Raw genomic sequence first — 45228 nt, 5'->3', positions numbered from 1 at the left:
CCGAGCCTAAGCGAGGTGCCGAGTGGTGGGGCAAGAGCGTTTTGCTTACTTTTGCCTGGGCCGGCATTCCGGCTTTTCAAAAGTGAGCCGCTGTCAGAGCGGAACCCTAAGTGCCCGTAACCTAAATAACGGATATGTACCCGGTCCAACTATGTTGACTATCAGGCCGCCTTCGCAGGCAAGCCAGCTCTCACATTTGGATCGCGGGGCGTCAGGCCTCCCTTACAGCAATGCCCCTCTTAGCGCACGGACGTGGCAATTGCCCACTGATATTGCCTCGCGTCTCTACCAGTGGGACTGCGGCATATTGCAGAACGCCAAGTCTGTGGAAAGTGATCTGGAAGGTGGTAATCCGCCGCAAGAAACCTGGGGTTCAGCCACTCCCGCAGGGATTACACACCTTCCAGCCCACCTCCTACAGGCTCGATCATTTCTACGTGGTCACCGGTGGTCAAAGCGTTCCGTGTTTGTAAAAAAAATTGCCTCGTACCCCGTAACACCAAGGGAACCCGGCTCGCTCGAGAGGGCCTGATGTGCAAGGATGTCGCGCCGGACATCGTTCGTTGAACGCCAAACCAAGGATTTTTCATGACTGCCATTCCCACCCCTGCCCCCGTGGTTCCCGGGCGACTGGAACAGATGTCGACCCGCATCGCTTTTTTTATCGCAGGTTTTGGTATCGCGGCCTGGGCGCCGTTGGTGCCGTTTGCCAAGGCGCGCGCGAATCTGAACGAAGGCACGCTTGGCCTGCTGCTGTTATGCCTGGGGATGGGGTCGATCATCGCGATGCCGGTTGCGGGCGTACTGGCCTCGCGTTATGGCTGCCGACGCGTGCTGACCGCAGGGACACTGATGATCTGCCTGGCCCTGCCGATGCTGGCCACCGTCAGTTCGATCCCGTTGTTGATCGCAGGTTTATTCCTGTTTGGCGCGGGCCTGGGCACCGTGGACTCCACCGTCAATCTGCAAGCGGTGATCGTTGAGCGCGCCAGCGGCAAAACCATGATGTCGGGATTCCATGGTCTGTTCAGCCTGGGGGGCATTGTGGGCGCAGCGGGGGTTGCCGGCTTGCTGGGGCTGGGCCTGTCGCCACTGCAGGCCACTTTGCTGGTGGTTGTTATCATGGTTGTGGCGCTGTTGAAGGCCGCACCCCACCTGTTGCCTTATGGCAGCGAGAGCTCGGGCCCGGCGTTTGCGGTGCCCCATGGCGTAGTGTTTTTTATCGGTTGTCTGTGTTTCATCGTGTTCCTGGCTGAAGGTGCCGTTCTGGATTGGAGCGCGGTGTTCCTGAGTGCTGAGCGCGGTCTGGATGAGGCTTACGCCGGCCTGGGCTACGCGGCATTTGCCTTGACCATGACCGCTGGACGCCTGACCGGTGATGCCATTGTCCGACGCCTGGGCGCCACGCGAGTGATCGTGATCGGTGGCACGCTGGCCTGTGGTGGGTTGCTTCTGGCGACGCTATTGCCGGCCTGGGAAACTGCGTTGCTCGGGTATGCCTTGGTGGGCGCCGGTTGTTCGAACATCGTGCCGGTGCTGTACACCGCTGTGGGTAAACAAACAGTCATGCCGGAACATATTGCGGTGCCGGCCATCACCACATTGGGTTATGCCGGCATTCTCGCCGGCCCCGCCATGATCGGTTTCATCGCCCATGGCAGCAGCTTGAATATCGCCTTCGTCTTGGTCGCAGTGTTGCTGGCGGCAGTGGCCATCAGTGGCAAGATCCTCAGGGTGTAAACCAGACTTCAGCGCGTTTTACGGGCATCATCCTGCTCCCGCCAGCGTTCGAGGTTTTTGTTGCTGAGCCAGCCTTCCTTGTGAGGCGGGCCAAACAGTCGTGCGCCGCTGGCACGCTCCAATGACGGCAGCAAACCCGGACGCTCGATAATGTTCTTCGCCGTGTAGACACAGAGTTCGCTGTACTTGGACTTGGGCATGCCCGTAGACGTATCCACCACAGGCTCGCCCTGCTGATCAACCTCATACGGGTCTTGCATAACCACCCGAAGCTTGGCTATTTCAAGGTACTGATACGGTTCAAACAGGTAGGTTCGATCCATGGCCTTGTCTCTCAGGTTCGGAAACTCGCTTTGCAGCGCCTCCACCACCTGGGCATTGCCTTGGGCATGAAATGGATCCTGGCTGAACACGTTGGCAGAGCTGTTGCCCTGCAAAGCCTGGGCTGCCGCACTGAGGCTGTCACGCGTGATATCGCCGTCACGGCTGAAGATCGCGTCGCTTAACCGCGGGCGCTTGAGAATTTCCCTGACGACCTGGATCGCGCTGTCCAGCGCCTCGCTTTCACCCAAAGGGTGAGCGGCGATCCGCTGCAAGGACAGCCAGGTCAAGCGGCCATCATTTAAGAACGAGTGCAGCAGGCCGAAAGACTTTTCCAAAGCTTTAGCCAACTGGTTGTCCGTTGAGTTTTCACCCGGCAGGGTGCCGCTGGACCGTTGCGTCACAGGGTTCTGCAAGTCTCTATAACGCAGAGCGGACAAGGTTGCGCGCAACAGAAAGGGCTTGTGCGGGCCTCCAGCCGGAGGCGTAGAAGAGGTTTCATGCCAGGTTTCAGGGGGGGCGGCCGGGGCCGGTGATGGCGTGGTTGATTGTACGGCCGGCAGGTCGGGGGGGAGCGGTCGTCCGGAAGGTACTACACCCTCGATTGTCATGGGTTTTCTCCAACTCTTTTCAGATGTATATCCGCAGGGTGATCTGTGCCGCGATGGGCAAAATCAACGAATAGACTCCACTCAGGCAGGCACCTCATGTGTGGTTGGATGGACTCGACAGTTCCGCGTGAACGACTAATACCAATGACAGCATGTAAAACCGTGATCAATCCAGCTTTAGCCTACGCCACCAGCCTGCCAGGCTGTTGATCAAGCCGGTGTCCTTCAATGAATCGCCGTCGCCCCCCGCCCCCTGCCAGTCCGCCAGCAGGCCCCGGGAAAAATCATCCGAAACGGGTGCCTGGAATTTGCGCTCGCCGGCATAAGCCTTCATGCGCCTCGCCTCGGCCTCATATTCGGTCGACGCAAAGGGAAGGTTTAGTGAGGGTGCGCGCTCCTCACACATCTGCAGTTTCGCTGACTGGGTAGCGTGCAAAAGCTCGAGAGGGCCGGTTTTTGGGGAATTAAACGAGGTTGAAGTCATATGTTTCCCTCATTTGGAAACTGAAAAACGGCGTGCCAAATCACACCCGCATACCACCTATGTGGCAATCGGGCGTCATTCGTTCCTTGAAACATATAGGGCTGGCGCCGCCTTCGAGAGGCGGCGCCGAAGAACGATCAGCGGGACAACAAGTACAGTCCTGTACGGCTGATTTTTCCGTCGTCATCTTTACTGGCGCGATTATCCATCCGCTCAAGCGCATCACTGCGCTTGAGTATTTCCTGGGACAGCTGAATCAAATGGTCCTTGGCCGCGTCGCCGGTAAGCGGCTGGCGGGCCAACTTCTTCAGGTCACGGATTTTCAGGCTTGGCCCCCCGCTCCCGTTCTTCAACTCGTCGAAATGCTCAAGCAGCTCGCCGGCCAGTTCCTTGTCGGTCTTGTATTTGAAGTAGTTTTCTCCTTTGATCACCGCGTTCAGGCTGTGCCGGTCGATAAGGCCATCCAGAGCGCCCGTGGAACCGTGCCGGTCCAACGCGGCCATCAGCTCCGGACGCCGTAGCAGCTCATTGGCCAGGCGAATGTTCTCGTTCATGACGGGGTTAGGCGAGTACCCTCTTTTCGCCATCGCAAGAATGCTGTCAACACTGATGGAACGAGGGTTCTTCCGGTCTCTGAAGGCGTTGAAGCTGTCACGCAGTTGCTGCGCCAGCTCTTCACTACTCCTCAGGGAGTACTGTGGATCAGGCCTGCCGGGCGCGGGTGGATACGGTCGACCGGCCGTCGGGTCGGGTCGTGGCGGTGGATTGCTCTCAATGGGATTGGGCCTGGGTGGCGGGTTGCTGCAACCTGGGTTCGGCCGTGGCGGCGGATGCCCACAACCAGGATGCATGGGTGGCCGATGCCCAGAGAACCAGTGGCTGATCCAGTGCTTGAGTTGGCTCAGGAAGTTCTGCATGGCCGGCGGGTTGTGGTGATGCCCAAGCACATCTGCCGCGGTGGTTGGCGACTGGTGATGACTGAATACAGGCCCGGCCTTGCTGTCCCCGGTTTGAAAATTCACATGGGCAGCCTGCTGACCATTGAAGGAAGGCGTAGCAGGCGCCTGGCGGGTATTTTTGATCTCGGCCTTGGCATTGGCCGGTGAGAGGTCAGGCGTTGATGACGCAGAGACGGGTGCATCCGACATCGATACCGACATACGTTTCTCCATGACAGTGGGCGATTTTCAGCTTGTCGCTCCAACGCAATGTCGAAGCCCATCAGCTTTCCCATGTGTGGTTTTGCGTCGGAATCAGTTCCTGATCCAGCAATAATATGTGCGGGGGCGATGTAGGAAACAGAGGGTGGCCTGCCGATTATCAGTGAACAGAGCGCTTGACCCAGGCAAAAAAATCGCAACCCTGGGGTTGCGATCGTTCCTACCGACTACAGATCAGAACCCCACGCTTGCCTGTACGAAAAACGTGCGAGGCTCACCCAGGTATAACCCGGCATTGTTATCGCTGGAGCGCGTGTAATGCTGCTGGTCGAAAATGTTTTTTACGCCCACCCCCAACTTCAGATTCGATAGTTGCGCGCCAAAGTCATAGCCACTGCGTACGTTGACCGAGACATACCCTGGGATATCACCGTATTGGCCATCCGCAGTGCCTTGGGTGATGTAGGTGGTGCCAGTGCCCGGCGCACGTTGGCCGGACTGGGCATAGACGTCAAGGTTGTGGGTCCAGTGGTTGACGTCGTAACGCAGGCCCAAGGTCGCCACTTGGCGGGAATACAGTGGCAGGTCACGGCCCTTGAACGGCACATCACCTTCGGAGGTGGCCTTGGTGTAGGTAAAGCCCGCGTTGGCGGTCAGGCCGTCGAGGCGCGGGTCGAGGTTGGCCAGGTCGTAGTGGGCCGATGCTTCGATACCGCTGTGCTTGGTGGCGCCGAGGTTGGTCCAGCCCACGTCATTGCTGACGTATTGCAGTTCATCCGAGAAGTCGATGTAAAACAGCGTCACTTCGCCACCCCAGACGCTGTCGTTGTAGCGCGTACCGACCTCGTAGGTCTTGGCCTTTTCCGGGTTCAGGCCGTTGGCCGTCTGGTCGCCGGTACCGCCCTGGCCCAGTTGGAAATACTGCAGGCTGCCGAAGGAGGTTTCGTAGTTGGCGAACAGCTTCCATGCGTCAGACACGTGGTACATCACGCTCAGCGCCGGCAGCGGTTCGTTGTTGTGGACTTCGCGGCGCTTTTCCTCGGTACGCTTGCCGTTCAGGGCCACGACCGGACGATCATGCCATTCGGTGCGGATGTCTTCGAAGCGAATACCAGGGGTGATGGTCCATTTTCCGATATCGATTTTGTTATCGATATAGAAGGCGTTGGCTTCGGTGCCCCCAGTACGGTCCTGGTATACGTGGCCGTCGCTCTGCCCGCCCGGCGTCGGCACGTTGTTGACCAGATTCAGGCTGCTGGCCTCCTCGTGCATGCCCTCTTTGAGGTAGCGATAACCCACACTGACTTCTTGGGTACTGGGCCCCAGGTCAAACACATGGGACACACGCGGCTCGATGCCGAAGGTGTAGTAGGTACGCGGATAGGAGCTGAGGGTCTTGAGGTCGCGGTTGGCAATGTTGCTACCCCGGAAACTGTCGGAATAGTACGTCAGCACTTCGGCCTGGGTGCGGTCGTCGATCTGGCGGATGTACTTGAAGGACACGTCCTTGCGGCGCCCGCTGAAGTTGTCCCAGTCGCGTACCGACTGGTACGGGTTGGCGTCGAACTGCTTCTGGGTCAGGCCGCCGGGCATATCGGCGCTGGCATCGTAGTAGTGGAAGTTCAGCGAGAAATCGTCTTGATCGGTCGGCGCCCAGTGGGTCTTGAAGATCACGTCATCGATATCGTTGCCGTTGTTGCTGTTGCGGTAACCGTTGCCGTTGACCCCTGAGTACAGCAGCGCGGCGCCGATACCGTTGTCGGCCGTGCCGCCGACAAAGGCGTTCTCCACATGTTTCCAGCCCCCGTGGGCGGAGGTTTGCAGGGTGGTGCCGACTTCCCCGGAGAAGTCTTGCGGGATCGCACGGGTTACGAAGTTGATCACGCCGCCGACGTTCTGTGGGCCATAACGCACCGAACCCGCGCCACGGACAACGTCGATGCTTTCCAGGTTACCGGCAGAGATCGGCGCCATCGAGAGCTGTGGCTGGCCGTAAGGAGCGAACGCCGCCGGTACGCCGTCGATCAGCACGGTGGAGCGCGGCGACAGGCGCGACGTCAGCCCGCGTACACCGACGTTGAGGGAAATATCACTGCCACCGGTGCCGTTGGATTCCTGCACTTGCACGCCAGGCACGCGGCGCAGGACGTCACCGACGTTCATCGCGCCCTGCTCTACCATGGCTTCGCGGCGAATGACCGTGCGTGCGCCGGGATGGTTCTGCACCACTTCGGCATCGGCGTCGGCAAGCCAGTCGCCTACCACCTTGATATCGGTCACACCCAGCACCAGCGGCGAGCCGGCTTCACCGGTGCCGTTGATCACCGGGCGCAAGGTCACGGAGCCGGCGTCAATCTGGTAATCCAGGCCACTGCCTTGCAGCAATTGGCGCAGGGCTTGTTCGGGCGAGAGGTTACCATCGACCGCGGGGGCTTGCTTGCCGGCCACCATATCGGGGCTGAAGAACACTTGCAGCGAGGTCTGCTGGCCCAACTGGCTCAAGGCTGCGCCCAGGGGTTGGGCACGGATGTGGATGCCTTCGACAGCCTGTGCGGTGCTGATGGCAACGGCCAGGGCCAAAGGCGCCCAGCGAGAGATTTTATTGTTGTGGATGGCGAGTTTTTTCACGTCGAACCTAGTCCTGTGATCGCAAGCATGCGCGGCCGTTAATGCAAACCAGTTGCAGTTGCAGGAGAAGACGAAGAACTCGAAAAAAACCTGAATGTCAGCGTGAAATAATTTCCTGGCTACCGTCCGGCAAGGTGCGCAAGGCGACCGGCAGGATGTGGGGCAAGGCCTTGAGCAAGGCGTCGGTGTCGCTGGATTTGAAAACGCTGGTCAGGCGCAGGTTGCCCACCGCTGCCGTACTGACACGCAGCGGTTGCTCGCGGTAGCGCGACACCTCCCGCGCCACCTCACTCAGGGTGGCGTTGTTGAACACCAGTTTACCGCTGCGCCACGCGGTGAGTTCTCCAGGGTTTACCGCGTAGGCCGCTGCCACTTGGCCTAGGGGATCGACATGGGTGCCATGCCCGGCGGTGAGCGTGACAATGTGATCGGACGCCTGGCCCTGCACCTTGACCGTCCCGGCTTCGACCGCCACGCGGGTCTGGTCCGCATCCAGGCGCACATCAAAGCGCGTGCCGGTGACGGTCACCTGCCCTGCCCCGGCGGCGACTACAAACGGGCGGCCAGCGTCATGTTGCACGCTGAACATCGCCTCGCCCTGTTTTAGCTCCACGCCTCGCCAGCCCTTTTCGTAGTGAACCGCGACCACGCTGCGGCTGTTGAGGTCCATCACGGAACCGTCGGGAAAAGTCACCTGGCGATGCTCGCCCACTTGCGTGCTGAATTCGGCATTGTAGGACTTAGGCTCAAAGACGCTGAATACACTCAAACCCACTGCAACGGCGACCACACTGGCGGCCACGGCATAACGCAGCAGCGCACGCCGCCCAAGGCGCTCGGTCGGGGCATCGCCCAGCGCCTGCAAGCGGGCCTTGGGCAGTAAATCCGTAGCGTTCCATAGCCCTTGCAGCACATCGATTTCGTACTGATGCGCGGGCTGCGCTCCACGCCAGGCATCGAAACGTTGACGTTCCTGGGCGCTCAATGGGCCGTCTTGCAGGCGCACAAACCACTGCGCGGCCTCATCACGGACACGGTTATCCATCGTGGAAGATCCTGTTTCAAAGCCGGTCATGGCGCGCTCGCATCCAGACGATCACGCAGATGCCGCAGGGTGCGGATCATATACTTTTCCACCATGTTTTTAGACAGCCCCAGGCGTGTGGCGATTTCCTGCTGGGTGAGCCCTTCGATCTTCTGCCAGATAAAAACCCTGCGACAGTTGAGCGGCAACTCGGCCAGCGCCCGCTCGACGGCGTCGGCCAACTGGATCGCGTGCATGTAATGCTCCGGGTCGCCACTGTGAGGCGTGCTGTGATCAACTGCCTGCTGCGTCAACGCCTCGCGGCGGTCTTCGCGGCGGTAGGCGTCCACCGCAATATTGCGCGCGGTTTGATGCAGGTAGGCGCGCGGCTGCGCCACCTCGCAGGCAGCGGACTCAAGCACCCGCACGAAGGTGTCGTGCGCCAGGTCTTCGGCCTGCTGACGGTTTCTCAGGCGACGTGTCCAGGTGCCGATCAACTCTTCGTAGTGCTCGAAAAAGCCTGTTCTGCGGGGCGGCTGAGGAGTCATCGCGGGAGCACTGGGGAGGCGGGGCGTGAATAGTAATGCTTCCTATTAAGCGGGGCAATTGCTGCCTATCGCCCACTCACTATTTGTTCGAAATGACCTCACTCATGTATTGATGCAAATCGCGAAAGTCTTTAACACTCCAGGCATGTGGCGCGATCTTTACGCCATTGTCTTGCAGCGTCTTGGGGATCAGATTGCCGTTGGGGCGAAGGATGACCGAAGAGACGATAACGCCCGGATAATCATGGAGTCGTTTTTTGAAGGCGGCGGTTGTCAGGTCCGGGGTTGGCGGATTGCTTTTTTTAGCCAATGGCCCGGTGCCTTTGATATCGGGCCCGTGGCACACAGCGCAGCGCTGTAAATACAGCGTCTTACCATTGCTGTTGTCCGCGACGCATAAGGCTGTCTGAATCAGTGATAAAGCGGCTAATACGCCGCTGAGTAATAGTTTCGTCCCTCGGGTATCGGCCCACGCATGCATTCCATCGCTTCCTGTATTGCCCTTTATTTTCAGCATCATACGACAAAGTCGCGCTTTTGCCCGCGCTGGGCGTAAGCGCCAGGGGGTGAACTTCCGCTCCCCGCCGCCAGTCAGCAAGAAGGACTCTCATAAAACGGTGGGTGGGCGATGCAGATTTCCTTGCAGCAACAAGTGGCCCTGGTCACCGGGGCCAGTTCCGGTATTGGCGCGGGCGCGGCCAAAGCCCTGGCCGCAGCAGGCGCGGCGGTGGTGCTTAACTACAACTCCCAGGCGGCACCGGCGGAGGCCCTCGCCGCGCAGATCAATGCCAACGGCGGCCGAGCGCTTGCGATTGGCGGCGATGTGTCCAAGGAGGCCGATGTCGAACGCCTGTTCGCGCAAACCCTCGACGCCTTCGGCCATCTGGATATTCTGGTGGCCAATTCCGGCCTGCAAAAAGATGCCAATCTGGTGGATATGACCCTTGAGGATTGGAACACCGTGATTGGCGTCAACCTCACCGGGCAGTTCCTCTGCGCACGGGCGGCGGTGCGTATCTTCAATCGCCAGGGTATTCGCGAAGGTGTGTCACGGGCCGCCGGCAAAATCATCCATATGAGTTCGGTGCATCAAGTCATCCCCTGGGCCGGGCATGTGAATTACGCGGCGTCCAAGGGCGGCGTGGAGATGCTGATGCGCACCCTCGCTCAGGAAGTCAGCGAGCAACGCATCCGTATCAACGGCATCGCACCGGGGGCCATTCGTACGGCGATCAACCGTGCGGCCACCGAAGGCGCGGCAGAACAAGAGCTGCTTAAATTGATTCCTTATGGTCGTGTCGGTGACGTCGAAGACGTGGCCAATGCCGTGGTGTGGCTGGCCAGCGACGCTTCTGATTATGTGGTTGGCAGCACGCTGTTCATTGATGGCGGCATGAGCCTTTATCCGGAGTTTCGTGGCAATGGTTGATTTCAAGAACGAACCTCAAAGCGCCATTGATGCCCACGGGATCATCGGCGACATGCGCAGCGCGGCACTGGTGAACGACCGCGGCAGCATCGACTTCTTCTGCTGGCCGGAATTCGACAGCCCCTCGGTGTTCTGCGCATTGCTCGACACGCCCGAGGCCGGCACGTTTCAGCTTACCCCGGACCTGCCCAACGCCCGCCGCGAGCAGATCTACCTGCCCGACACCAACGTGTTGCAGACTCGCTGGCTGAGCGATGAAGCAGTGGTGGAGATCACCGACCTGCTGACCGTCAGCGAAAACGTCGATGAACTGCCTTTGCTGATCAGGCGGGTACGGGTGGTCAGTGGCAAGGCGACTATCCACCTGAGCTGCGCCGTGCGCCACGACTATGCCCGGGCCGCCACCGAAGCGAAGGCAGACGCTGCCAGTGTAGTGTTCACCGCCAGCGGCCAGCCCGGCCTGCGCCTGATCGGCAGCCAGCCGCTGACCCTGCAAGACAACACCGCCCTCGCCACGTTTACCCTCGCCCAGGAGGAAGGCGCTGAGTTTGTCCTCGGCGGCCAGGAGGATGCGCGCGTCACCAACGACTGTACCGACCTCTACCTGGAGCGCACCTTGAAATTCTGGCGCGGCTGGATCAGCCAATCCAACTACCGCGGGCGCTGGCGCGAGATGGTCAACCGCTCGGCCCTGGCGCTGAAACTTTTGACCTCGCGCAAACACGGCGCCATCATCGCCGCCGCCACGTTCGGGCTGCCGGAAACGCCCGGCGGCGAACGCAACTGGGACTACCGCTACACCTGGATCCGCGATGCCTCGTTCACCGTCTATGCGTTCATGCGCCTGGGTTTCGTCGAGGAAGCCAACGCCTACATGCGCTGGCTCAGGGGCCGGGTCAGCGACTGCTGCGGCCAGCCGACCAAGATCAACATCCTGTACGGCATCGACGGCCGCCAGGAACTCCCGGAAACCACCCTCGACCACTTGAGCGGCCACGGCGGCGCCCAACCGGTGCGGGTGGGCAATGAGGCGTTCGATCAGATCCAGCTGGATATCTACGGCGAACTGATGGACGCGGTTTACCTGGTGAACAAATACGGCGAAGCCATCTCCCACCAAGGCTGGAAACACACGGTGGAAGTGGTCGACCAGGTGTGTGAGATCTGGAACCACAAAGACGTAGGCATCTGGGAAATGCGCGGTGAGCAGCATCACTTCCTGCACTCACGCCTGATGTGCTGGGTGGCCCTGGACCGTGCCATCCGCCTGGCCTCCAAACGCTCACTACCAGCGCCGTTCGCACGCTGGGACCAGACGCGCCAGGCGATCTACGCCGACATCTGGACGAACTTCTGGAACGAAGAGCGCGGGCATTTTGTGCAGCATATCGGCAGCACCGCCCTCGACGGTTCGATGCTGTTGATGCCGCTGGTGCGCTTTGTCGCCGCCACGGACCCGCGCTGGCTGTCGACACTGCAAGCGATCCAGAAAAGCCTGGTGCGTGACGGCATGGTCTACCGCTACCGCAATGACGACAGCCAGATCGATGGGCTGCAAGGCGTCGAAGGCGCGTTTGCCGCCTGCTCGTTCTGGTACGTCGAATGCCTGGCGCGCGCCGGGCAAGTTGAAAAAGCCCATCTGGAATTCGAACAGTTGCTGCGTTACGCCAACCCGCTGGGGTTGTACGCCGAAGAGTTCGACAGCCAGGCCCGGCACCTGAGTAACACGCCCCAGGCCTTGAGCCATTTGGCATTGATCAGTGCGGCAACGTTCCTGGACCGCAAGCTCAGCGGGGAGAAAACCGTATGGCAACCCTGACCACCCCACCCGCACTGCTGTATGTGCGCACCACCCTGCTTGATGTGGCTTACGAAACCCACGGCCCCGTCGATGGCGAACCGGTGATCCTGTTGCATGGCTTCCCCTACGACCCTCGGGGCTACGACGACATCGCACCGGTGCTGGCTGAACGCGGTTATCGGGTACTGGTCCCGTATTTACGCGGTTATGGCCCGACGCGATTTATCAACACGCAAGTGATGCGCTCCGGCCAACAGGCGGCGCTGGCCAAGGACTTGCTCGACTTCATGGATGCCTTGGCCATCCCGCAAGCCACCCTCGCCGGCTTTGACTGGGGTGGGCGCGCCGCCTGTATTGTGGCGGCGCTGTGGCCGCAGCGGGTACGCGGCCTGGTGACCGGCGATGGCTACAACATCCAGGCCATCAGCCAGTCGCTCAAACCTCGGGCACCTGAGACAGAGCACCGGCTCTGGTATCAGTACTACTTTCACACCCAGCGCGGGGTCGATGGTTTGACGGCCAACCGGCGTGAACTCTGCCAATTGCTCTGGACGCTGTGGTCACCGTCCTGGGCCGAAGGGCCAAGCCGCTACGCCCTGACCGCGCCGTCGTTTGATAACCCGGATTTTGTCGAGGTGGTGATTCATTCGTATCGCCATCGCTTCATGTATGCGCCGGGTGATCCCGCGCTGGAATCCATCGAGCAGGCGCTGGTGCCACAACCGGCGATCTCGGTACCGAGCATTTCGTTGTGCGGGGCCGACGACGGTGTGGGCCCGCCGCCGCTTGTGGATGACGATGTGGAGCACTTCAGCGGCTTTTATCGCCGCCAGGTGTTGCCCGGCGTTGGCCACAATGTTTTCCAGGAAGCGCCCCAGGTCACGCTTCACGCTTTGCTGGAACTACTGGAGCGGTGAAAAACGCTCCCGATACGCCTGTGGCGTCACCGACAAAGCCCTTAGAAAGCTGCGACGCAAGGTCTCTTCACAGCCAAAACCGCATTGCATGGCGATACGTTTGATGGAGGTTGTGCTGTCTGCCAGTTGCCGGCGTGCGTTTTCGACGCGAATCAGTTCCACGGCCCGCGCCGGGGTCTGGCCGGTCTCGGTGCGGTAGTGACGCACAAAGCTGCGCTCGCTCATACCGGCCTGGGCCGCCAGTGTGGCGATGCTCAACTCCAGCGTCAGGTTATCGGCGATCCAGGCATGCAGCTCGGCGAAGCGGCTGTCGCTCTTTTGCAGGGATAACGTCACGCTGAATTGCGACTGGCCGCCAGGGCGCTTGAGGAACACCACCAGGTGGCGCGCAACCTCCAAGGCAATCGCACGCCCCAGGTCATCCTCTACCAGGGCCAGGCACAGGTCGATCCCGGCGGTCACGCCAGCAGACGTCCACACCGCGCCTTGCTGGATGAAAATCGGATTGGCCTCCACCGTGAGCGCAGGGAACTTGCGCGCCAGTTCTTCACAGCGCGTCCAGTGCGTGGCCACGCGGCAACCATCGAGCAAACCACTGGCGGCCAGCAGAAAAGCCCCGGTGCACACTGAAGCCATGCGCCGGGTGTGCCGGGATTTATCACGCACCCATTGCACCAGCGTCGGGTCCTCGGCAACACCGTACACCCCCCAGCCACCGGCGATCACCAGCGTGTCGCAGGGCTGGTCAATGGCGGGCAGCGGCTCGGCCAGCAGCGCCAGGCCGGCCGACGTCATTACCGGCCCAGCCTGAGTAGCAATGACGTTGACCGCGTAGGGCAATGGCAAACCACGTTGGCGCGCCAGATCGTTAGCCGATGCGAACACTTGTAGAGGCCCGGTGACATCGAGCACCTGGGCATTCTCAAACGCGAGCACATGAATAATTTTTGGCATGATTGGCGAGATTAGTGGGCTCAATGGCGTATTCGCCAAAGCCTAGGCTTCTACAGTAAGGACGTCCATCCCTTTCGGAGCGTGAATCATGACCTTGCAGATCGGCTTTCTATTGTTCCCCGGCATCCAGCAACTGGACCTTACCGGCCCCTATGATGTCCTCGGTTCGCTGCCAGACGTGAAACTGCACCTGGTGTGGAAAGACCTGGCACCGATCACCTCCAGCACCGGCTTGGTGTTCACGCCGACCATCACGTATGCCGACTGCCCGAACCTGGATGTGCTCTGCGTACCCGGCGGCGCCGGTGTGGGCCCTTTGATGGAAGACCCGCAAACCCTGGATTTTCTCAAGGCCCAGGCACAGACAGTGCGCTACATGACCTCGGTGTGCACCGGCTCACTGGTACTGGGCGCGGCAGGGTTACTGCGCGGTCGCAAGGCCACCACCCACTGGGCCTACCACGACCTGCTCGCCCCGCTCGGTGCCATCCCCGTGCAGGAGCGTGTAGTGCGTGACGGCAACCTGTTTACCGGCGGCGGGATCACCGCCGGCATCGACTTTGCCCTGACTCTGGCCGCGGAGTTGTACAGCGAAGCGGCGGCGCAACTGGTACAACTGCAGATCGAATACGCGCCGGCCCCACCGTTTGACTCAGGCCGCCCGGAGACGGCGCCCCGGCATGTGCTGGAGGAAGCCAACAAGCGCACGGTGGAGTCACGCAGAGTGCGCGGGGAGATTGTTGCGCGGGCAGCTGCGCGGCTGGGGTGAAGTTGGATTTCTCACGTCCGGTCGCTGAATTTGCAGCGACTGGGAAGGTCCGTGGGAATGAACCGGTTTCAACGCTTGAACGTGAGGTAAGTCCTAGTCCGCTGTACGAAACTCCTTTTGATTCTCTCGGTGCTCAACGGCTGTCCAGTCGTAGCCAGTCTTTCGACTGACCTAGTAGTCGTGGCAAAGCTGGCCAAAGGTATCTCTTTCAGTCAAATAGGTGGCCGTTACCGCAGGAATGAATATGTGCTCGGTCTGATACCCGGTGTCGGCTGGCAGGCCGCCTTCGCGAGCAAGCCAGCTCCCACAATTGGATCGTAGGGTGTCAGGTAGAGAAGCGTCGGCTGGCAGGCCGCCATCGCAGGCAAGCCAGCTCCCACAGTTGGATTGCGGGGTGTCTGGTAGATGAGCGTCGGCTGTCGGGCCCCCCGCCACAAAGAAACTTGCTTGGCTTCCCGCCTGTCATTCAGGCAGGACGCGACATCACCGCCAAGCGCACGGCCAACGCCGTCAGCACCGCTGCCAAGCCCCACTTCTGCAGCCAGGCGCTTTTGGTGCGCTTGGCGAAGAAGCGGCTCAGCGCCCCGCCAAACAGGCCCAATAGCATGTGAAACACGCTCGCGATCAACGTCAGCACGCCGCCCAGCACCATCAGTTGCAAGGCGATGGGCCCCGCCTCGGGCCGCACAAACTGCGGCAGGAACACCATGAAAAACAACAACGCCTTGGGGTTGAGCAAACTGTTGAACATAGCCTGCAAAAACACCCGGCCCAACGCCACGCTGCCGACGTGAGCGGCGCCCAGGCTGGGGCGTTTTTGCAAGGTTTTGAAGACCAGCCACAGCAGGTAGATCACGCCCGCATAACGGATCAGGTCGAATGCCGGCGGCCAACTGGCGACCACCGCCGTCACCCCCATGGCGGTCAATGCGGTCAGCAGCAGGTCGGCCACGCCGATGCCCAGGGCCGAGGCAACACCGCCGCGCCAGCCATGGGTGACACCCTGGCTGATGACAAACGCCATGTTCGGCCCCGGTGACAGCAGCAACAGCAACACAGCGCCGGAAAAAACGCCGAGTGTGACAAGGCTGATCATGCTTGAACCGTCCACCTGCAAAAACTGCAGATTAATCGGTGCTTCCAGCCCCTACAAAAAATTGTGCTGGATACATTGCTCACGCAGCGAACCCAGTGATTGCTGAATGCCACGACCAACGTCTAGAATGCGAAACATTATCAATTAAGCCTGCTGCGCCAGGATGACCATGTCGAGCGATCACCCACTGGACCCTGCTGCCATCGGCCAGCTTTACCAAGCCCACCACTCCTGGCTGCGGGGCTGGTTGAGCCGGCGCACGGGTTGCCATGAGCGCGCCGCTGACCTCGCGCAGGACACCTTCGTGCGCCTGCTCAACGCGCGTCAGCAACAGACTTTGCAGCAGCCGCGCGCTTATCTGAGCAGCATCGCACGCAGCTTGATGATCGACCAATACCGGCGCCGCGAACTGGAACGCGCCTACCTGGAAAGCCTGGCGCACTTTGCGCAAATGGAGGTGCCGAGCGAAGAAACACGGCGGCTGATCCTCGACAGCCTGGAGCGCATTGACCGTCTGCTCGACCAGCTCAAGCCGAGGGTGCGCGAGGCGTTCCTGTTGGCCCAATTGGACGGCCTGACCTGCCCGCAGATCGCCTTGCGCCTGGGCGTGTCCAAGGCCACGGTGGAACGCGACCTATCCAAGGCGCTGCACGCCTGTTACCGGTTGCGCTATGCCGACTCCTGACTCGCGCCTGGTCGACCAGGCCATCCAGTGGATGATCAAGTTGCGCTATAACACCGCCGACGACGCCAGCACCGCGGCCTTTGAACAGTGGCTGCACACCAGCGACGCGCATCAACAGGCCTGGCATCGGGTCGCCACCCTGAATGACGATTTCAACCAATTGCCAGCGCATGTCAGTCGCCATGCACTCGACGGCGCACGCCAGCACATCAGCCGTCGTGAAAGCCTGAAACTGCTCGGGCTGTTTGCCGGCGCCGCAGGTTTAGCCTGGCTTGGCCGCGACTACACGCCCCTGCCCGCCTTAATGGCGGACTACCGCACCGCCACTGGCGAGCGGCGCTGGGTAGCATTGGAGGATGGCAGCAAAGTCCAGCTCAACAGCGCCAGCGCCGTCGACATTACTCCTGGCGCCGAACAACGGCTGGTGAACCTGCGCCAGGGTGAAATTTTGATCAATACCGGGGCCGACCACCGTGCGCTATGGGTGCATACCCGCGATGGTTACCTGCGCGCCCTCGGTACGCGCTTGCTGGTGCGCGAAGAACCCCAAGGCACCTTGCTGGCCGTGCAACAGGGTGCGGTAGCGGTGTTTACCGACCGCTATGACGGCGCCGCACGCCAAGTGATCAAGCCGGGCGAACAGGTGATGTTCAATCGTAACGGCATTCGCCCGTCCCCCAACAACGGCCTGGACCCTTGGGCCTGGAGTGACGGCGTGATCAGCGCCCACAATATGCGCCTGGAGGACTTCCTGGCCGAGCTGGGTCGCTATCGCAATGGGTTGCTGCGTTGCAGCGAAGCCGTGGCGGGGCTGCGGGTGTCGGGCACTTACCAACTGGACGACACCGACCAGGTGCTCAAGTTGGTGGCGCAATCGCTGGCAATCGATGTGACCTACCGTAGCCGTTACTGGGTGACCGTCTCCGCGCGCGCGTGACCGACCAAAAATAAATGAGGTGAATTCTCATTGCCATTCGACCTGTAAGGAAAGGCCGATCAACAGGCCCATGTTGTCCACTTCCTTCAGGAGCATCCCGCGGTCATGCAAGCGTTCCCCTCCCTGCGTTCACCTCTCAGGCACGCCATCAAGGCGACCCTCCTCGGCGCCTGCCTGGCGGCCACTGCCCTTCCGTATACCGCCGGTGCCCAGCCAACCGGCGGCGAACGCCAGACGCGCACCTGGAATATCGCCCCCGGCCCACTGGCCGGCGCCCTCGATCAATTTGCACGGCAGGCCGGTATCAGCGTGTCGTATGACGCAGGCAGCGTAGCCGGCAAAAGCAGTGATGGGCTGAGCGGTACCCTGGAGCCACAACAGGCCCTGAGCCGACTGCTTCAAGGCCAGGGCTTGCAGGCTCAGAGCCAGGGCCCGAACGCTTGGTTACTGTTACCTCAACAGGCCGACAGCTCGACCCTGAACCTGGGCGCCACCACCATTAACGGCGAGCGCCTGGGCGCCACCACCGAAGGCAGCGGCTCCTACACCACCGGCGCGGTGACCATCGGCAAGGGCGAACACAGCCTGCGACGCACGCCGCAATCGGTGAGTGTGATGACACGCAAGCTGATGGATGACCAGAACATCACCACCATCGACCAATTGCTGGAGCGCACCCCAGGCATCACCAGCTACGAATCGCCCATGGGCGGCAAGTATTTTTACTCCCGGGGCTTCAAGATGCTCGGCCAGTACCAGTTCGATGGTGTACCACTGGACATCGGCAAGGACTACATACAAGCCGACAGTTTCAGCGCGAACATGGCGATTTATGACCGTGTGGAAGTGCTTAAAGGCGCTGCCGGAATGCTCAAGGGCGCCGGCACTGCCAGTGGTGCGGTGAACTTCGTGCGCAAGCGGCCCCAGGACAAGCCCACCACCAGCCTTGGCCTGTCGGCGGGCACCTGGGATAACTATCACGCCGAATTCGACACCGGCGGCCCATTGAACGACAGCGGCACGGTGCGCGGCCGCGCGGCGGTGAGCCAACAGAACCGTGGCTCTTACATGGACCTTGCCAAGCGCCAGGACCAGGCGTTTTACGCGGCCCTGGACATGGATGTCCGCCCTGACACTACCCTGGGCTTCGGAGCCAGCTATGAGGATGTCGACTCCACGCCGTGCTGGAGCGGCCTGCCGCGTTATCGCGACGGCAAAAGCCTCGGCCTGAGCCGCTCCACCTGCCTGGGCCAGGCCTGGAACGATTGGCAAAGCCAGCGCACCACGCTGTTCGCCGATCTGACCCATCACTTCAACGACGACTGGAAGCTCAAAGTCAGCGCCGTGCATAGCCGCAACCTGCAAGACATCAAATACGCCGCCAGCGAGAGCACCGTGGACTATGGCAACCCGGCCCCCACGCTCACCAGCTACGCAGCCTTGCTGGACTACGATCACAAAGACTACGGCCTGGACGCCTACATCGACGGTCAATTTGAAGCCTTTGGCCTGCAACATGAGTTGATCCTCGGCGCCAATGGCAGCCGTGGCACTCAGGACGATGTCTATGCGATCCGCAACCTGCCCCAGCGCCAAAGCGTCTTCAACCCCAACCACCACTTCCCGGAACCTGCCGACGACACCTTCTGGCCCAACATGTACCGTGGCGGCACGGTCAAGGAAACCGCCACTCAATACGGTGCCTACGCCACCTTGCGCCTGCGTCTGGCCGAACCTTTGATGCTGGTTCTGGGCAGTCGCGTCAGTTGGTATGAAAACCGCCGTGAGTCCCTGAACCTGGCCTGGGGCGAGTGGGCCGACCAGGATGCACGCACCAAGGAAACCGGGGTGGTCACGCCGTTTGCCGCGCTGATCTACGACCTCAATGACAACCTTTCGGTGTACGCCAGCTACGCCGATATCTTCCAGCCACAAAGCTCCTACGCTACGGTCAGCGGTTCGGCCCTCAAGCCGAAAATGGGTGAGAACTATGAGTTGGGCATCAAGGGCGAATGGTTTGACGGGCGCCTGAACAGCTCCCTGGCGCTGTTTCGCGCCATCGAAAAAAACGCCGCCCAAACCGATTTCGAGACCCGCTGCGGCAGCTCCTCCGACGGCTACTGCTACACCGACACGGGCAAAGTGCGCGCTCAAGGGGTCGAGGCCGAGCTGAGCGGCGAATTGCTTGAACGCCTGCAGGTGTTCGGCGGCTATACCTACACGCAAACCAAGAACCTGAAAAACATCGACAGTGCCGCCGAAGGCGCGGTGTCCAACACCTACGTACCGCGGCATATGCTGCGTTTGTGGGGCGACTACCAGTTGGACGGTGCGCTGTCGAAATGGACAGTCGGCGCAGGCGTCAACGCCCAAAGCAGTAACTACCGCCTGCAAACCATCAAACTGGAGCAGGCCGGGTATGCGTTGTGGAGTGCGCGCATTGCGTATCAGGTGGACGACACCTGGACTGTGGCGCTCAACGGCAACAACCTGTTCGATAAAAACTACTACCAGACCGTTGGTACAGCAGGCTGGGGTAACCTCTACGGGGAGCCGCGTAACCTCACGCTGAGTCTCAAAGGCAACTTCTAAGCACTGCATACCCCTCCTGTAGGAGCGAGCTTGCTCGCGAAAAACTCACAGACGCCGCGTTTATTCAGGAAGCACGCGTTATCGTTGACGTCTTTCGCGAGCAAGAACCAGGCGTCCTCGCTCCTACAAAAAAGCCTTGTCCCACCCCCTCCTTCCCGCCGGCAAAAGCTTTTCGTCGCTGGCAGGCAAATCCCCAGGTTTGTTCCTACACTCCAAAAAGCCATCATCGATTCTCGATTATTCTGAAATACCCGCCATATACGTCAACAAACCGTCATATCATGGAGGCATTGAGAGGGACACCGAAGAAAACGGACGAAAAGCCAAATCATTGACACAAATCCTCAATGAAGCCACTATTTAGCCATCACCCAGTAAATGCCTGCGTCTAGACAGCCATTACGGTTTACCCAGCAACAGAAGTCGTTCGATTTGCACCACTTGTAATGCATACCTGCCTTATGGATGAGCAAACGAATAGGAACGTTCTGGTGGTGTATTGAGGATCTGATGTATGCGCGGTAAATCGTCGGTTGATAGCCTGTTTTTGACTCGCACCGGTTTCGTTGAGTTTTTTGTCGTTTTCGTAAAACTGATCCATGGGCTGACCGCAATCTCGCCGGCGATCATCCTGTTGTTCTACCCGGACCCTGTCGCAGAACACATGCGCACTCACTACCTGGGCCTGCTGGCGTTCTTTGCGATCCTGACCATTATCTTGTTCCAGGCCCTGGGGGTTTACTCCGATGACCTGTTCAGCAATCGCCTGCGTTTTCGCGTGATGCTGGTGGCCTGGGTCTCGGCGTTTTGCATCCTGTTGTTCATGTACCAGATCCTGCTCCTGTTCCCGCAGTTGAGCCCACGCAACCTGATGTTCTGGTTTTCCGCGAGCCTGCTGCTGTTTGGCGTGGAGCGCATACTGATGCTGCGCCTGTACCGCCATTTGATGGACAACGGCAAATTCCTCCAGCGCACCGTGATCCTGGGCTTTACCGACACGGCCGTGCATGTGGCTGAACACCTGTCGCGCAACAGTGACATCCGCTCCGGCCTGATCGGTTTTATCGACGACCGTACCGAGCGCATTCCCAAGGAGTTGAGCCGCCTGCCGTTGCTGGGCAATACCCGCGACCTGGAAAAGCTGATCCGATCCGAACAGGTCAACCAGGTGATGATCACCCTGCCCTGGGCCGCCGAGCAGCGCATCAATGGGCTGATCAAGCGCCTGCGGCAGATGTCGGTGAACGTCATGCTGGTGCCGGACATGGCCGCCCTGCGCTACGGCCATAACCGAATCACCGATGTGGGCGGCATCCTGATGTTCAACACCTCGCAGTTGCCGCTGCGAGGCTGGTCGCCCTTTATCAAGCGTTGCGAAGACCTGCTGCTGGCCAGCATCGGCCTGCTGCTGCTGTCGCCGGTGATGCTGGTGACCGCCATCGCGATCAGACTCGATTCCAAGGGCCCGGTGCTGTTTCGCCAGAAGCGCTATGGATACAACGACAACCTGATTCGCGTGTTCAAGTTCCGCTCGATGTACGTCGAGCAGACCGACCTCAACGCCGAGCACCAGACCACGCGCCAGGACCCGCGCATCACTCGGGTCGGCAGGATCATCCGCAAGACCAGCATTGATGAGCTGCCCCAACTGTTCAACGTGCTGCTGGGCAATATGTCGATGGTCGGCCCGCGCCCCCACGCCACGGCCACCAAGGCCGCCGGGATTCCTTTCGAGGAAGCGGTCAGCGAATACAGCTCGCGCCATCGGGTCAAGCCGGGCATCACCGGTTGGGCGCAGATCAATGGTTACCGCGGCGAGACCGATACGCTGTTCAAGATTCAAAAACGGGTCGAATACGACCTGGAATACATCGCCAAATGGTCCGTGTGGCTGGACCTCTACATCGTTTTCATGACGGTCCCGGCCGTTCTTTCCACCAAGGAAGTCTATTGATGAACCCACTTAACGGATTGATTCCCTGCATCATCTCCGGTGGTTCGGGTACGCGGCTGTGGCCGGTTTCGCGGCAGAACATGCCCAAGCCCTTCATGCGCATGCGCGACGACCAGAGCCTGTTGCAGAAGACCTTCCTGCGGGCCAGTCACTTGCCGGGCGTCGACAGCATCCTGACCGTGACCAACCGCGACCTGCTGTTTCGCACCCTGGACGACTACCGCGCGGTGAACACCCAGCGCCTGGGCCTCGACCTGCTGCTGGAGCCGTTTGGCCGCAACACCGCCGCCGCCATCGCCGTGGCCGCCTTGCATGTGCAGGAGCATTTTGGCGCAGATGCGCAGTTGCTGGTGATGCCGGCCGATCACCTGGTGCTGGATGAAAGCGCCTTTGCCCAGGCGGTGGAAAAAGCCCGCGCATTGGCCGAGGCCGGTTACCTGGTGACCTTTGGCATCCAGCCTGACCGAGCAGAAACCGGCTTTGGCTATATCGAACAAGGGCCGGCCCTGGGCGCGGGCTTCAGGGTGCAGCGCTTTGTCGAAAAGCCCGACCTGGCCACCGCCCAAGGCTACCTGGACGGCGGCAAGCACCTGTGGAATGCCGGCATGTTCTGCTTCAAGGCCGCCACCCTGCTGGAAGAATTGGCCAGCCACGCACCGGCAGTTTTAGAGGCGGCCAAGGCTGCGCTGGAGCACAGCCAGAGCCTGCAAAACAGCAGCAGTCGCCAGCGCGAGCTGAGCCCGGAAGGTTTCGGCACCGCGCCGGATATCTCCATCGATGTAGCGCTGATGGAAAAATCCGCCCAAGTCGCGGTCGTGCCCTGCGACATTGGCTGGAGCGATATCGGCTCCTGGGAAGCCCTGCGCCAACTCACGCCCAGTGACGACAATGGCAACCAGATCAACGGCGAGGCGATCCTGCACGACGTGCATAACTGCTACATCGACTCGCCCAAGCGGGTACTCGGTGCGGTGGGCGTGCGTGACCTGATCATCGTCGACACCCCCGACGCCCTGCTGATCGCCGACGCGCATCGCAGCCAGGACGTGCGGCATATCGTTGCCGAACTCAAGCGCCAGAATCACCCGGCGTTCAGCCTGCATCGCACCGTCACCCGGCCGTGGGGCACTTACACGGTGCTGGAGGAAAGCACGCGGTTCAAAATCAAGCGCATCGTGGTCAAGCCCAAAGGTTCGCTGTCCCTGCAAATGCACCATCACCGCAGCGAACATTGGGTGGTGGTCAGCGGCGCGGCAATGATCACCAATGGCGAGCGCGAAATCCTGCTCAACATGAACGAGTCCACCTACATTCCCGCCGGGCACAAGCACCGCCTGACCAACCCCGGCATCATCGACCTGGTGATGATCGAGGTGCAGAGCGGTGAGTACCTGGGTGAAGACGACATCGTGCGCTATGACGACATCTACGGCCGCGCGCCGGTTGAAGTGAAGCCCTGATGCGTACGTCATTGATCATCCCCACCCGCAACGCGGCCAGCCACCTGGACCGCCTGTTGCCAGCGCTGCGCATGCAGACGTTGCAGCCGGATGAAATGCTGGTGGTCGACAGCGCATCGAGCGATGACACCGTGGCGCGCTTTCGTGAATTCGGCGCGCGCGTGGAGGTGATTGACGCCCGTGATTTCAACCACGGCGGTACCCGGCGCTGGGCCAGCGAGCAGGTGGGCGGCGACGCTTTGATCGTGATGACCCAGGACGCGATCCCCGCCACCGCCGAGACCTTCGCCAACCTGATCAACGAGCTGCAACTGGACCCGCTCAACGGTGTGGCCTACGGCCGGCAACTCCCGCACCCCGGTGCCGGCGTGCTCGGCGCGCAGTCGCGGCATTTCAATTACCCGGCGGCCAGCCGCACCAAGCGCCTGGACGATGCAGCGCAACTGGGCATCAAGACCTGCTTCAGCTCCGACTCGTTTTCGGTGTACCGACGCAGCGCCCTGAGCGCGGTGGGCGGTTTCCCCCAGGATGTGATTGGCAGTGAAGACGCCTATGTGGCCGCGCGCATGCTGCTGGCCGGTTACCAGGTGCGCTATGCCGCGAGTGCGCAGGTTTATCACTCCCATGATTACCGCTTGCTGGAAGAGTTTCGCCGCTACTTCGATATCGGTGTGTTCTACGGCCGCGAGCCGTGGATTCGCCAGGCGTTTGGCGACGCCGGCGGCGAAGGCAAACGTTATGTGCTGGCCGAACTGCACGCATTGCGCGAGGCCAACGCGCTGTACCGCGCCCCCGAAGTGGTGGTGCGCAGTGCCTTTAAATTGCTGGGCTATCGCCTCGGCCACCTTGAACGCCACCTGCCCAACGCGCTTAAACGGCGCCTGGGCATGTTTTCCACCTACTGGACTTGAGCCGTCATGAAGACTATCAACCGACGTTTCCGTCTTACCCTGCTCGGCCTCTTGAGTGCCTCAATCTGGCTGGCTGGTTGTTCGACCCCCGCGCGGGTGCCGCTTCCTGACAACAATACGCTCAAGGCCGGCCATCAAGCGGCGCTGACCCTGGCCGACCTGCCGCCCCCGCAGGTGCTGATCCAGAGCGGCGACTCGCTGCGTATCGTGCGTGATGCCCAGGAGCCGGCGGCGGCCGATGACATGACGATATTCGTGGTGCGCCCTGACGGCGTGATCTCGGTGCCCAACATTGGCCGGGTCAAAGCGGCCTTGCGCACGCCCGAAGACCTGGGCAAGGAAATCACCGAGAAGTACAAGCGCATCTACCGCGAACCTGCGGTGACGGTGAACATCGCCAGCGCACCGAGCAACAAGGTGTTTATCGGCGGCGCGGTGCCCAACCCGGCGTTTTTCGACTTGGCCGGCAACGTCAGCGTCGAGCAGGCGCTGCTCAGTTCCGGCGGTGTATTGCCCTCGGCGGACGCCTCCAACGTGGCCTTGATGCGCACCGGCCCCGATGGCAAGTACAGGACGTACTTCATCAGCCTGGAAAGCATGTTGACCAACCCCAATCACCCGCGGGTGGCGTTGCAGCGCGGCGATTTGATCTTTGTGCCGCAGTCGGGCATCGGCGCGACGGTGGAGGCTGTGGATATGTACTTCACCAAGCTGTTTCCGGTTAGCAAAGGGGTTGGGTTGGGCTTGAATTATCAGCTCAATGGCAACAAGTCCGGCGATACCTATATCAGCGCTCCACAATGATTATCACGCAGGCTTTGTATCACTTGAGCACGCCGATTTTATTCGACGAACAACATCTATCCAACGGAGTGATCCTGTGATCGAAATCCGCTCTCTTCGCGACCTGCTGCGGCTGTTTTTCATCTACCGCCGCGAATTCAAACTGGCCGTGCTCACCACGATCGTCATCGCCGTGCTCGGTGCCTTCCTGCTGCCGGCTCGCTACGAGTCGGACGCGCGCTTGCTGGTCAAGCCAGGGCGGGACAACACCACCTTGCCGATCGAGGCCGCCAACCGCCAGACACTGATTGCCCCGAGCACCCAGCACGACCCGATTGTCGACGAAGAAAAAATGCTCACGGGCCGGCCCATCGTGCATATCGTTGCCGAACGCTATATGGCGATGACCGCCGAGCCGCCGCAAGGCTTCTGGAAGGTCACCAAGTTCTACATCAAAAAGGGCGTTGGCGAAGTCATCAATGGCATTCGTAGCGTGCTGCAGTTCGTCGGCCTTGCCGAGAAACAAAGCCCGCTGGAACGCCTGGCGACCTCACTGGAGAAGAACTTTACCGCCGGCCACGAGCCGGGTTCTTCGGTGATCGAGATTTCCTTCACCTGGGACGACCCGGCGGTGGCGCAAAAAATCGTCGAGACATGGGTCAACGCCTACCTTGAAGAACGCGCGCGGATTCTCGGGCGCAAGAGCCTGCACACCTTCTATGAAACCGAACGCGCCAAGGTGGCGGAGAATATCCAGAGCCTGAAGGACCAGTTGCAAGGCCGCTTGAAGCAGATCGACTCGATCAGTGTCGATGCGCGCCTGAAGAACCTGACCAACCAGATCGACCGCGTCACCGACGCCAAGGTCAGCGCCCAGAACCAGATCTCGGGGATTCGCAGCCTGCTGGCCAACGCCAGCCAGCAGATCAAGAGCCAGCCGGCAGACGTGGTCACGATGCGCGAAACCAGCCTCAACCCCACCCAGCTAGACCTCAAGCGCCAGCTCAATGCGCTGCAAGTGGAGCGGGCTCGGCTGTTGCGCACTTACCTGCCGGGTACCCCGCAGGTCAATCAGATCGAGCAGAACATCCGCGACATGGAAGCCCTCAGCGCCCAGGAAGCCACCCGCCTGGAACGCTCGCAGAACACCGCGCCCAACAGCCTGGTGATCAACGTCAAACAGCAAATGATCGACGCCCAATTGCAAGAGCGCAAACTGGCCGGGGAAATCGAGAACTACGACAAGACCCTTGCCGAACTGCGCACCCAGCGTGACCAGGCGATGACCGATGAACCGCAACTCAACACCCTGAGCCAACAACTGCGCACCGCCGAAAAAAGCTACGCCTTGTACTCGGACAATCTTGAACAGGCGCGAATCGACCATGAACTGGACAACAGCCAGATCAGCAACATCGCCCTGATCGAACACGCCACCCTCAACCCGGCACGTGTGTTTCCCAAGAGCCTGTTGATGCTGTTGTTCGCCATTCCCGCCGGCGTGGCCGTGGGCTTGCTGACCATCTATGTGCTGTACCTGCTGGACCAGCGCATCCACGATGGCACCCGCTTGCAGGAGATGTTCCACGTGCCGCTGTGGAGCAGCATTCCCGATGTGCAAGACGCAACGCCGGCAGCCGTCACCGCCAGCCTTTATCGCTTGTACAGCCTGCTGCCCCTGGATCGCATTGCCACCCAAGGTTTTGCCCTGGGCCTGACCTCGGCGCGCCATGGCGAGGGTGTGACCTTTATCGCCGAGCAACTCAAGCGTCTGCTGGAGGAACGTGGTCACCGCGTCTCGGTCGATGGGGCGAACGCACCAACGCCGGGTGAAGTGTTGCTGCTGGACGCCTCGGCGCTGTCCTCCAACCCGCAGGCGTTCCTGACGCTGCGCCGCGCCGACCAGATTGTGTTGGTGATCGAAGCCCGCACCAGCACCGTACCAACTATTGAAAATGCCGTGTCGTTGCTGACCACCGCGTTCGGCAAAGTCGACGGCATGATCCTCAACCGCCGCCGCTTCGAAGTGCCGGCCAAGGTGCTGGCGCGACTCAATAGCTGGCGTGGGGCGGCCTGATGCGTATCGCATTGCTGGCGCCGCTGCCACCGGAGCAGACCGGGATCGCCGATTACGCCGCGCATTTGCGCAACGCGTTGATCGAACAAGGCCTGGAGGTGGTGACCCCGCTCGCCGGCTGCCTGGAGCTGCCTGAACAGTTGAAGCGCCTGCAGGCCTTTGACTGGCGCAGCGTGGACCTGGTGCATGCTGAACTGGGGGGTGGACGCTTCGGTGAGTTCCAGGCGCTAGAGTACCTGCGCCGGGCGCAACCGCACCTGCCGTTGACCGCCACGGTGCATGACCCGGAGCGCCTGATCTGGCGCCGGGCCAAGCTGTTTTTCCCTTTGACCCTGCTTGAACGCCTGCCCCATCCGCTGCCCCAAGCGGCGGCGCTGCTGGCCGACCCGTTGACCTTGCACGAAGAGCGGCGCCTGGCCAAAGGCATGCGCCGCCTGATCACCCTCACTCGCCTGGGCGGCGACTGCCTGCGCCAGCGCATGGGCCTGCGCCCGCAACAGATGGCGGTGATTGCCCATGGCAACCTGCCCATCGCGCCCCAGGCGTTGCCGCCACTGGCGCCGTTGCGCCTGCTGTATTTCGGCTTTATCTACCGCGGCAAGGGCATTGAGGACCTGCTCCAGGCCCTGGCCCAATCACTGGCCGCCCACCCGCAATGCCGAGGCCAGGTACGCCTGACCCTGGCCGGTGGCACCGCGCCGGAAATGACCTTTGACCCCGCCGGCAACTACCTCGACGGCCTACGCGAGCAGATCAGCGCCCTGCATCTTGAAGATGTGGTGGACTGGCAACTGGACCTGCCCTCGGCGCAGATCCCTTCTACGATCCAGGCGCACCATGTGATGGTGCTGCCCTATCGCGAATCGAAAAAACTCAGCTTCCTGGGGCAGATGCGTGGCACCAGTGGCGCGCTGTCGTGGGCCAATGCCTGCGGACGCGGGGTGATCACCTCCAACGCCCGCGCCTTTGCCGAAGAGGTGGCCGGCGGTAATGGCATCACCTATCAGCAGGGCGATACAGCGTCCTTGAGCAACGCCTTGAGCCGCTTGATTCTCGACCCGCAACAGGCACAGCAATGGGCCGCACGGGCGGGAGAAATCGGCCATCAACGCCAGTGGGCCAACACGGCCCAGCGGTTTGCTGAATTATTTCGGGATGCTTGTGAGGAGCCGTTGCGATGAATCTGTCATCCGTTCGCCCACTGTGGCGCTACTTGCCGCTGGCGCTGTCAATCGCCGTCGGTAGCGCCCTGCTGTTGAGTGAAAAAGTCGATGCACAACCGGTGAACCTGGCCCCGGAGCGCAGCGTGGTCTGGAAGGATTTTCTCGGCGTGAACGCGCACTTTCTGTGGTTCACGCCCGAGCAGTACAACAAGCAGATCAAGCAATATAAAAAGCTTGGATTGCAATGGGTGCGGGTCGACCTGCATTGGGATCGCCTGGAACCCAAGGAAGACGATTATCAGCTCGGCACCTTCGATGAACTGGACCGCACCCTGACCGCTGAAAAACTGCGCTCGGTGTTTTACCTGGTGGGCTCGGCGCCCTTTATCACCACCGCCCCCAAGGGGGCGCAGTTCCAGGATCAGTACCGACCACGGGATCCGGAAGTGTATGCGCTGCGCCTGGCACTTCTGGCCAAACGCTACCCCACTATTGATGCCTGGCAGGTGTGGAACGAGCAGAACCTGCCGAACAACTGGCGCCCCAAAGTCGACGCCAAGGAGTACGGGCAATTGTTATTGGCCAGTCACCAGGCCCTGAACCTTGCCGCGCCCGGCAAACTGCAGGTCATGGGCGGCATGGCGTACTACAGCCAGATGCCGCCGCGTGGCAAAACCCTGATGTTTGAAGCACTCGGCGCGCTGGGGGTGCAAAGCCTGGGCATGGTCGCGGCTTATCACCCTTATTCGATGACTCCGGAAACCGATGAGCCGGGCAAGAACGAAGTGCTACTGCGCGGCGATCAACTCAATTCAATGCTGCACGGTGCCGGGATCAAGCAGGTCTGGGCCACTGAATGGGGCTGGTCCAGCTATGCCGGCCCCAAGGAGATGCAGGACCTGATCGGTATCGACGGGCAGGCCGACTACACCTTGCGCCGCCTGGCGTTGATGGCGTCCCAGGACTACCAGAAGATCTTCCTGTTCGCGTTGTCCGACCTCGACCAACGCGCCTCGCCACGCGATCAGCATTACGGCCTGTTGAACCTTGATGGCGAACCCAAGCCGGTGTACACCGCCCTCGCCCGCTTCCTGGAGATCACCGGCCCCACGCTTAAACCCGGCAACACGCCGCAGTTGCAGGATGTACCGGACAGCTTCTACAGCGTGGCCTGGACCCGCCCTGACGGTAAAAACCTGCTGATGTATTGGAGTGCCAAAGGCAGCAGCATCAGCCTGCCCGGCATCAAAAACGCGGAACTGCTGGACCCGCTGACCGGCGCCCGGCAAACCCTGAGCGACGACAACGGTATTCGCCCAGCGGTGAAGCCAAGTTTGCAGATACTGGTGTGGTAGCCCCGGGCATGGAGAGCTGTACATGAGAATCCTCTGGATTGTGCCCTACCTGCCGTGGCCGACCACCAGCGGCGGCAAGACGCGGCAGTACCATTTGCTGCGCACCTTGAGTGAGCGCGGGCATCGCATCACGCTGCTGGCGCAATCGAAGACGCCGGCCGATGACGCGGCGCATGCGGCCTTGGAGCCGTTGCTTGAACGCCTGATCGTGGTTCCACGTCGGCCGCTGAAACATCCGCTGACCCTGCTCGGCGGCCTGTTCGCGCCCTGGCCGCTGTTGACCACGGTCAACGGCCTGTCGGCGCCGTTGCAGGGCAAGTTTGCGCAACTGTTGAATGAGCGCTGGGACGTGATTCAGGTAGAACACAGCTACAGCCTGCAGCCGTTTCTACGCACATTGCAGCAGCAACGGCGCGAGTTTGTGCTGACCGAGCACAACCTGGAATCGAGCCTTGGCGGCGCCACTTATGACCGCTTCCCCAAGTGGGCCGCACCGTTTGTGCAGTACGACCAGTGGCGCTGCCGGCAATGGGAACGCAAGGCGTTCGATGCCGCCGCTCATGTGGTCGCCGTGACCGAGGCGGACGCCCAGGCCATGCGGCCGCTGTCGACGACGCCGGTGAGCGTGGTGGTCAATGGGGTCGACAGCCGCGCCTTCGCCGAGGTCAACGCCGATGCGCAGAGCCAGCGCCTGTTGTTTGTCGGCAACTACGAGTACGCACCGAACCTGGACGCTGTGCAGTGGCTGCTTGAAGAGATCTTCCCCAGGGTCTGGTTGCAGTGCCCGAACGCCCGCCTGGCGGTGGTCGGCTATGGCTTACCCGAACACTGGCGCGAGCGTTGGCCCGATGAACGTATCGAGTGGCTGGGGTTTGTTCCCGACCTGTGCGCCTTGCAACGCCGCTGCGCCGGTTTTGTCGCCCCGTTGCGCCATGGCGGCGGCTCCAAGCTCAAGGTATTGGAAGCGATGGCCGCCGGCTTGCCGCTGGTGAGCACGGCCCAGGGTGTTTCCGGGTTGGCGGTACAGCCGCAGGTGCATTACCTGGCCGGCGAAAACGCCGAGGCCCTGGCCGACGCCGTTGTGCGCCTGCTGGATGAACCGGCGCTGGCCGGGCGACTGGCCGATGCCGCACGCGACTATGCGCGGCAATACCACGACTGGGCGGTGGCTGCGAATGAACTGGAGCACCTCTACCGCAGCTTGCTCACCGCCAAGGAGTCTCAGCCATGCGCGTAGCCCTGGACTATCGCCCCGCCACGGTTGCGCCGTCTTCGGGCATCGCCCGCCAGGTCGTGGCCCTGGAAGACGCCCTGCGCGCGCGGGGCAACACCGAGGTGGTGCTGTTCACTGAGGCGCCCCTGGAGCATCCGCAACGTCAGACTGCCGTTTGCCCGGCCTGGGCCAGCCCGCTGGACGGCCTGCAACGCCCACAGGTGCGCCTGCGGTTCGAGCGCGGCTTCTTGCCCAAGGCGCTGCACGAGCAGCAGATCGACCTGTACATCGCCACGGCCAATATGGGCTTGCCGCTGTGTCGCAAACCCGCCGGCACCCGCTATGTGCTGGTGCTGCATGACCTGTTTCAGCTCACCCACCGCAACTTCCATCGCTCCAAACTCAAGGCCCTGGCCTACCGCCTGATCGACGGGGCTTCGATTGCCTGGTCGGTATGGCAGGCTGATCGGGTGTGGTGCCCTTCGCAGTTTTCCTGCAATGAAGCCGCGCGCCTGTTCCCCTGGGCCCGGGCCAAGTTCCGCGTGCTGAACAACCTTGTGCCCGAATTGAATGCAGCGCCCGAGCCGCTGCCAACCCACCTGCCGAAACGCTACTGGCTGGTGGTGGGCACGCGGGAGCCACGCAAGAACATGGAATTCTTCCTGCGCCAATGGCAGGCCTGCCGTGCGCTGAACCCTGATGTGCCGGATTTGGTTCTGGTGGGCCACGCCAGCGATGTACCGGCGGCACTGGGTGACCTGCCGGGCCTGCATTGGTGCAGCGGTTTATCGGACGGCCAACTCCAAGCGCTCTACCGTCATGCCGCGTGCCTGTGGCAGCCGTCCTATGCCGAAGGCTTTGGCTTGCCGGTGGTGGAAGCCTTGAGTGTCGGCACGCCGGTAGCAGTGGCACGCGGCAGCGCCCTGGATGAAATCGCGCCGCCCAACGCCCCGCGCTTCGCCCCCCATGACGCCGAGCAACTGCACAAGGTCATGCAACAACTGGCCGGCGCCGAGGCCACGCAAGACGGCGAAACACACCGCGCCTGGGCCCGGCAATTTGCCGAACCGGCTTATCGCGCGCGCCTGGACACTTTGCTCAAGGAATTGGATCGCTAATGCTGCCAGGAAAATTCGTCAGTCTGCTGCTGGGCCTGGTGTTCGGCGGGTTGCTGTTGGCCCTGTCGCCGATCAAGGTCATGTTGGTGGTGGCCGGTGTGGCCGTGGCCTTGACCCTGATCCGCTTTCCCCTGTGGGGCTTGCTGATTTTCGCGGTACTGGCCACCAGTATTCCCTACACCACCTTGCAACTGGGCATCCGCACCACCGTCAGCGAGGCGGTGCTGGGGCTGACCTGGGTCGGGGTGTTCTGGCAAGCGTTCATCGGCAAGACCCGTGGTTTCATGCTGTGGCGGCCGACCGAGCGGGCGCTGATGTGGCTGATGCTGTTCAGCACCATTCCGTTTATCTGGGGCATGCTGATCATCCATGCCGAAGGCAACGGGCCGGTGAACTGGGTGCGCTGGCTGATGAACCTGTCGATGTTGTTTATCGTGCCGCTGCTGCTGCGCACCGACGCCGACCGCGACAAGGTGGTGGTCGCCTTGTTGCTGGGTAACCTGGCGATGCTGTTGCTGTCGATCTTCATGTTCCTGAAGACGCGCAATGCGATGTCGATGATCGATATTCTCACCGACCTCAAATACGCCCACCCGGAAGCGGTGAAGGACATTTTCTCCGCCAACTACACGCGCATGGCCTCGCCCTGGGTGCACCCCAACCTGACCGGGGGCGTGCTGGTGCTGTTTATTCCGCTGGCACTGTTTTATGGCTGGACCCGCAGCGGCTGGCGCCGGGCCCTGGGCCTGGCGGTGGCGGTGCTGGGGTGTGCCGGCCTGCTGCTGAGTATTTCCCGTGGCGCCATCGTGGCCCTGGCGCTGGTGTTGATCTGGCTGGCCTACAAACGCGTGCCGAACAGCGGGCGCATCATCGGTATCGGGGCGGCGTTCGCCGTTGCGCTGGTGATGTTCTATCCGCCGTTGCAGGACCGCTTGATGACCATCTTCTCGACCACCAACGCCAGTACCGAAATCCGCTTTGACGAGTACGCCAGGTTCCCCACCGCCATGGCGACCTTCCCCCTGGGGATCGGCTTCAAGATCGACCCGCCCGTGCCCGGTTCCAATCTGTTGGGGATCTCCAACCTGTGGCTGAACTTCATCTACAAGGTGGGCCTACCCGGGATGCTGCTATTTATCACCGTCACCCTGTTGTGGTGGCGCGAAGTGCGGCCCCTGGGCCAGGTGCGCAAAGTCACCGCCGACAATGCGCTGTGGCTGGGGTGCATCTGCGGCGTGCTGGCGGCGCTGCTGACGGGGATTTTCGACCACTATTTCAGCTTCACCTTTGTACTGATCGCGCTGTTCTGGCTGTTGATGGGCATGAGCCTGCAACAGGTGCGCCTGCGCCCCTCCATTACCGCCCCTGTTGCTGCTATTGCGCCAAAGGATAACCAACCATGAAGCACCGGATGATTCACTCCACCGACTTGCGCGACCGCCTCCCCACGCTGGCCGCTGAAATGGGCGTGAGCCTGCCGGACCTGGAAGAGGCGCTGGACTGGTGCCTGGCCAACGACGTGGTATTTGAAGAAGGCGAAGGCGACAACAAGCGCTTCTGGATCAGCTCCATCGACCTGGAAACCGCGATTGAGCAACCGGTGGCGCGCCGCCTGTTCCGACGGATGAAACAGGATCTGCCGGCCCAGCTACTGCCGCGTTACGGCAAAAACTGGGCAACCGTCAAAGACCGGTGGCGCAGTGTCTGGGACATGGCCTACAACATCTTGATCAACAAGATCCCCAGCCACCATGTGCGCATCGCCTGGCTGCGCCTGGGTGGCGCGAAGATCGGCAAGGGCTCCAGCTTGTGGCGTAACACCGAAGTGCTGGGCATGCACAATCTGGTGGTCGGCGACGATTCGGTAATCGGTTGGCATTGCCAGGTAGACGCTCGCGCCGGGCTGGTGATCGGCAACCATGTGGCGATTGCCTCCCACGTTTTGCTCATCGCCGGCAGCCATGATCTGCAAGCGCCGGAGTTCTGGTCGATTTCCGGGCCGACTTACATCGACGACTACGTCTGGATCGGCAGCCGTGCGTTGATCGGCTTCGGCACGCACCTGGGCTATGGTTCGGTGATAAGCGCCAATACCGTGGTGGCCAAAGCCGTGGCGCCCTACAAAATCATTGGCGGCAGCGGCGCCAAAATCATGGGCGAACGCTGCCATGATCTGAACTACAAGGTGGGTGGCAAAGGCCTGTTCACCCTGTTCCACTGATGTTCGGCAGCACGCTCTGGCTGACCCTGGCGACGCTCGCCGGGCTGGTGGCCGGTTTTGCCCGCGAATGGCTGCTGGTGGCAGCCTGGGGCGCGGGCAGTCGCAGCGACGGGTTTCTGGTGGCGGTGTTTTTGCCCGAAGCATTGCGCATGACCCTGGCCGCCGGCTTGCTCGCAGCGGCTGCCCTGCCCCTCTATCAGCAACGCGACCCACAGCGCCAGCAAGCCTGGCTGGCCAGCCTGTCCCCTCGCTTGCTGGGCGTGGGCCTGGCCCTGTTTGCCCTACTGGCGCTGGGCGCGCCGCTGTGGGTGCGCCTGATCGGCCCCGGCCTGGACGCCGCGGCCCATGCCCAAGCCGCCGCCAACCTGCGCTGGCTGGCGGCCTGTGCGCCAGGCCTGGTGATGCATGGGTTGTTCAGCATTCCCTTGCAGGCACGCCAACGTTTTGTCCTGCCGGGCCTGGGCTCTTTACTGTTCAATCTGCCACCGGTGCTGTACCTGTTTATCCGTGGCAGCTCCAGCGACAGCGCCGAACTGGCAATGTGCTTTTTTGCGGGTAGTGTGTTGATGTGCCTGCCGTTACTGGCGCCGGTCTGGTCCTTCGGCTGGCGGCCGTGGCAGGTCAGCGGCGACCCGCTGGCAGGCCGCGAATTGCTGGGGCGCATCGGCCCGTTGTTGGCCAGCAACGTGGCCAGCCAGGGCCTGGCACTACTGGAGCGCTTGATCGCCAGTTTCCTGGGAGACGGCGCTGTGACGTGGGTCAACCTCGCGCGCAAGCTGATCAACCTGCCACTGATTGCCTTGATGAGCCTTAACCAAGTGCTGCTGGGCATGATGAGCGGCGAGCAAGGCCAACAGCGCCTGGCCCTGCTGCGCCGCGGCCTGGATGCAGCGACCCTGCTGAGCCTGCCTGCGGCCTTCGGCCTGATTGGCGCCAGCCCCACACTGATTCATCTGCTGATGCCCGCCCAGAGCGCCGACGGCCCACTGCCGGCGCTGCTGGCCTGGTTCGCCACGCCCCTGGTATTTGGCGCCTGGAACGCCATGCTCGCCCGCTATGCCTATGCCAGCGGCGACACGCGCCTGCCGCTCAACTGCGAACTGCTGGGCAGCCTGGTCAACGCCGCCTTGTTGGTGGTGCTGCCCTATTGTTTCGGCCTGCCGGGGATCGCCTTGGCGGCGTTGGGTGGCGTGGTGGTGACCAACCTGTTGCTGATGCACCGCCAGCAACTGCTCGGCCAACTGGGCTGGCCGTTGCAGTGGGGCTTGAGCGGGGTGCTGTTGGGTGTGGCGGCGCTGGCCCTGCACCCCTTGCACAACGATGGGTGGCAGTTGGGGTTGAGCAGCCTGGCCGGCGCGCTGGTGTTGCTGGGGCTTGGGCTTTGGCTCAAGCCATGGAAGGCCTGAGGCCGGTTCCCACCCAAACGGTGGGATGAGACCGGTTCAATCCTCCAATGGTTTGGGGGCTTTGCTGCCGGGCTTGGCGGGTTTGGTGCCCTTGGCCGGAGCCGCTGGCGCGGCTGGAACAGGCTCCGGCTCCGCAGGTGCGGCAAGCTCCTTTTCCGCCTGAGGCATCTGATCGATGGCGCTGAAAAATTCCTTCAGGTCGAGGCTGTCCGGGGGTACGGTTTTTTCGAGTTTCTTCTCGCCGTCCTTGCCGATCAGGATCACCTTGGTACCGCTGCCGACGCCGAGTTTGAGGGCGCGGATCAGCGCGTTGGTTTCTGGCGGCGTGAGCTTTTTACTGTCCTTTGGGTCCTTGGCGAACTTCTCCCCTTCGGCGCCGATACTGCCGAACTTGACGGTGTAGAACACCATGCTGCGCTCTTCGAAGGACTGCTTGGTGGCAGCCTCTTCCAGTTGTTTCTTCAGCGTTGCCAGTGTCGGGTTTCCAGCATCAAGCTCTACGACCACCAGGGGGCGCGTCTTGCCCAACTCCTGCTTGAGCGGATTATCATCAGCGGCCAACAACGGCCCCGTAAAAGCCATCAAGGTAGCCAGGGTCAGCGACCGGATGAGCATGCGCACCTCCTTTGAACTCCATGCAGGGTTCTTGAGTTTCATGTCTGCGACAGCCAAATTCAAGGATGATTCCTACACTTCTTTGAGAAGCGTAGGTCAGGAAGCCCGCTACGCAAGGGCTTGGACAGTGGCCTGGTCATTGTTTCTTCCGGTTACGAGACTTTCCACTGCGGCCAATGCCGGGCAAAAACGGGGGCCACGACAGGGTCGGCGTCTACCTGCTCCAGGCTCTGCGCAAAGCCCGGCGCCAGATTGCCGAGCACCTCGCGCGCGTCATCCCAACGCGACACCGCCGCCGCCATGATGCCCAGTGCATTCGGCGTGTTGCTCGGGGTAAACAGCTGACCGGCAAACTGATCGGCAAACACGACCCAAGCCTGGTGCAGGTAGCGCCGTGTGCCGCTGACCAGTTGCGCTTGCTGCGCCTCATCAGCATTGCCCAACCAGCGTTGCGGGTAGTCGATGATGCCGATCGCCGAATAGCAGTTGGCGGCGATATACAGCAAGCCGCGCAGGATCTGCGTACGATCGCCGGCCAGCAACTCGGCCTTGGGATACTCCAGGCCCAGGTGGATCAGGATCGCGGCGCTTTCGGTCAGTACCTGGCCATTTGGAGTAACCAGAGTGGGGATCTGCTTGAGTGGATTGATACGTGCAAGGGCGTCACTGCCCTCGCCGTCCTGCCAGGAACTGGCCTCCACGCGATGCCACGGCACTGCGCAGCGTTGCAGGGCAATTTCGATCATGCAGGAGCCGGATTCGTCGGTGCCATAAAGGGTGTACATGGGCGTTTCCTCCTGAGCCAAGGGCAATAGTGAGCCTGTGGTCGATTAGCTAGAATAGTCCCATTTGCCCGCCCACCAACGTACCGAAATCATCATTCACGAACGGCAGGATCGCATCGGCCACGGGCTGCAATTGGCGCGTGACGTAGTGGTCGTAGTCGATGGGCGCCTGGCGCACTTCCAGCGGTTGCGGGCCGTTGACGCTGATCACGTAGCTGATCCAGCCACCGCGCTGGTACTGGCGCGGGCGACCCAGACGGTCGTTGTACTCGTCGGCCAGGCGCGCGGCGCGTACATGGGGCGGGACGTTGCGTTCGTAGTCGTGCAAGGGCCGGCGCAGGCGTTTGCGGTAGATCAGCAACTCATCGAATTCGCCGCTCAAGGTACGCCGCACGTAGTCGCGTATGTAGTCCTGATGGGGTTGGCGATGGAAGATGCGTTGGTAGAGTTCCTGCTGGAATTGCCGGGCCAGGGGCGACCAGTCGCTGCGCACGGTTTCCAGGCCCTTGTAGACCATTTCTTCACTGCCATCTTCGCGTACGACCAGGCCGGCATAGCGCTTTTTGCTGCCCTCCTCGGCGCCACGAATGGTCGGCATCAGGAAGCGACTGAAGTGGGTTTCGTATTGCAGCTCCAGAGCGCTTTGCAGGCCATATTCGTTGCTCAGGTGCGCGCGCCACCAGTCGTTGACGTGCTGCACCAGCGCCAGGCCGATGCGATTGGCGTCCTGCGCAGAATGCGCGCTGCCCAGCCAGACGAAGGTGGAGTCGGTGTCGCCGTAAATCACCTCGTACCCTTGGGCCTCTACCAGCGCGCGGGTCTGGCGCATGATCTGGTGCCCCCGCAGGGTGATCGAGGACGCCAGCCGCGTGTCGAAGAACCGACAGCCGCTGGAGCCGAGCACACCGTAAAAGGCGTTCATGATGATCTTCAGTGCCTGGGAGAGCGGCGCATTGCGCTCGCGCTTGGCCTCTTCGCGGCCTTCGGACACGCGGGTGACGATGGATGGCAGGCAATGCCGGGTACGGGAGAAGCGCGCCCCGCGAAAGCCTTCCACCGAGTCGCTGTCGTCGGGATGCTTGAGGCCTTCGATCAAGCCCACCGGGTCGATGAGGAAACTGCGGATGATCGACGGGTAAAGACTTTTGTAGTCCAGCACCAGCACCGATTCATAGAGGCCCGGGCGCGAGTCCATGACAAACCCGCCGGGGCTGGCTTGGGGCGGTTTGTCGCCCAGGTTCGGCGCCACAAAACCCTGGCGATGCATCAACGGCATGTACAGGTGGGTGAAAGCGGCCACGGAGCCGCCGTTACGGTCGGCCGGCAAGCCGGTGACGCTGGCGCGTTCGAGCAGGAACTTGAGCAGCTCGGTCTTCTCGAAAATCCGTGTGACCAGTTCACAGTCCTTGAGGTTGTAGCGCGCCAGGGCGGGCTTGTCCTCGGCGAACATGCGGTTGATTTCATCCATGCGCTGGTACGGCGTGGAGATGTCCTTGCCTTCGCCAAGCAGGGTTTGCGCGACGTTTTCCAGGCTGAAGGATTCAAAACTCCAAGTGGCCGAACGCAGGGCTTCGATACCGTCGATGATCAGCCTTCCCGCCGCTGCCGCAAAGTAGTGATTGCGGCTACCGTGTTCGCGCCAGGCCATGGCTTCACCGCCACGTCCCAGCAACAGCGGCACGTTCAGGCGCTGGGCGTGTTCGTGGAGGACGCGCAGGTCGAACTGCACCACGTTCCAGCCGATGATCGCGTCGGGGTCAAACGTGGCCAGCCATTGGTTGAGGCGTTCGAGCAGTTGAGCGCGGGTGTCGCAATAGTCGAGTTTGAAATCCACGGCGTCGGTTTTGTTCGGCGGGCCGAGCATGTACACCTGGCGCTCGCCGCAGCCTTCGAGGGCGATGGAGTAGAGATCGCCCTGGGCGGTGGTCTCGATATCCAGGGACACCAGCTTCAAGGGCGGACGGTAGTCGGGGGCCGGCTTCATCTGCGCGTCAAGCAAGGTGCCGCTCGCATCCGGCGTGCCGCCGAACCACACAGGGGCGGTGATAAAGCGCTCCATCATGTAGCGCTCCGGCGGGCGCACGTCACCTTCGTAGACATCGACCCCGGCAGCGCGCAGGCGCTTTTCGATGTCCATCAACTGGCGGTGCTGGCGGGCGTACAGGCCCAGGACCGGGCGGTGATGAAAGTCGCACAACTGCAACGGGCGCAACTCAAGATCGCGCTCGCCCTTGAGCAACCAATCGAGCGGCTTGCGATGAGCCTCCGGGATGAACACCACCGAGGTTTGCACGGGTAGGCGAATGCACCGTGGCCCTTGGTCGGTGGCCAGCCAGAAGCTGACCTCCGTGCCCGCCGGGGTATCGCGCCAATGCCGGGTCAGGACAAAACCCTGCTGTAAATCCACCGTACCGCACCTCAAGAATCGCATTCAGGGCGTGATTCTACTCGGCATCCGGGCCAAGGCGGCGGGTAAACGCACACCTGGCGCGCAATATCATAAAAAGGATGTCATCGCTTTTTAGGATAAGAATGCGCTGGCAATATCAAATGGCTATATAGGAAGATAGCGCGATTCAAGAAAAGGATTTCGCGCATGTCGTTCGTCCCCCGCCGTCTGGCCCTGACTATTTCGTTGATTGTTTCCGGCGCCTCGCTTTCTCCTGCCGGCCATGCTCAAGTATTAATCGATACGCCGACCAATACGCCGCTCACCGTGGGCAGTGGCTATTTTTACGACCCCAGTTTGCGGGTGACCAAGACCGGCAGCATCACCACCCAGACGACCGCCGTCAGCGTTCGCCAAAACCTGCCTGATTGGCAACGCAATGTCTTCATTCAAAATGACGGCTCGATCAGTGCCGATAAATTAGACGCTATTAGCCTGGGCGCTGCGACCGATGTGCGCATCGAAAACACCGGGGTGATCTCGGGCGGCAGGCATGCGCTCTCGGGCGAACAATTCAATGTGCTGAGCAACCGGGGCACGCTTATCGGACGTAACGGCGCTGGGGTTTCGATAACAGGCGACGGCACGGTGTACAACTACGGCGCGATCACCGGCGGACGAGACGGTCGCCTGGAAAACGTCGACGGCGATGGACTACGCATAGCGGGCATTGCGCACATCGACAACCCGGGCATTATCCAGGCGTTTGGCGCCAGTGGAGTGGATAAGAATGGCCGAGCCAACACCAGCGATGGCGCATCCATCGGCGGCGGCTACCTGTTCAATGGCGGCACGTTTGACCCCTCTACAGGCGTTCCACGTACCGGTTCAATCACAGGCGCCAACAATGGCCTCTTAGTAAGTGATGGCCATGATGGGCCGGCGACCGGCGCAACGGAGCTGAGAAATTTCGTCGACCTGCGTGGGCTTGATGGCTATGGCGCGCGCTTTATCGGTAATTTCGACGACCGGGTATTCAACGGTGCCCTGATCAGCGGGGGTAATGGTGTAGCCCTGGACATGGGGGGCGGCAACGACACCTTGACACTGTACCCTGGCGCGCGCTTTGAGGGCATAGTCGACGGCGGTTCGGGGCATAACACCATGGTTCTGGAGGGCTACCAATATTATCCTTCAGATACGCGTGAACCCGACGGGACGGTCGAGGCGACGCGCAATTTTGACGTGCTACAAGTGCGTCGCGGCTACTGGGTACTCAATGGTCGCAGCGATTTCAGCGAAGGCGCGCGCCTCTTTGCCAATGGTCACTTGAACAACCAGGGCAGCATCGCTGGCGACGTGATCGTCGACCAAGGCGCGACTTACCGGGGCCGAGGCTCAGTCAACAATCTTACCGTCAGCGGAAGGTTGATCACGGATACCGTTGTCGGCGCGCCTCAGGTCAACGGCAACCTGATCATGAACCCAGGCTCTACATTCGAGTTCGCTACTTATCCCGACGGCAGTGCAGCGACAACCCATGTGGTCGGCAATGCCAGCCTCAACGGTGCCTATTTGTGGCCGCAGCCGGGTTACTCGATGGAGTATCCCTGGCATAGCACGTATACCGTCCTGCAAGCAGGCAGCATTACGGGTACCTTCGATGAATCCAACCTGCGCAGCTACTACGCGTTCCTGTCGCCAACACTCAGCTACGACAATAACCGGGTGAACCTGAGCTACACGCGCAACGATGTCGAGTTCATCGATTACGCCCGTACCCGTAACGCCGCCCGCGCAGTCAACAGCATCGAGTCCATCACGTGGAGCCACTGGAGCAACTGGGATGGCAGTTTCCCCCCGCCCTCCATGGTGCGAAACCCCAACCCGCTCTACGACGCGCTGCTGGCCACCTCGGAGACCACGGCCAGCGCCGCGCTCGAGGCCCTGGCAGGCAGCAGCAACGCCAACCTCGCCAGTGCCACACTGGCGGCCAGCAGCCAAGTGGGCACGTCCATGCTGTCGGCCATGCGCCAGATGAGCAGCAGTTCAAGCTTGCTGGTCGGGCTTGAGTCGGCGCAAACACCTGAGCTGGCCGTAACTGGCATCCCCAGCAGTGCGCGCAACTTGAATGATCCAAACGCACGAGGCCGCGTGTGGCTGCAAGGTATCGGCAGCTACGGCAAGCTCGATGGCCAGCACGGCAATGAGTCTTCACAGCAACGCACACAAGGCAGCCTGCTGGGTATTGACTGGTCCTTGTCGCCGCTCTGGCGCCTGGGTGTACTGGGCGGCTATTCGAAGACCGATATGGACAGCCACAACGTTGATAATTCATTACGCAGCTGGCACGCGGGGGCATATGCCGTACGCCAGGATGGCCCATTGGCGTTGCGCCTGGGGGCTGCGTACAGCCAACACAGGGGTAACAACAAGCGCACAGTAGAGTTCGCAGGTTTCAGCGAGCGACCCAAGGGTGATTACGACGCCGATAGCCAGCAAGCCTTTGCCGAACTGGGTTACATGCTGGGTAACGGCCGATTGAATATCGAGCCCTTCGCCAACCTCGGCTATCAGCGCTATCACCGCGACAACTACCGCGAGAAAGGCGGTGATGCTTCACTCAAGGTGGATGCACAAACCCAGGACAATGTCAGCAGTACCTTCGGGGTACGCCTGGCACATCTGAGCCAACTGGACAATGGCATCAGCCTGACCCCCCAGGCCAGCTTCGGCTGGCGGCACCTCTATGGCAATGTCGACAGCAAGACTCGGCAGGCTTTTTTGATTGGCGGCGACGCTTTCAATATTGAAGGCAGCGCACTGGACCGCGACAGCTTGATGGTTGAAGTGGGGTTGGCGGTGGGTTTGTCTGCGCAGCAGAACCTGAGTGTCGGTTACAACGGCGAGCTGGGCAGCAATAGCCGCAATCATGCGGTGGTCGGCCAGTGGCAGATGAGTTTCTAAAGCAATCGATGCACGCTGGCGTGAAGCCGGGCATCCACCATGATGCCCGTTCGGGTCAGGCTCGGCTCAGGTAGTTTTCGATATTGCCCATTTGTTCGTCCCAGCCACGGGAGTTCATCTTGAAAGCTTTCTGACGCCGCGCTTCGGGGACCTGGTCAAAACCGGACTCGACTACCCGCAAGAGGATGCCTGGAGCGCGATCTTCAATCGTGAACTCCACCAGCGTCGGTGTTTCCTTGTCGTAGTCGACGCCCTCTTCCACTGCGAAAGGATGCCACCAGAAAGAAAACAGCGTTTGTGGCAGGATGCGTTCGATCCTGGCCTTCCACACGACATGTTCGTAGCCTTTGTAGGTAATTGGCGCTTCGATGGTTTCTCCGGCCACAAAGGTTTTACCGTTAAGCGCGATACCGAACCACTGACCAAATTGCTCAGCCTGTGTGAGTGCCTCCCAAACCTGTTTACGCGATGCATTGAGCAGGACTTTGCGTTCGATGCGATCTAATACGTGCATAAGTCACCTCCTTCATTGAACAGTAGGCGACATCAACCAATGCGCAACCTTGCGTTGTGCGCGATGATGATGACCCCTCCTTGCCTGGCCATAGGTTATGACTGACCCACTGAATGGAAGTTGCTTGTGCAAAGGTGTGCGCTACCAAGTGGACAGCCTGGACATGCCCATCAGCCACTGCCACTGCGAAAGCTGCCGCAAGGCACACGCGGCCGCGTTTGTCGCCACGGCTGGGGTGATGCGTGAGCATTTTCGCTGGACGCAGGGTGAGGAACTACTGTCGTCCTTTGAGTCTTCGCCGGGTAAATTCAGGCATTTCTGTTCGCGTTGCGGCGCGCATCTGATCGCTGAACGTGGGCATCAACCCCATGTGATTGTGCGGGTGGCGACGCTGGATGATGATCCGGGCGTCAGGCCCACCTCGCATATCTGGACGGCCCATGAAGTGCCCTGGCTGGCCTATGACGGCGTAGCGCGCTGGGACGAATGGAAGGTCTGAGTCAAACCCGTGGATCACCCGCAGCCTTGGCCGGCGCCGCATATTGCGGCTTGAGGTGGCCTTCTTGGTCGAGCAGCCAGGCATCCATGATCTGGCGCACCACAGGCCCGGCTACACGGCCGCCGGCCTCACCGTTTTCGATCATGACTGAAATTACGATTTTCGGATGTTCGGCCGGCGCGAAGCCGACGAACAAGGCGTTATCACGATGCCGCTCCAAGGTCTTGTTGCGGTTGTAGCGCTCACCCTGCTTGATTGCCACCACCTGGGCGGTACCACTCTTGCCGGCGATACGGTATTGGGCGCCTTGCGCTGCCGCCCGGGCGATACCGCGGGGATCGTGCATCACCAACTGCATGCCGTGGTTGACCTGCTCCCAGTCACGCGGGTCCTTGAGCACCACGTTGGGCATCGGGTGTTCATCTACCGGAGCCACACCGTTGATGGTCTTGGCCAGGTGCGGTCGGTTCCATACACCTTTGTTGGCGATCAATGCAGTGGCCTGGGCCAATTGCAGTGGCGTCACCTGCATATAGCCCTGGCCAATGCCGAGGATCACGGTTTCGCCTGGGAACCACGGCTGGCGACGGGTCGCACGCTTCCAGGCTTGGGATGGCATCAGGCCGGCAGATTCTTCGAACATATCCAGGGACACTTTCTGGCCCAGGCCGAACTCAGCCAGATAGTCGTGCAGGCGATCAATTCCGAGTTTATGGGCCAGGTCATAGAAGTAAGTGTCGTTGGAACGCATGATGGCCGCGTCCATGTCCACCCAGCCGTCACCGCTGTGGTTCCAGTTGCGGTATTTGTGGTCAAAGTCTGGCAACTGATAGTAACCCGGGTCGAACACTCGGGTTTGTGGGGTAACGACACCACTGTCGAGACCGGCAATGGCCACTTCCGGCTTGATGGTTGAACCTGGCGCATAGAGCCCGCGTAGCACGCGGTTGAACAGCGGCCGGTCAATGGAGTCATGCAGCGCGGCGTACTCCTTGAAGCTGATGCCGGTGACGAACAGGTTCGGATCGAAACTCGGTTTACTGACCATGGCCAGTACTTCACCGGTTTGCGGGTCCAGGGCGACTACCGAACCACGACGGTCGCCCAAGGCCTCTTCGGCGGCTTCCTGTAGCTTGACGTCGAGGCTCAGGACGATGTTTTTGCCAGGAATCGGATCGGTGTGCTTGAGCACGCGCAGCACACGGCCCTGTGCGTTGGTCTCCACCTCTTCATAACCGACATGGCCATGCAGTTCTGACTCGTAAAAGCGCTCGATTCCGGTTTTGCCGATGGATTGGGTACCGCGGTACTCCACCGAATCAAGGGTCTTGGATTCTTTTTCGTTGATGCGACCGACGTAGCCGATAGAGTGGGCAAAGTGCGCGCCCAGAGGGTAATGGCGAACGAATTGTGGCTCGACGTCCACCCCAGGTAGGCGGAACTCGTTGACGGCCAAAACGGCGATCTGCTCTTCGGTCAACTCGTAGAACAACGTGACGGGAACAAACGGGTGACGGGCCTGCTTGAGCGCCTTATCAAACACTGCACGGTCTTCGGCAGGCAGGTGCAATAGATTGACGATCTCGTCCAGCTCAGCCTTGAGGTCGGCGGTGCGCTCACGGGTGATGGTCAGGTTATAACTAGGGCGGTTGTCGGCCAGGACTACGCCATTACGGTCATAGATCAAGCCGCGAGTCGGTGTGATGGGTAGTACGTGCACCCGGTTGTTTTCGGAAATTGTGGAGTGGTAGTCGTACTGCACCACCTGCAGGAAATACATGCGCCCTACCAGCGCACATGTGATCCCAATCACCAGCAACGCGCAGGCGAGCAAGCGTTTGTTGACCAGGCGGTTTTCTTTTTCGTGATCTTTGATTGGTATCGGTTCAGGCATTTCTACAGCATCTCGTTGGAAAAGGTCGACGCCGCATCCTGCGGATAAGGATCAATCCTTGTGAAAATGTGCTGCACCATAGCAAAAATGCAGAAACACTTTGTATCGAATTCCCTCAACGGCAGCTTATTTAATGTTGCCAGAAGCGCTGGAATTTTCGAGCGCCCAAAACAAAACCCCAACTGCTTTCGCAATTGGGGTTTCGGAA

The 45228-nt window shown here is 61.1% G+C and carries 37 protein-coding genes; 22 read left to right on the top strand and 15 right to left on the bottom strand.

What is annotated here, in order from left to right; genetic code table 11:
• Positions 1 to 588 precede the first annotated feature (588 nt).
• On the top strand, positions 589 to 1740 hold the full coding sequence (locus QK296_RS24340; RefSeq protein ID WP_003190242.1) for an MFS transporter: 1152 nt from the start codon (positions 589 to 591) through the stop codon (positions 1738 to 1740).
• A gap of 8 nt (positions 1741 to 1748) precedes the next feature.
• On the opposite strand, the gene QK296_RS24335 is transcribed toward QK296_RS24340, so the two are convergent.
• The 7 genes from QK296_RS24335 to QK296_RS24305 all read right to left on the bottom strand — a co-directional run bounded on the left by QK296_RS24335 (position 1749) and on the right by QK296_RS24305 (position 8997).
• Complete coding sequence (locus QK296_RS24335) at positions 1749 to 2465, bottom strand: type III secretion protein (RefSeq protein ID WP_282391507.1); 717 nt, start codon at positions 2463 to 2465, stop codon at positions 1749 to 1751.
• Positions 2466 to 2838: 373 nt separating this feature from the next.
• Positions 2839 to 3006, bottom strand: coding sequence for a type III secretion effector protein (locus tag QK296_RS24330; protein WP_120249165.1), 168 nt, complete (start codon positions 3004 to 3006; stop codon positions 2839 to 2841).
• A gap of 287 nt (positions 3007 to 3293) precedes the next feature.
• Positions 3294 to 4316, bottom strand: a complete 1023-nt coding sequence (locus QK296_RS24325; protein ID WP_003190238.1) for a hypothetical protein — start codon at positions 4314 to 4316, stop codon at positions 3294 to 3296.
• A 234-nt stretch (positions 4317 to 4550) separates the two neighbouring features.
• Entirely contained in the window at positions 4551 to 6944 is a 2394-nt protein-coding gene (locus tag QK296_RS24320) for a TonB-dependent receptor (protein WP_282391505.1), read from the bottom strand.
• 97 nt (positions 6945 to 7041) lie between these two features.
• Positions 7042 to 7989 carry a FecR family protein gene (locus QK296_RS24315; protein WP_032900512.1) on the bottom strand — a complete coding sequence of 316 codons (948 nt, stop codon included), beginning with the start codon at positions 7987 to 7989 and terminating at the stop codon, positions 7042 to 7044.
• A 26-nt stretch (positions 7990 to 8015) separates the two neighbouring features.
• The gene (locus QK296_RS24310; protein ID WP_003190233.1) at positions 8016 to 8516 is read right to left on the bottom strand and encodes a sigma-70 family RNA polymerase sigma factor; all 501 of its coding nucleotides are present in this window, start codon (positions 8514 to 8516) and stop codon (positions 8016 to 8018) included.
• Between the two features lie 79 nt (positions 8517 to 8595).
• Entirely contained in the window at positions 8596 to 8997 is a 402-nt protein-coding gene (locus QK296_RS24305; protein WP_034135250.1) for a cytochrome c, read from the bottom strand.
• 147 nt (positions 8998 to 9144) lie between these two features.
• On the opposite strand from QK296_RS24305, the gene QK296_RS24300 reads away from it, so the two are divergent.
• Genes QK296_RS24300 through QK296_RS24290 form a run of 3 tightly spaced genes read left to right on the top strand, consistent with a single transcriptional unit; the run spans position 9145 to position 12663 of the window.
• Entirely contained in the window at positions 9145 to 9945 is an 801-nt protein-coding gene (locus QK296_RS24300; protein WP_003190230.1) for a glucose 1-dehydrogenase, read from the top strand.
• Complete coding sequence (locus QK296_RS24295; protein ID WP_282391501.1) at positions 9938 to 11764, top strand: glycoside hydrolase family 15 protein; 1827 nt, start codon at positions 9938 to 9940, stop codon at positions 11762 to 11764. The genes QK296_RS24300 and QK296_RS24295 overlap by 8 nt, the downstream gene beginning before the upstream one ends.
• Positions 11752 to 12663 (top strand): alpha/beta hydrolase, encoded by a 912-nt coding sequence (locus QK296_RS24290; protein ID WP_003190226.1) that lies wholly within the window; start codon positions 11752 to 11754, stop codon positions 12661 to 12663. Before QK296_RS24295 ends, QK296_RS24290 begins: the two co-directional genes overlap by 13 nt.
• Here the strand turns inward: QK296_RS24290 and QK296_RS24285 are convergent.
• On the bottom strand, positions 12649 to 13617 hold the full coding sequence (locus QK296_RS24285) for a GlxA family transcriptional regulator (RefSeq protein ID WP_003190225.1): 969 nt from the start codon (positions 13615 to 13617) through the stop codon (positions 12649 to 12651). The two genes, QK296_RS24290 and QK296_RS24285, sit on opposite strands and share 15 nt — an antisense overlap.
• Positions 13618 to 13705: 88 nt before the next feature.
• Between QK296_RS24285 and inhA the strand changes: the two genes are divergently transcribed.
• Positions 13706 to 14386, top strand: coding sequence for an isonitrile hydratase (gene inhA, locus QK296_RS24280; protein ID WP_034135249.1), 681 nt, complete (start codon positions 13706 to 13708; stop codon positions 14384 to 14386).
• 466 nt (positions 14387 to 14852) lie between these two features.
• Here the strand turns inward: inhA and QK296_RS24275 are convergent, their stop codons facing one another.
• Positions 14853 to 15482, bottom strand: a complete 630-nt coding sequence (locus QK296_RS24275) for a LysE family translocator (protein WP_003190221.1) — start codon at positions 15480 to 15482, stop codon at positions 14853 to 14855.
• A 169-nt stretch (positions 15483 to 15651) separates the two neighbouring features.
• On the opposite strand from QK296_RS24275, the gene QK296_RS24270 reads away from it, so the two are divergent.
• The 15 genes from QK296_RS24270 (at position 15652) to QK296_RS24200 (ending at position 35357) form a co-directional block, all read left to right on the top strand.
• Positions 15652 to 16167, top strand: a complete 516-nt coding sequence (locus tag QK296_RS24270) for a sigma-70 family RNA polymerase sigma factor (RefSeq protein ID WP_003190219.1) — start codon at positions 15652 to 15654, stop codon at positions 16165 to 16167.
• Complete coding sequence (locus QK296_RS24265) at positions 16154 to 17104, top strand: FecR domain-containing protein (RefSeq protein ID WP_282391497.1); 951 nt, start codon at positions 16154 to 16156, stop codon at positions 17102 to 17104. The genes QK296_RS24270 and QK296_RS24265 overlap by 14 nt, the downstream gene beginning before the upstream one ends.
• Positions 17105 to 17209: 105 nt before the next feature.
• Positions 17210 to 19696, top strand: a complete 2487-nt coding sequence (locus QK296_RS24260) for a TonB-dependent siderophore receptor (RefSeq protein WP_169855130.1) — start codon at positions 17210 to 17212, stop codon at positions 19694 to 19696.
• A 514-nt stretch (positions 19697 to 20210) separates the two neighbouring features.
• Positions 20211 to 21650 (top strand): undecaprenyl-phosphate glucose phosphotransferase, encoded by a 1440-nt coding sequence (locus QK296_RS24255; RefSeq protein ID WP_282391493.1) that lies wholly within the window; start codon positions 20211 to 20213, stop codon positions 21648 to 21650.
• A complete protein-coding gene (locus QK296_RS24250) occupies positions 21650 to 23110 on the top strand; it encodes a mannose-1-phosphate guanylyltransferase/mannose-6-phosphate isomerase (RefSeq protein WP_034135246.1) in 1461 nt (486 codons plus the stop codon). Before QK296_RS24255 ends, QK296_RS24250 begins: the two co-directional genes overlap by 1 nt.
• Positions 23110 to 24021 carry a glycosyltransferase gene (locus QK296_RS24245; RefSeq protein WP_003190212.1) on the top strand — a complete coding sequence of 304 codons (912 nt, stop codon included), beginning with the start codon at positions 23110 to 23112 and terminating at the stop codon, positions 24019 to 24021. Before QK296_RS24250 ends, QK296_RS24245 begins: the two co-directional genes overlap by 1 nt.
• A gap of 6 nt (positions 24022 to 24027) precedes the next feature.
• Entirely contained in the window at positions 24028 to 24825 is a 798-nt protein-coding gene (locus tag QK296_RS24240) for a polysaccharide biosynthesis/export family protein (RefSeq protein WP_169855128.1), read from the top strand.
• A 76-nt stretch (positions 24826 to 24901) separates the two neighbouring features.
• Positions 24902 to 26881: an exopolysaccharide transport family protein gene (locus QK296_RS24235; protein ID WP_003190210.1), complete on the top strand. Its 1980-nt coding sequence runs from the start codon at positions 24902 to 24904 to the stop codon at positions 26879 to 26881.
• Positions 26881 to 28062: a glycosyltransferase gene (locus QK296_RS24230; protein ID WP_282391487.1), complete on the top strand. Its 1182-nt coding sequence runs from the start codon at positions 26881 to 26883 to the stop codon at positions 28060 to 28062. The genes QK296_RS24235 and QK296_RS24230 overlap by 1 nt, the downstream gene beginning before the upstream one ends.
• On the top strand, positions 28059 to 29399 hold the full coding sequence (locus QK296_RS24225; protein WP_282391485.1) for a beta-xylosidase: 1341 nt from the start codon (positions 28059 to 28061) through the stop codon (positions 29397 to 29399). The genes QK296_RS24230 and QK296_RS24225 overlap by 4 nt, the downstream gene beginning before the upstream one ends.
• A gap of 22 nt (positions 29400 to 29421) precedes the next feature.
• Positions 29422 to 30636, top strand: coding sequence for a glycosyltransferase family 4 protein (locus QK296_RS24220; protein ID WP_282391484.1), 1215 nt, complete (start codon positions 29422 to 29424; stop codon positions 30634 to 30636).
• Positions 30627 to 31730, top strand: a complete 1104-nt coding sequence (locus tag QK296_RS24215) for a glycosyltransferase family 1 protein (RefSeq protein WP_003190203.1) — start codon at positions 30627 to 30629, stop codon at positions 31728 to 31730. The genes QK296_RS24220 and QK296_RS24215 overlap by 10 nt, the downstream gene beginning before the upstream one ends.
• Entirely contained in the window at positions 31730 to 33133 is a 1404-nt protein-coding gene (locus QK296_RS24210) for an O-antigen ligase family protein (RefSeq protein WP_003190202.1), read from the top strand. Before QK296_RS24215 ends, QK296_RS24210 begins: the two co-directional genes overlap by 1 nt.
• A complete protein-coding gene (locus QK296_RS24205) occupies positions 33130 to 33951 on the top strand; it encodes an acyltransferase (RefSeq protein ID WP_003190200.1) in 822 nt (273 codons plus the stop codon). The genes QK296_RS24210 and QK296_RS24205 overlap by 4 nt, the downstream gene beginning before the upstream one ends.
• A complete protein-coding gene (locus QK296_RS24200; protein WP_003190199.1) occupies positions 33951 to 35357 on the top strand; it encodes a lipid II flippase MurJ in 1407 nt (468 codons plus the stop codon). Before QK296_RS24205 ends, QK296_RS24200 begins: the two co-directional genes overlap by 1 nt.
• Positions 35358 to 35393: 36 nt before the next feature.
• Here the strand turns inward: QK296_RS24200 and QK296_RS24195 are convergent, their stop codons facing one another.
• The 3 genes from QK296_RS24195 to QK296_RS24185 all read right to left on the bottom strand — a co-directional run bounded on the left by QK296_RS24195 (position 35394) and on the right by QK296_RS24185 (position 39164).
• Entirely contained in the window at positions 35394 to 35972 is a 579-nt protein-coding gene (locus QK296_RS24195) for a DUF4174 domain-containing protein (RefSeq protein WP_003190197.1), read from the bottom strand.
• A gap of 152 nt (positions 35973 to 36124) precedes the next feature.
• Entirely contained in the window at positions 36125 to 36757 is a 633-nt protein-coding gene (locus tag QK296_RS24190) for a glutathione S-transferase (RefSeq protein WP_003190195.1), read from the bottom strand.
• A gap of 49 nt (positions 36758 to 36806) precedes the next feature.
• Positions 36807 to 39164 (bottom strand): DNA polymerase II, encoded by a 2358-nt coding sequence (locus QK296_RS24185; RefSeq protein WP_282391481.1) that lies wholly within the window; start codon positions 39162 to 39164, stop codon positions 36807 to 36809.
• 189 nt (positions 39165 to 39353) lie between these two features.
• Here QK296_RS24185 and QK296_RS24180 point away from each other — a divergent pair, with 189 nt between their 5' ends.
• Positions 39354 to 42113, top strand: a complete 2760-nt coding sequence (locus tag QK296_RS24180) for an autotransporter outer membrane beta-barrel domain-containing protein (protein ID WP_057712027.1) — start codon at positions 39354 to 39356, stop codon at positions 42111 to 42113.
• Between the two features lie 55 nt (positions 42114 to 42168).
• Here the strand turns inward: QK296_RS24180 and QK296_RS24175 are convergent, their stop codons facing one another.
• Complete coding sequence (locus tag QK296_RS24175; protein ID WP_057712028.1) at positions 42169 to 42627, bottom strand: SRPBCC family protein; 459 nt, start codon at positions 42625 to 42627, stop codon at positions 42169 to 42171.
• 97 nt (positions 42628 to 42724) lie between these two features.
• On the opposite strand from QK296_RS24175, the gene QK296_RS24170 reads away from it, so the two are divergent.
• The gene (locus QK296_RS24170; RefSeq protein WP_003190187.1) at positions 42725 to 43126 is read left to right on the top strand and encodes a GFA family protein; all 402 of its coding nucleotides are present in this window, start codon (positions 42725 to 42727) and stop codon (positions 43124 to 43126) included.
• 1 nt (position 43127) lies between these two features.
• Here QK296_RS24170 and mrdA read toward each other — a convergent pair whose 3' ends face one another.
• Both mrdA and QK296_RS24160 read right to left on the bottom strand, forming a co-directional pair.
• Positions 43128 to 45020 carry a penicillin-binding protein 2 gene (gene mrdA / locus QK296_RS24165; protein WP_034135234.1) on the bottom strand — a complete coding sequence of 631 codons (1893 nt, stop codon included), beginning with the start codon at positions 45018 to 45020 and terminating at the stop codon, positions 43128 to 43130.
• A gap of 2 nt (positions 45021 to 45022) precedes the next feature.
• Positions 45023 to 45228 (bottom strand): hypothetical protein (locus tag QK296_RS24160; RefSeq protein ID WP_282391477.1); only part of this gene is annotated, 206 nt, incomplete at its 5' end.

It is taken from the genome of Pseudomonas sp. AL10, from assembly GCF_029960685.1.
GTDB lineage: Bacteria > Pseudomonadota > Gammaproteobacteria > Pseudomonadales > Pseudomonadaceae > Aquipseudomonas > Aquipseudomonas lactis.
The sequence above is the reverse complement of the archived record's forward strand: the minus strand, read 5'-3'. Positions and strand labels throughout refer to the sequence as shown.

Bases quoted from the DNA above. Each gene is read 5' to 3' on its own strand.
- inhA (WP_034135249.1), top strand. From the start codon at position 13,706: ATGACCTTGCAGATCGGCTTTCTATTGTTCCCCGGCATCCAGCAACTG.
- QK296_RS24290 (WP_003190226.1), top strand. From the start codon at position 11,752: ATGGCAACCCTGACCACCCCACCCGCACTGCTGTATGTGCGCACCACC.
- QK296_RS24260 (WP_169855130.1), top strand. From the start codon at position 17,210: ATGCAAGCGTTCCCCTCCCTGCGTTCACCTCTCAGGCACGCCATCAAG.
- QK296_RS24285 (WP_003190225.1), bottom strand. From the start codon at position 13,617: ATGCCAAAAATTATTCATGTGCTCGCGTTTGAGAATGCCCAGGTGCTC.
- QK296_RS24220 (WP_282391484.1), top strand. From the start codon at position 29,422: ATGAGAATCCTCTGGATTGTGCCCTACCTGCCGTGGCCGACCACCAGC.
- QK296_RS24170 (WP_003190187.1), top strand. From the start codon at position 42,725: ATGACTGACCCACTGAATGGAAGTTGCTTGTGCAAAGGTGTGCGCTAC.
- QK296_RS24270 (WP_003190219.1), top strand. From the start codon at position 15,652: ATGTCGAGCGATCACCCACTGGACCCTGCTGCCATCGGCCAGCTTTAC.
- QK296_RS24210 (WP_003190202.1), top strand. From the start codon at position 31,730: ATGCTGCCAGGAAAATTCGTCAGTCTGCTGCTGGGCCTGGTGTTCGGC.
- QK296_RS24315 (WP_032900512.1), bottom strand. From the start codon at position 7,989: ATGGATAACCGTGTCCGTGATGAGGCCGCGCAGTGGTTTGTGCGCCTG.
- QK296_RS24245 (WP_003190212.1), top strand. From the start codon at position 23,110: ATGCGTACGTCATTGATCATCCCCACCCGCAACGCGGCCAGCCACCTG.
- QK296_RS24255 (WP_282391493.1), top strand. From the start codon at position 20,211: ATGCGCGGTAAATCGTCGGTTGATAGCCTGTTTTTGACTCGCACCGGT.
- QK296_RS24340 (WP_003190242.1), top strand. From the start codon at position 589: ATGACTGCCATTCCCACCCCTGCCCCCGTGGTTCCCGGGCGACTGGAA.
- QK296_RS24195 (WP_003190197.1), bottom strand. From the start codon at position 35,972: ATGCTCATCCGGTCGCTGACCCTGGCTACCTTGATGGCTTTTACGGGG.
- QK296_RS24215 (WP_003190203.1), top strand. From the start codon at position 30,627: ATGCGCGTAGCCCTGGACTATCGCCCCGCCACGGTTGCGCCGTCTTCG.
- QK296_RS24275 (WP_003190221.1), bottom strand. From the start codon at position 15,482: ATGATCAGCCTTGTCACACTCGGCGTTTTTTCCGGCGCTGTGTTGCTG.
- QK296_RS24330 (WP_120249165.1), bottom strand. From the start codon at position 3,006: ATGAAGGCTTATGCCGGCGAGCGCAAATTCCAGGCACCCGTTTCGGAT.
- QK296_RS24205 (WP_003190200.1), top strand. From the start codon at position 33,130: ATGAAGCACCGGATGATTCACTCCACCGACTTGCGCGACCGCCTCCCC.
- QK296_RS24190 (WP_003190195.1), bottom strand. From the start codon at position 36,757: ATGTACACCCTTTATGGCACCGACGAATCCGGCTCCTGCATGATCGAA.
- mrdA (WP_034135234.1), bottom strand. From the start codon at position 45,020: ATGCCTGAACCGATACCAATCAAAGATCACGAAAAAGAAAACCGCCTG.
- QK296_RS24265 (WP_282391497.1), top strand. From the start codon at position 16,154: ATGCCGACTCCTGACTCGCGCCTGGTCGACCAGGCCATCCAGTGGATG.
- QK296_RS24295 (WP_282391501.1), top strand. From the start codon at position 9,938: ATGGTTGATTTCAAGAACGAACCTCAAAGCGCCATTGATGCCCACGGG.
- QK296_RS24300 (WP_003190230.1), top strand. From the start codon at position 9,145: ATGCAGATTTCCTTGCAGCAACAAGTGGCCCTGGTCACCGGGGCCAGT.
- QK296_RS24240 (WP_169855128.1), top strand. From the start codon at position 24,028: ATGAAGACTATCAACCGACGTTTCCGTCTTACCCTGCTCGGCCTCTTG.
- QK296_RS24305 (WP_034135250.1), bottom strand. From the start codon at position 8,997: ATGCATGCGTGGGCCGATACCCGAGGGACGAAACTATTACTCAGCGGC.
- QK296_RS24325 (WP_003190238.1), bottom strand. From the start codon at position 4,316: ATGTCGGTATCGATGTCGGATGCACCCGTCTCTGCGTCATCAACGCCT.
- QK296_RS24250 (WP_034135246.1), top strand. From the start codon at position 21,650: ATGAACCCACTTAACGGATTGATTCCCTGCATCATCTCCGGTGGTTCG.
- QK296_RS24225 (WP_282391485.1), top strand. From the start codon at position 28,059: ATGAATCTGTCATCCGTTCGCCCACTGTGGCGCTACTTGCCGCTGGCG.
- QK296_RS24310 (WP_003190233.1), bottom strand. From the start codon at position 8,516: ATGACTCCTCAGCCGCCCCGCAGAACAGGCTTTTTCGAGCACTACGAA.
- QK296_RS24230 (WP_282391487.1), top strand. From the start codon at position 26,881: ATGCGTATCGCATTGCTGGCGCCGCTGCCACCGGAGCAGACCGGGATC.
- QK296_RS24175 (WP_057712028.1), bottom strand. From the start codon at position 42,627: ATGCACGTATTAGATCGCATCGAACGCAAAGTCCTGCTCAATGCATCG.
- QK296_RS24180 (WP_057712027.1), top strand. From the start codon at position 39,354: ATGTCGTTCGTCCCCCGCCGTCTGGCCCTGACTATTTCGTTGATTGTT.
- QK296_RS24200 (WP_003190199.1), top strand. From the start codon at position 33,951: ATGTTCGGCAGCACGCTCTGGCTGACCCTGGCGACGCTCGCCGGGCTG.